This window comes from Pseudomonas sp. NFACC46-3 (assembly GCF_900114515.1).
Taxonomy (GTDB): Bacteria; Pseudomonadota; Gammaproteobacteria; order Pseudomonadales; family Pseudomonadaceae; genus Aquipseudomonas; species Aquipseudomonas fluorescens_Q.
Window position 1 is genome coordinate 56,017 of sequence record NZ_FOTH01000024.1, and the last position, 47,237, is coordinate 103,253.

The following is a 47,237-nucleotide window of genomic DNA, read 5'->3' on the forward strand; positions in this document are numbered from 1 at the left end:
TGCTGGCGCCGCAGCATTTCAGCCATCAACGCACTGCCGAGGCTGCTCATGGCACCATAGAGCACCACTTTGATGACCGGGGTTTCGGCGTTTTTCATGGCTGTTTTCCTCTTTAATCCCGCCTGTAAAGGCTCTGACCCGCGGTAAACGGCGAGGGTTCGGCCTCTTTTCAAGGAGTGACAGATGCAGCGGATCAAGGGCTACCACGCCCACGTGTATTTCGATGCCAACACCCTCGACCAGGCGCGGGCCCTGTGCGAGGAAGCGGCGCAACTGTTTGCGCTGAAAATGGGCCGCGTCCATCAACGCCCGGTCGGACCGCATCCGGACTGGAGCTGTCAGCTGGCGTTCGACCCGCAGTACATTGGCGTGGTCTTGCCGTGGCTGGCGCTCAATCGCAAAGGGCTGGTGATTTTCATGCACCCGGAGACCGGCGATGACCTGATCGACCACACCGAGCATGCAATCTGGATGGGGGCGGTGCGGCCGTTGGATCTTTCGGTGTTTAAGGCAAGCACCTGATTGCTTTGTTTAGACCAGAGACATGATTCTGTGGCGAGGGGATTTATCCCCGCTGGACTGCGCAGCAGGCCCAAAAGGACAGAATGCACTCTCCAGATATTGCAGAATGACGGGTTTCAGGGCCGCTTCGCGCCCCAGCGGGGATAAATCCCCTCGCCACAGGAATGCTGCTTAATAGGTCATCATCTGCGGCTCGTCACCCATTTACCCTGCGAAAGCTTGCTGAAAGCTAGCGCGATTAGGATCACCGCACTTCCGGCAAAAGACCGGTCGGCCAAAAGCGAGCTTTCAAGGCTCGTTTGGCCCTTTTAACAACAACAATGGTGATTCTGATGTCCGCTGCTACCCGTCCCGCTGCACCCACTCCATCCGCCCGTCCCGAGCTTCGCATCCTGCGCTGACCTGTCCAGTTCGCCTTTGCCCGCCGCGCCACGCCTGGAGTATTTCCCATGCTGACTTTCCTTGGCTTCGCCATGGTCATCACGTTCATGTTCCTGATCATGACCAAGCGCCTCTCCGCGCTGATCGCCTTGATCATCATCCCGATCCTGTTCGCCCTGTTCGGTGGTTTTGCACCGAAAATCGGTCCGATGATGCTCGAAGGCATCACCAAGCTCGCCCCGACCGGGGTGATGCTGATGTTCGCAATTCTGTATTTTGCCCTGATGATCGACTCCGGCCTGTTCGACCCGGCCGTGCGCAAGATCCTCAAGCTGGTCAAGGGCGACCCGTTGAAAGTTTCGGTCGGTACCGCCGTTCTGGCGCTCGTCGTTTCCCTTGATGGTGACGGCGCGACCACTTACATGATCTGCGTGGCGGCGATGCTGCCGCTCTACAGCCGTATCGGCATGAGCCCACGCATCATGGCTGGCCTGATCATCCTCGCCGGCGGCGTGATGAACATGACCCCGTGGGGCGGTCCTACTGCCCGGGCGGCCAGTGCGTTGCATGTCGATCCGTCCGACATCTTCGTGCCGATGATTCCGGCGATGCTGGCCGGTGTGGTGGCGATCCTGGCGATTGCCTACATGTACGGTAAACGCGAACGCGCTCGCCTGGGTGAATTGCATCTGGTGGGCGATGAAATCGACCACAGCGAAATCAGCGTTTCCCAGTTCCCGGACGCCCGTCGTCCGAAGCTGATCTGGTTCAACGGCGCGTTGACCCTGGGCCTGATGTGCACCCTGATCGCCGGCCTGTTGCCGCTGCCGGTGCTGTTCATGGTGGCCTTCAGTATCGCGATGATCGTCAATTACCCGTGCCTGCAACAGCAGAAGGATCGCGTTGCGGCCCACGCCGGCAGTGTACTGGCGGTGGTCGGGCTGATTTTCGCGGCCGGTATCTTCACCGGCATCCTGTCCGGCACCGGCATGGTCGACGCCATGTCCAAGAGCCTGCTGGCGGTCATCCCGGAATTCCTGGGTCCTTACCTTGCGGTCATCACTGCACTGGTAAGCATGCCGTTCACTTTCTTCATGTCTAACGATGCATTTTATTACGGGGTGTTACCGGTTCTCGCCGAAGCCGCCAGCCACTACGGCATCACCGCTGTCGAAATGGCCCGTGCCTCGATCGTCGGCCAGCCCGTCCACCTGTTAAGCCCGCTGGTTCCGTCAACTTACCTGCTGGTGGCGCTGGCCGGGATCGAGTTCGGCGATCACCAACGCTTCACCCTGAAGTGGGCAGTATTGGTTTGCCTGTGCATAATGTTCGCCGCGTTGCTGATGGGGATTTTTCCGCTGTTCAGCACTCTATAAAAGCAATGCCTGCTGCGTCGCTCGTCGGCGCGGCTTAACACTCGCTCAAAGGAACTCACATGGAATGGCTGACCAACCCGGAAATCTGGGTTGCCTTCTTCACCTTGACCGCCCTGGAAATCGTCCTGGGCATCGACAACATCATCATGATTTCGATCCTGGTCAGCCGCATGCCCAAGCACATGCAGGCGCGCACCCGGATTTTCGGCCTGGCCCTGGCCATGATCACGCGGATCCTGTTGCTGTTGTCCATCACCTGGGTCATGCGCCTGACCGCCGATCTGTTCGAAGTGTTCGGCCAGGGCATCTCCGGACGTGACCTGATCCTGTTCTTCGGCGGCCTGTTCCTGCTGTGGAAAAGCTCCCAGGAGATGTACCACGCGCTGGAAGGCGAAGATGAAACCAACGAGGCGCCTTCGGGCAAGGGCGGCAATTTCATCTACACCATCATCCAGATCGCGATCATCGACATCGTGTTCTCCCTGGACTCGGTCATCACCGCCGTCGGCATGGTTTCCCATGTGCCGGTGATGGTGGCGGCGATCATCGTCGCCGTGCTGGTGATGATGCTGGCCTCGGCGACCATCAGTGAGTTCATCGACAAGCACCCGTCGCTGAAGATGCTGGCGCTGTCGTTCCTGCTGGTGGTCGGTACCGTGCTGATCGCCGAGTCGTTCGACGTGCATGTGCCAAAAGGCTACGTCTACTTCGCCATGGCGTTCTCCCTGGCGGTGGAAGCCATCAACATCAAGATGCGCACTGCGATTGCACGCAAGCGCAAGCAGCAGGACCCGGTGAAACTGCGCAAGGATATGCCGGGTCAGTAATGGCGTGGGGCATTTGAATGAAGGGGCTCTTTGGAGCCCCTTTTTCATGCCGGTATGAAAGTGGCCCGCTCCCACAGGCCCGCGCTCGCCTGATCGATATAGGAGGCTTCAAGATCGTCGGCGTATTTCTATGACAGTTTTGTTTCAAACGATTCTTTAGCTGTGCAATGCTGGCGCCCGAACCGTTCGCCAACTACAGCTTAAGTACAAGAAAGAAGAATGTGGCATCGTCAATTTGTCCCTTTGGGACGCTAACAGGGGGCTCCTCATGCTGACCCTGCTGAATTTGCTCTCCGCCGTCGCCCTGCTGATCTGGGGCACGCATATCGTGCGTACCGGCATCTTGCGGGTCTATGGCTCGAACCTGCGCCATGTCATCGGCCAGAACATGTCCCGGCGCTGGCTGGCCTTTGTCGCGGGGATCATGGTCACGGCCATGGTCCAGAGCAGCAACGCCACGGCCATGCTCGTCACCTCGTTCGTCGGCCAGGGCCTGATGGCGCTGACCCCGGCCCTGGCGACCATGCTCGGCGCCGATGTCGGCACCGCGCTGATGGCACGGGTGCTGACCCTCGACCTGTCGTGGCTGTCGCCGCTGCTGATTTTCCTCGGGGTGATTTTTTTCCTGTCGCGCAAACAGACCCGCGTCGGGCAAATGGGTCGGGTCGGCATCGGCCTGGGCCTGATCATCCTGGCCCTGCAATTGATCGTCGAAGCCGCGACGCCCATCACCCATGCCCAGGGCGTGAAAGTGATCTTCGCCTCGCTGACGGGCGACATCCTGCTCGATGCGTTGGTCGGCGCGATGTTCGCGATGATCTCCTACTCCAGCCTGGCGGCCGTGCTGCTGACCGCCACACTGGCCGGCGCTGCGGTGATCAGCCTGCCGGTGGCCATCGGCCTGGTGATTGGCGCCAACATTGGTAGCGGCGTCCTGGCCTTTCTCAGCACCAGCATGCAGAACGCCGCCGGGCGCCAGGTGGCGTTGGGCAGCCTGTTGTACAAGCTGATCGGCCTGTTGCTGATCATTCCGGTACTCGATCCGCTGGTGGGCTGGCTGGACAGCCTGGATTTCAGCCCCCAGGAAACCGTCATTGGTTTCCATCTGCTCTATAACACCGTGCGTTGCCTGGTGCTGCTGCCCAGCGTCGGCCCCATGGCGCGGCTCTGTGCCTGGCTGCTGCCAGAACGTCCGGACACCAACGGCACGGCCAAGCCGCGACATCTGGACCCTACCGCCCTCGCCACTCCGAGCCTGGCGCTGGCGAACGCGGCCCGGGAAACCCTGCGTATCGGCGACCTGATCGAAAACATGCTCGAAGCCATGCTGGACGTGCTGCGCGGCCAGCAGACCGCGGTGACCCAGGACGTGCGGCGCATGAGCGATGACGTCGAGGCGCTGTGCAGTGCAATCAAGTTGTACATGGCGCAAATGCCCCGTGAAGACCTCAGCGAACAGGACAGCCGCCGCTGGGCGGAGATCATCGAACTGGCGATCAACCTCAAACTCGCCAGCGACCTGATCGAGCGCATGTTGCGCAAGGTCCAGCAACAGAAGACCTCGCAACGTCGCTCCTTTTCCGACGTGGGCCTGGAGGAGTTGGCGGGGCTGCACAGTCACTTGATCGCCAACTTGCGGCTGGGGCTGTCGGTATTCCTCAGTGCCGACCGGGAAAGCGCCCGCCAGTTGCTGCGTGAGAAACGTCGCTTTCGGGCGCAGGAACGGCGCATGGCCCATGCCCACGTCAGCCGCTTGCAGCGCAAGGTCGTGCAAAGCCTGGAGACCAGCTCCCTTCACTTGGAGCTGATTGCCGACATGAGGCGCCTCAATTCGCTGTTTTGCGGCAGTGCCTATGTGGTCCTGGAGACCGCCGAGATAGGCGCACTGGCGGCGGATGAAATTAGCGACATTACCCATTCGCCGTGAACGACTGGCGCATTGGTCAGTCAGTAACATTGGCTCGGGCCTGAAACCGTTCACCGGCCCGCCTGCTCCCGTTGTCATGAATACCGCATAGATTCGATAGGGGGAGCGAGCCGACTCCGGGCGACGATCCGCCGATGACGGCCTGCCCGACACCATGGACCTCCACTCAGCCGCCAGGAAGCCCTTATGCGTTGTCTGTTGTTCGCCTTTCTTTTACTCGGCTCACTGCCCGTGGTCGCCCTGGACCGGTTCCAGGTCGAAGGCTATACGTTGCCCAACGGCATGCAGCTGATGCTCAAGCCGGGCAGCGAGCGCGGGCATGTGGCGATCCGCTTGGTGGTCGGCGTGGGCCTGGACGACTTCAGTTGCGCCGACAAGGAACTGCCGCATCTGCTCGAACACCTGCTGTTCAGCGGCGTCGATGAGAGTGGTGAAGGCGGCCTGGAAGAGCGCATGCAGGCCTTGGGTGGCGAGTGGAATGCCTTCACGAGCAACGCCGACACCACGTTCGTGATCGAGGCGCCGGCACGCAATCAACGCAAGATCCTGGACCTGCTGCTGGCGCTGTTGACCCGCACCCGCATCGATGAAAAAGCCCTGGAGGCGGCCAAGCGGGTGGTTGAACGCGAGGACGGCGGCCACTACACCCACCTGCAACGCTGGCTCGATCACCAGGACCTGGGCCACAAGGCCAGCAACCAGTTGGCGGTTGAGCTGGGCCTGCGCTGCGCGGAACGGGCCGAGGTCGGGCGCCATACCCTTGCCCGACTCGAACAAGTGCGCAAGGCCTGGTATGCACCGAACAACATGACCCTGATCGTGGTCGGCGACCTCGACCGACTGTTGCCGGCCTACCTGGAGCGCGCCTTTGGCGAACTCGAGCCGGTGGAGCCCAGCCCACACGAGGCGCTGCCGCAGATCCGCTACAAGGCGGTCACCAAGCGCAACCTGATCCATGGCCTGGTCGGCAATAGCGCCAAGCTTCATTGGCTGTTCCCGGAGCCGGTGCTGGATGAGCAGCATGACGAAACCTTCGACCTGCTCAAGGATTACCTGGACTGGGCGCTCTATCGCCAATTGCGCCTGGCCCGTGGCTTGTCCTACGGGCCGTGGACCGAACGCGAGGTGTTCGGCGGCGTCGGCTTCTTCAGCCTGAACGCGGACCTGTCCCGCGAAGACTTGCCCGAAGCCGAACAGGCGCTGGAAGAACTGCGCAAGAGATTGCTCAAGGATGGCCTGGACCCCGCCGATTTCGTGCGCATCAAACGTGCGGCCATTGCCCATCAGTCCTGGGCGGTTCAAGGCAACAGCGCACTGGCCGATTACTACTGGGGCGCCCTGGGCGATTATGAAGACGGCCGTTTCGCCAACCCGGCCCTGCGCCTGCAGGAGGTGAGCCTGGAACAGGCCAACGTGGCCCTGCGCGAACTGCTCAAGGACCCGGGTTACCTGCGCATCGAAAAGCCGTTGCTCAGTGACGATGAGCTCGTCTGGGGGCTGGGCGGTCTGCTGGGGGTGCTGTTGCTTGGGTTGGTGGTGTGGCAAGTGCGTCGGCGGGCCCGACCAGAATCTGGTTGATCCGCCCTGGGGGAGCTTGCTCGCGATGACTCCAGCCCAGGGCAACTCAAATCCCGTGGCGAGGGAGCTTGCTCCCGCTCGGCTGCGCAGCAGGCGCAAACCGGGCGATGCGATTTACCTGGATAAATGCTGGGGCCTGCTTCGCAGGCCAGCGGGAGCAAGCTCCCTCGCCACAAAAGAGCATCACGGCACGCGTCGCGATCCTCGCCATGTCACCGCCCTGACGATACTCTGTCAGGGATATTTCCTACGACTTACTGCGAAACTACCGAATGCAAAACCTGACGGTCTATATCCAGCGCCTCCTTGAATTGATGAAGCGCTATCCAGGGGTCATTGCGCTCGGTGGCTTCATTTCCGGGGTCGGCAGCTTCATGCTGGTGGATCGCCAGCAGGGCCTGGCGACCTGGATCGCCATCATGATGCTGGTGAGCTGGCTCTGGCTGATGGTCGAGAACAGCATGACCCGGCTGTTCGCGCGGATTTTCAAACGGGAAATCCCCCAGCCGCTGTTGCGCTACGCCACGCAGATGATTCACCAGGAAAGCCTGTTTTTCGTCCTGCCGTTTTTCTTCATCACCACCACCTGGAACAGCAGCCAACTGCTTTTCACCGGCCTGCTGACGATCGCGGCGCTGATCTCGATCACCGACCCGCTGTACTACAAATGGCTGGCGCCTCGGCGCTGGGCGTTCCTGGCCTTGCACACGCTGACGCTATTCGCCGCCCTGCTCACCGCGCTGCCGGTGATCCTGCACCTGACCACCGACCAAAGCTTCAAGCTGGCGCTGGGCATTGCGATGCTGCTGTCGTTTCCCAGCCTGGCCTCGATCTTCCCGATCCGCACCGTGCGCAACGCCCTCGCCATTTTGTGTATCACCGTCGGGATTGGCGCCGCCGGCTGGGTGCTGCGCTCCTGGGTGCCACCGGCCACGCTGTGGATGACCGAAGTGGCGATCAGCACCCAACTGGAAGATCGCACGCCGGGCGCCAGCCTCAAGGAAGTCAGCGCGGCCCAGATTCGCGGCAACGGCCTGTACGCCTACACCGCGATCAACGCGCCACGTGGGCTCGACGAGCGGATCTATCACGTCTGGCAGTTCAACGGTAAAGAAGTCGACCGCATCGCCCTGGACATCCACGGCGGGCGCAAGGAAGGCTATCGCGCCTGGACCCACAAGCAGAACTTCCCGCAAGACCCGACGGGCAAATGGCAGGTGCGGGTGCTGACGGAAAATGGTCAGATGATCGGCGTGTTGCGTTTCAACGTGAGCGCTGACGCACCCGAGGCAAAATAACGGCGGTCGTGCTATTAGGTAGCGCTGTTCAAGTCGAACGAGCATGGAGCTTATGACCCTCGGATCCCACACTGGCACAGCCCGGCTGGACACGTCTCGCTCTCCGGCCCGACTCTGGGTCGGCGGCGACTGGACGCTGGCCCATTACGCGCAGCTCAAGCGCTTGAGCGAATCCTTGAGCGGCCACTACGACGAGCACACCCTGATCGATCTCAACGGCCTCGGCGCCCTCGACACTGCCGGGGCTTCGTTGCTGGTGGAACTGCTGGGCTCCGAACGGCTGGGCAAGACCACCGAGCACCCCGATTGCAGCTTGCCGGCCGCCGAGCGGGCGCTGTTGCAGACGGTCTATTGCTCGCTGACGGACTTCTGTGTGCCGGTGAAAGAGCCGCAGGTCAGCGTGCTGACACAACTGCTGACCCGTATCGGCCGCGCCGTGGAAAAAGTCTGGCAAGACACCCTGCAACTGCTGGGTTTTGTCGGCCTGATTCTGGAAACCCTGGCCCGCAACCTGTTTCACCCCAGGCGCTGGCGCATGACAGCGATGGTCGTTCACATCGAACAGACCGGCCTGGACGCAGCCCCCATCGTCGCCCTGCTGACGTTCCTGGTGGGCGCAGTGGTGGCCTTTCTCGGCGCAACGGTGCTGGCCGATTTCGGCGCCAGCATCTTTACCGTGGACCTGGTGGCGTTCTCGTTCCTGCGTGAATTCGGCGTGTTGCTGACGGCGATCCTCATGGCGGGCCGCACCGCCAGCGCGTTCACCGCGCAGATTGGCTCGATGAAGGCCAACGAAGAAATCGACGCGATCCGCACCCTGGGCCTCGATCCGGTCGAGTTGCTGGTGATTCCACGGGTACTGGCGCTGTTGGTGGCGCTGCCGATGCTGACCTTCCTGGCCATGCTCTCGGGCATTATCGGTGGCGGCGTGGTTTGCGCTTTGTCGCTGGGTATTTCACCGGCCATGTTCCTCACGCTGTTGCAGTCGGACATTGGCGTGCAGCATTTCCTGGTGGGGATGGTCAAGGCGCCGATCTTTGCCTTCCTGATCGCTGCCGTGGGTTGCCTGGAAGGTTTCAAGGTCAGTGGCAGTGCCGAATCGGTCGGGGCTCACACCACGTCCAGCGTGGTGCAGTCGATTTTCGTGGTGATTGTGCTCGATGCCGTGGCCGCGCTGTTTTTCATGGAGATGAATTGGTGAGCCAACCCTTGCGACCGCCCACCGAGACGGTGATTCAAGTGCGCGGCCTGTGCAATCGCTTTGGCCGCCAGAGCGTGCATGAAAACCTCGACCTGGACGTGTACAAGGGCGAGATCCTTGCCGTGGTCGGCGGCTCCGGCAGCGGCAAATCGGTGCTGCTGCGCAGCATCGTCGGCCTGAACCGGCCCAGCGAAGGTTCCGTGCGGGTGTTCGGCGAGGACTTGCCGAGCCTGCCCCCGGAACAACGTTCACGAGTGGAACGGCGCTTTGGCGTGTTGTTCCAGAAAGGCGCGCTGTTCTCATCATTGACCGTGACAGAAAACGTCGCCCTGCCGCTGATCGAACACGCCGGGCTCAGCCGGGCCGACGCCGAGCACCTGGCAGCGGTGAAGCTGGCCTTGGCCGGGCTGCCACTCTCGGCCGCAGACAAGTACCCCGCCTCGCTGTCCGGCGGCATGATCAAGCGCGCCGCCCTGGCCCGTGCGCTGGCCCTGGACCCGGACATTCTGTTTCTCGACGAACCCACCGCCGGCCTCGATCCCATCGGTGCGGCGGCGTTCGACCAATTGATCCTGACACTGCGCGATGCCCTGGGCCTGAGCGTGTTCCTGGTCACCCACGACCTGGACACCCTCTACACCATCACCGACCGGGTGGCGGTACTGGCGCAGAAAAAAGTCCTGGTGGCCGATGTCATCGACAAGGTGTCGGAAACCGACGACGCCTGGATTCACGAATACTTCCATGGCCCTCGCGGCCGCGCGGCGTTATCGGCCGCTACACAATCGAACGAGGTTTGACATGGAAACCCGAGCCCATCATGTGCTGATCGGCCTGTTCACCGTCATTGTGGTGGCTGGCGCCCTGTTGTTTGGCCTGTGGCTGGCCAAGTCCAACGTGGACAGCGAATTCAAGTACTACGAAGTGGTGTTCAACGAGGCGGTCAGCGGGTTGTCCCGGGGCAGCTCGGTGGAATACAGCGGGATCAAGGTCGGCGACGTCGTCAACCTGCGCCTGGACCCGAACGACCCGCGCCGGGTTCTGGCGCAGGTGCGCTTGAGTGGGGAAACGCCAATCAAGCAAGACACCCAGGCCAAGCTGGCACTGACCGGCATTACCGGCACCTCGATTATCCAGCTCAGTGGCGGTACGCCCCAGAGCCCGGCACTGACCGGGCACGACGGGGAACCGCCAGTGATCATCGCCGCGCCCTCGCCTATTGCCCGCCTGCTCAACAACAGCGATGACTTGATGACCAGCATCAACCTGCTGCTGCACAACGCCAATGAGGTGTTTTCCTCGGACAACGTCCAAAGCCTGGGCAAGACGCTTGAGCATCTGGAGCAAACCACCGGGGTCATTGCCGAGCAGCGCGGCGATATTCGCCAAGCCATGCAGCAACTGGCGTCCATCGGCAAACAGGCCAGCGCCACGCTGGAACAGACCACGGCGTTGATGCGCAACGCCAATGGTTTGCTCAACGACCAGGGCAAACAGGCGTTCGGTAGTGCCGGCCAGGCCATGCAATCCCTGGCCCGCAGCACGGCAACCCTCGACAAACTGCTGAACGACAATCGCGATTCGTTGAATAACGGCATGCAGGGCCTCAATGCCCTGGCGCCAGCCGTGCGTGAACTGCGCGAAACCCTGAGCGCCCTGCGGGGAATCTCCCGGCGCCTGGATGCCAACCCCAGCGGCTATTTGCTGGGCAACGACAAGGACAAGGAGTTCACGCCATGAAGCCGTGCAACCGGTTTATCCGCCCTATTCTCTTACTGGCAGGATTGCTCCTGGTGGGCGGTTGCTCGATTTTGCCCAAGGCCGAACCCTCGGATGTGTATCGCTTGCCCGTCACCCAGGCCTCGGCGTCTGCGGGCCCGGCGGTGAGCTGGTCGCTGCGCCTGGCCAGCCCCCAGGCCAGCGAAGTGCTCAACAGCCCGAAAATCGCGGTCATTCCCCAAGGCAACCTGTTCAGCAGCTACGCCGCCTCGCGCTGGAGCGACCCAGCCCCCGTGCTGCTGCGCAACCGCTTGCTCGATGGCTTCGCCCAGGATGGACGCGTCAGGTTGTTGAGCGTCGCCGACAGCAACCTGCAAGCGGATCTGGAGCTGGGCGGGCAATTGCAGGCGTTCCAGACCGAATACCAGGGCACTGCGGCCAGCGTGGTGATTCGCCTGGACGCGCTGCTGGTGCGCGGCTTCGACCAGCGCATCCTGGCCAGTCGCCGTTTTGAAGTGCGCCAGCCGTTGAGCGATGTGAAAGTACCGGCGGTGGTGGACGGCTTTGGCCGGGCCGGCGACCGGCTGACGGCCGAAGTGGTGGCCTGGACATTGGAGCAAGGCCAGCGTTTCGCAACGCCGACTCAACCCTAGAGGCGGCGGGAAGACTCAGGTCAACCGAAGAACCAGTAGCAAACGCCAATCGCCGCCACGACCCCGGCCAACTCCGCCAGCAGCGCGCACCCCACGGCATGGCGTGCCCGCTGGATGCCCACGGCGCCGAAATAGACCGCCAGCACGTAGAACGTAGTCTCGGTGCTGCCCTGGATGGTCGCCGCCACCAGGGCCGGGAAGCTGTCGACGCCGGAGGTCTTCATGGTCTCGATCAACATCGCCCGGGCGGCGCTGCCGGAAAACGGCTTGACCATGGCGGTCGGCAAGGCATCGACGAAACGCGTATCCCAGCCGGCCCACTCCACCAGGTGCCGAATGCCGTCGAGGCCGAAATCCAGCGCCCCCGAGGCGCGCAGTACACCCACGGCACAAAGCATTGCCACCAGGTACGGCAGCAAGGTCTTGGCGACGTCGAAGCCCTCTTTGGCGCCCTCGATGAAGGTTTCGTACACCTTGACCTTGCGCAGCGCGCCCACCACCAGGAACAGGATGATCAGGCCAAACAGAGTCAGGTTGCCCAGGATCGATGACAACCCCGCCAGCGCCGTGGCCGAAAGCGTTGCCAGCAGCGCCATGAAACCACCCAGCACCAGCGCACCCGGGATCAGATAAGCCAGCACCACCGGGTCCCACAACCGCAGGCGCTGCATGAACGCCACCGACAGCAGCCCCATCAGGGTCGAGGCGCTGGTGGCGAGCAGGATCGGCAGGAACACCAGGGTCGGGTCCGGCGCGCCTTGCTGTGCGCGGTACATGAAGATCGTCACCGGCAGCAGCGTCAGCGACGAGGCGTTGAGCACCAGGAACAGGATCTGCGCATTGCTGGCGATAGTCGGGCTGGGGTTGAGATCTTGCAGGGCGCGCATGGCCTTGAGGCCGATGGGGGTGGCTGCGTTGTCCAGTCCCAGGCCGTTGGCGGCGAAGTTGAGGGTGATCAGGCCGATCGCCGGGTGGCCGGCAGGCACTTGCGGCATCAAGCGCAAGAACAGCGGCCCGAGGGCCTTGGCCAGCCAGTCGACGATGCCGGCCTTTTCGGCGATGCGCAGGAAGCCCAGCCACAGGGTCAAGGTGCCGAACAGCAGGACCATGACCTCCACCGACAACTTGGCCATGGCGAAAATGCTTTCCACCATGGCCGCGAAGATCCCGGCGTTGCCGCCGATCAACCACTGCGCCAGCGCCGACACGGCAGCCACGATAAAGAAGCCAAGCCAAAGGCCATTGAGCATCAGTTAAATCCCCCGAAGATGCCGCGAATGATAGCGGGGCTGGCAGAAACGACAAACCCCGGATTGCTCCGGGGTTTAATAGTCACTGCAGCCCCCTGTGTGCGAGCTTGCTCGCGATGGCGTCGGCTCAGTCAGTATTGATGTTTGCTGACACACCGCAATCGCGAGCAAGCTCGCTCCCACAGGGGGATAGGCGCATCAATGGCTGGAGGGTTCCCCCGCCGGCAGCGGCTCCTTGCTGCGCCAGTGCGGCAGGGAGTTCCAGTAGCGCTGGCCCTTGGCATCGTCGTACATGCCTTCCCAGCGAGCGATGACCAGCACGGCCAGGGCGTTGCCGATGACGTTCAGCGCAGTACGGGCCATGTCCATGATGCGGTCCACACCGGCAATGAAGGCCAGGCCTTCCAGCGGAATGCCCACGCTGCCCAAGGTCGCCAGCAGCACCACGAACGACACGCCCGGCACACCGGCGATGCCTTTGGAGGTGACCATCAAGGTCAGCACCAGCAGCAATTGCTGGCTGATGGACAGGTCGATGCCGTACAACTGGGCGATGAAAATCGCCGCGATGCTCTGGTACAGAGTCGAACCGTCGAGGTTGAACGAATAACCGGTGGGCACCACAAAGCTGCAGATGGCTTTCGGCGCGCCGTAGGCTTCCATCTTCTCGATCACGCGTGGCAGCACGGTTTCGGAACTGGCGGTGGAATAGGCCAGCACCAGCTCATCCTTGAAGATGCGCATCAACTTGAGCACCGAGAAGCCGAACAGGCGGGCGATCACGCCCAGCACCACGAAGGCAAAGAAGGCGATGGCGACGTAAACCAGGATCACCAGCTTCGCCAGCGGCAGCAGCGACGCGAAACCGAAGTTGGCAACGGTCACCGCGATCAGGGCGAACACGCCGATGGGGGCGTATTGCATGATCATGTGGGTGACCTTGAACATGCTTTCCGACACGCCCTGGAACATTTTCACCAGCGGATCGCGCAGGTCCGATTGCAGGCTGGACAGGCCCAGGCCAAACAATACGGAGAAGAAAATGATCGGCAGCATCTCGCCACGCGCAACGGCGGCGAAGATGTTCGACGGGATCAGGTTGAGGATGGTCTGGATGAACGCATGTTCATGCTGGACTTCCGCGGCCGTGGCCTGGTACTTGGAGATATCCACTGTACCCAGGGTGCTCATGTCGATGCCACTGCCCGGCTGGAAGAAGTTGGCCAGCAGCAGGCCGACGACGATGGCGATGGTGGTGACGACTTCGAAGTAAAGGATGGTCTTGAGACCGATGCGCCCGAGCTTCTTGGCATCACCGACCCCGGCGATGCCGACGATCAGCGAGGAAATCACGATCGGGATCACGATCATCTTGATCAGACGGATAAAGATATCGCCCGCCGGTTGCAGCACATTGCTGATCCACCAGGCCTTCTCGGCACTGAAATGGTTGAGCAGAGCGCCCAATGCAATCCCGAGCACCAGACCGATGAGGATCTGCCAGGCGAGGCTTAGTCGTGCCTTCTTCATATTGTTACCCTTACTTCAGTTGGACTCGGACAGTGGCGCGAATGGATCGTCGATGACGAAAAACACTCATGCCCCTGCCCCCGTATAAGGTCACCCCGAGCGCGTTAGCGGCTTACTGGCAGGCGAAAAAAGGCGCAACTATTGCGATGCAAGGGGGGCTCGTCTAATGCCATAAACGCCTACCCCATGCCGAATCGGCATGAGATTTTTCAAACGAAACCCGCCTTCCAAGCGGTTCGAATGCGACATTTATGCAGGCATAAGTGCCGTGAACCGGCCGTTTCAGCGTAGCTGGGCTTTCTCTCGCAAGTGTGGGGAACCGATGAAACGGCAGCGACTCAAAACGCGGCCCATGGGAGAAATTACCTCGGCATTCTCCGATATACGGTTGGGCAAAGGGGGATAAATCGGCGGAAGGAGACAAAATGCCGCATCGCCGAGGGACTTGCCGCGGCCAATCCACCCACCGCTCTGGCGCACGCATTTTGCGAACAAGAAGCTCTACGCAAGCTCGCCAAGCCGCGATGGCTTTGCGAACTTGCGTCGCAGCTTTTACCTGACCCGGCCCTTTCGCAGGCACCCCTTGTGCCCGTAGGTCACTCCGACTCTCATCAGTCAGAACGTCCCAGCCCCTTGGTCATGCACCGGCCCTCCTCGGGCTGTGCAGCAGAGAAAAGCAGGGCTGCTTTTCCCATTTTCAGAATCAGTACCAGTTCGGATCTTTCTTGAGTTGTTCCATTAACAGTTTCTGCATACCTTCATCGGGCTTGCCGAGGAATCGGTAGTCGGCATGCCGCGTCGGGGACTTGTCGGCTGGCAGCCCCGCAGGGACTTCCACCAACATGGCATAGGCTTCGTCCTTGTCGAAACTGAAGGCGACGATCAGACGCTTGCTGCGACACGTTGCCTGGGTTTCACATAGCGGCCCCACCAAATACTTGTCGCCATCTTCTTCGACAGCATTCATCTGGTCCGAATCGCCCGCCAGGTTCATCACCCATTCGGGTAGACGTTCTTCTTTTTTCACGACGTGCTGCCAGGTCTCGCGATATTGCGCGTCGGCCTGCAGCAACTGGTTGACGCGCATCTGCCCGTCATTGGCAGCCATTGCCATGGCACTGCCGCCCAGCAACAGGGCGGCAGCCAGTCCTTTGAATGAAACGTTCATGGTCAGCCTCGGCCACGACGGCCAAAGAAGAAGGAAGCGATGAACATCACCAGGAACACAACAAAGAGAATCTTGGCGATGCCCGTGGCGGTGCCTGCGATACCACCGAAGCCCAGTACGGCGGCGATGATGGCAATGATCAGGAAGGTAATTGCCCAGCTCAACATGGTGATTCTCCTTACGCTTTTCTATTTAGTGAAGGTCTTGCGGTGATGGTTCCGGCGCAATGGACGACCGGTTCATCGGGTTAAAACACCCAGCGCTCTTCACGCGGCATGGCGCTCAATGGCTGGGCCTGGTCGACATCCATCATGCGCATTGAAGCGGACGCTTCTTCAAGGCTGCTGACGGCACTGAAATGGGTCTGTGGGGCACGATGAATCGAAACCTGCGGCGCTTGGGGCTGTTGGCTCTGATACCAGAGCAACCATTGCTGGCCCGTTACGAGGGTGACCAGCAGCGCCAAGGCAGCCCATGCGCCCTGCTGGACGTGCAGGGAAGAGAGGCGCAATGGGGCGGCACTTTTGAAGTGGGCGAAGCCAAATTGAGTGACACTTTGACGATTCATCCTGGAATTCCTCCCCACCCGAGTGCGGTGATCTGGTTGAGGCGCGCTACGCCACGTTGATCAGAGCATTGCAGTCGCCGTGCCAGGATTTTTTGTCAGATAAAAACCTTTAAAATCAATAAGTTAATAAATAAGTGCAACATGCCGGGAGCGCATCCTGCACGATGGCGCAGGCGTCGGTCGTGCGTATTGCACGAATCAGCAGGAAAAGTCGTTAGATTGTTTTTGAATTGGCTGTCAGACACAGCTGTCGGAATGAGCGATGCGAACCGTCCGAACCGGACGATTCGTAAAAAAAGGAACTCAAATCAGGCTTTTAGGAGTCAGACATCCACAGGGCCATTCTTGATGAGTAATATCCCCTCAGAATCGACCATGCAACTTGCCCGATTTTTCTGACACTAACCAACATCATTCATTAAAGGAGCGTAGGAAAAATGGAATCCGCCACTGAGCACCAAGGCCGCATTCTGCTGGTAGACGACGAGTCCGCCATCCTGCGTACATTCCGATACTGCCTGGAAGACGAAGGCTACAGCGTCGCCACCGCCAACAGCGCCGCCCAGGCCGACGCACTGCTGCAACGCCAGGTGTTCGACCTGTGTTTCCTCGACCTGCGCCTGGGGGAGGACAACGGCCTGGATGTCCTGGCACAAATGCGTATCCAGGCGCCCTGGATGCGCGTGGTCATCGTCACCGCTCACTCGGCAGTCGATACCGCGGTCGATGCGATCCAGGCCGGGGCGGCCGATTATCTGGTCAAGCCGTGCAGCCCCGATCAATTGCGCCTGGCGACCGCCAAGCAACTGGAAGTACGCCAGCTGTCGGCAAGGCTCGAAGCCCTTGAAGGGGAAGTGCGCAAACCCAAGGATGGCCTGGACTCCCACAGCCCAGCGATGAAAGTCGTCCTGGAAACCGCGCGCCAGGTCGCCAGCACCGACGCCAACATCCTGATCCTCGGCGAGTCCGGCACCGGCAAGGGCGAGCTGGCCCAGGCGATCCATGGCTGGAGCAAGCGGGCGAAGAAGTCCTGCGTCACCATCAATTGCCCGTCGCTGACCGCTGAACTGATGGAAAGCGAATTGTTCGGCCATAGCCGTGGGGCTTTCACCGGGGCCAGCGAGAGTACGTTGGGTCGGGTCAACCAGGCCGACGGCGGCACGCTGTTTCTCGACGAGATCGGCGATTTTCCTCTGACATTGCAACCCAAGTTATTGCGTTTCATCCAGGACAAGGAATATGAGCGGGTAGGGGATCCAGTCACCCGTCGCGCCGACGTACGGATTCTCGCAGCGACCAACCTCAACCTCGAAGACATGGTGCGCGACGGACGTTTTCGCGAAGACCTGCTGTATCGCCTGAACGTCATCACCCTGCACCTGCCGCCATTGCGAGAGCGCGCCGAAGACATCCTGACCCTGGCCGACCGCTTCCTGGCCCGCTTCGTCAAGGAATACGCGCGCCCGGCCCGGGGTTTCAGCGACGAAGCGCGCGAAGCGCTGCTAGGCTATCGCTGGCCGGGCAACATCCGGGAACTGCGCAATGTGGTCGAGCGCGCCAGCATCATCTGCCCTCAGGAAAAAGTCGAAATCAGTCACTTGGGCATGGCCGAGCAACCGGTCAACAATGCGCCGCGCATCGGCGCCGCGCTGAGCCTCGACGAATTGGAAAAAGCCCACATCGGCGCGGTGCTGGCCACGGCCGACACCCTCGACCAGGCGGCCAAGACCTTGGGTATCGATGCCTCCACGCTGTACCGCAAACGCAAGCAGTACAACCTGTGAGCGACACCTTATGAAACTGGCGATGAAGCTGCGCACACGACTGTTTCTCAGTATCTCGGCCCTGATCACCGTGGCCCTGCTGGGATTGGTGCTTGGCCTGGTCAGTGTGATGCAGATGGCCAATACCCAGGAACAATCGGTACGCGACAACTTCATCCTGCTGGACCTGGGCCTCAAGCTGCGCCAGACGCTCGGCGATCAGTTGATGATCATGCTCGACGACAAGCCCGACCTGGCTGTGCTGGAGGCCTCCAAGCAGCAATACCTGGCGCTGATCGACGAAGGCATCGCCCACGAACAGGGGCTGGATGAAGCGGCAGTCAGCTTCAGCAGGGCCAAGGCCGACTACATTGAGTTTTTTGAAGCCTTCACCGCGTCTCGCCAGCAGCCGAGCCAGCTCGCGAACATCAAGGACCTCACCGAAAAATTCAATGTGCTGCGCAATGGACTGATCGAGGGCTATCGCCGGGCCCTGACCAACATCAGTGAAACCCAGGATCGCGCCCGTGAGCGCGCAATGTGGATTTCCGGACTGCTGGGGTTGGTGGGGTTTGCGGTGCTGATCATCGGGTTTATCACGGCCCATGGCATTGCCCGGCGTTTCGGCGCGCCGATCGAGGTACTGGCCGCGGCGGCGGACGACATCGGCCAAGGCAATTTCGAGGTCACGCTACCCGTGTCCTCGGCCGCTGAGTTGAATCTCCTGACCCGTCGCTTCGGGGTCATGGCCGAGGCCTTGCGTGAGCATCAGGCCACCAACGTCGATGAGCTGCTCGCCGGTCAGCAACGTTTGCAAGCCGTGCTCGACAGCATCGACGACGGCTTGCTGATGATCGACCGCAAAGGTCAGCTGGAGCACCTCAACCCGGTGGCCCAGCGTCAATTGGGCTGGGATGAGGAACGCCTCGGCCAAGGGCTGGGCGAGGCGCTGGGACGCCTTGAACTGGATGAAGAATTGCACCTGGTGCTGCGCGGTGGAAGCCTGGAGCGCGCGCCGGAAGACCTGAGCGTCGAAGTGGATGGCGAGTCGCGGGTGCTCACCTACAGCCTCACCCCGGTCAGTCATACCCAGGGCCACATTCTCGGCGCGGTCATGGTGCTGCATGACGTCACCGAGCAGCGCGCCTTCGAACGGGTGCGCAGCGAGTTCGTCTTGCGTGCCTCCCATGAGCTGCGCACGCCCGTGACGGGCATGCACATGGCCTTCGGCCTGTTACAGGAGCGCCTGCATTTTTCAGAAGAGTCGCGCGAGGCCGACCTGCTCAACACCGTCACAGAAGAAATGCAGCGACTGATGCAGCTCATCAATGACCTGCTGAACTTCTCTCGCTACCAGAACGGCCTGCAGAAGTTGACCCTGGCGCCTTGCTCCATCGACGATCTACTGGAAGCGGCCCGGTTGCGGTTTGCCGAGCAGGCCCAAACCAAGGGTATCGAGCTGCTGGTGGCGATCCAGGGCCCGCTCCCGCGCCTGCATGCCGACGCTGCGCAATTGGATCGCGTGCTCGATAACCTGATCGATAACGCCATGCGCCACACCGCCGAAAACGGCCAGATCCGCTTGCAGGCCCGACGGCATGGCGAGCGGGTGATCATCAGCGTCGAAGACAACGGTGAAGGCATTGCCTACGGCCAGCAGGGACGGATCTTCGAACCTTTCGTCCAGGTCGGACGCAAGAAGGGGGGTGCGGGCCTCGGCCTGGCGCTGTGCAAGGAGATCGTCCAGCTCCACGGCGGGCGCATGGGTGTTTATTCAAGGCCGGGGCAGGGCACACAGTTCTACATGGCGCTGGCAGTCTGAGACTCAGGCTTCGTCATCGAGGCGCCGACCACGCAGGCGCCGGCCACGGGTAATCAGTTCAATGAGCTGAACCGCGCTGAGGGCATGGGCAAACAGCCAACCCTGGCCGAACCTCACCCCTTCGCTGCTCAAATAGGAAGCCTGGGCTTCATGCTCGATGCCTTCGGCTATCACCTTGAGTTGCAGCGCATGGGCCATGCGAATGATATGCGGGGCCACGCCGCTGCTGGCGGCATCGTGGCCCAAGGCGTCGATGAAGGCCTTGTCGATTTTCAGGCAGTCCACCGGCAGGGTTTGCAAGTAAGCCAGGCTGCAATAACCGGTGCCGAAATCGTCGATCAACACCTGATGCCCGACGTCGCGCAGCGATTGCAGGTTATCCCGGGCGACCAACACATCGACCAGCCCACGCTCGGTCACTTCGAAGGCAATCTGGTGCGCCGACACGCGATGCAGCGCCAGCAGGCGGGCGATCACTTCGCCAATACGCGGCACCATCACATCGCAGGCCGCCAGATTCACCGAGATATACAGCTGCGGATTGGCCCGCAACAGCTGGCCCAATTGATCGAACAGCCGCTGCAGCACGAAATCGGTGATCTGGCGGATCTGCCCCGTGTTCTCGGCCATCGGGATAAACAGGTCCGGGCTGGTCAGGGTGCCGTCCGGTCGTCGCCAGCGCAGCAAGGCCTCCGCCCCGACACAGTTACGGCTGCTCAGGTCGAAAATAGGCTGGTAAAGCACCTGCAATTCACCACGCCGGATAGCCCCATGCAGTTCGGCGTCCATGGACTGGCGCTGACGCGCCAGCAGAAACACCTGGAAACCAATCCCCAGGCCCAGCATCAGGCTGATGGGCAGCATCCACCAGGCATTGGCCGGAACCTTAAAACCGTTGCGCTGGGCGATAAGCACCAGTTGATAGACCGGACTTTCGGTCGGCATCCGATAGATCAACCGGTTCTGCGTCACTTGCAAGGCATTGTGGCTTTTCGGTGGCCAAGGTTCGACCGGCGGCCAGTGTTGGTCCGTCCCGAGCACGGGAATGGCCCGTTTACCGTTATCCAGGACAACCAGCAGGCTGCTGCCCGGTGGTAAATCGACCACATCGGTCAAATGCCCGCGGGACGTGGCCACCCGAAAGTTGCCGCGGCCCAGCATCAATGCGGCGCGGTCTTCGTCAGGCTCGGTGGTGGTGTTGAGCCAGTAATTGTAGGTCGGCCCGCGGATGTCGGGCGGGCGGGTCACTGACAAGCCGCCCTGGCGTGGACGATTGGAGCAGACGCCGCTGCCATCGATATACGCCGCCTCGTAGACAAAACGGTAGTTGAAGCTGACCTGTCGCAATGTGGCGATCATGTCGTCGTTGCATCCGCGCAACGGCTGGTTTTGCAAGTCGTCGAGGCTTTCACGCAATTGCCCGAAAAGCTGTTCCAGGCGCTGCAGAAAGCGCTCGCCCTGGGCATTCATCTGGTCGCTTTCGCGCTGCTGGATCTGCTGCACGACCACGAACAGACTCCCCGCCAGCAGCAGGACGGTACTTAGGGCAGTTGCCACCATCGCCAGGAAAACGGGGCGATGGAGCCAGCTGTGTAGGGTTTCGCGGGTGGCCGTCATCATGGGTAATCCGAAAGTTACCAATGAGTTATAGCTTCTGATTTGGATTTGGCCCGATTCGTCAGACGGGCGTCATTATTTTGTCTGGTTGAGCACCTGCAGAATCGCCGCGCTTTGCGCATCCGGCGTGCCATCGAAGCGGGTCGGACGGTAGTGCATCTGGAAGGCGGCCAGCACATGGTGGGTGGCCACGTCCCACTCGCCGGTCTGCGGCGTCGGGTAGCCCAGGCGGGCCAGCTCGGCCTGGAACCAACCGGCAGGCGGCAGCTGCGGCGTGAAGACGGCCTGCTGGCGGGCGACGGCCTGTTCGTCTGGCCAGACTCCTAAACCAGCTTGCGCCAGGCGCTTCCAAGGGAACAGCGGGCCCGGATCGAGTTTGCGCAGGGGCGCGATGTCGCTGTGACCGATGATGCTGCGCGGGTTGATGCCGTTGCGCTGGATGATGTCCTTGAGCAATACGATCAAGGTCTGGACCTGGGCTTCGCTGTAGGGATACCAGAGGCGCCCGGTAGGCGTGTCGACAAAACCCGGATTGACGATTTCGATGCCGATGGAACTGGAATTGAGCCAGGTCCGGCCTTCCCATTCACTTTCCCCGGCATGCCAGGCGCGTTGGCTTTCATCCACCAGTTTGTAAATGGTCGCGCCTTTATCGTCGCCGATCAGGTAATGGGCACTGACTTCGCCATGAGTCAGCAGGGCCAGCGAGCGCTCCAGGGAAGCCGAGGTGTAATGCACCACCACGAATTGGATACGGTTGTCATGGTTGACGGAAGGATGACGGGTGTCGAGTCGCGGGCCACTGGCGCAGCCGGCCAGGATAAATAAAGAAACAATGAGCGAGAAAAATTTCATGGCGGAAGGCAATACGCACTGGGAGTAATGCAACAGTGTAACGTATCGCCTCGCGATGATCCGGTGCGCGCGGCGATATTAAACAAATTGGAACAATTAGCCCCCTAGCCCAATTCCACATGGTTGCGCCCGGAACTTTTCGCCCGATAAAGCGCCTGATCGGCTCTTTTAAGCACCAAGTCGCTGTGTTCGCCGGGTTTGAAGGCGGTCAGGCCGATGGATACCGTCACCGTCACCGGCTCGCCCTTGAAATGAAACGGACAGCCTTCGATGGCCAGGCGCAGCGCCTCGGCCAGCTTGGCGCCAGCAGCCAGGGAGGTATTGGGCACCAGCAGCACAAACTCCTCGCCCCCAAAACGCGCAATGAAATCGCCGCTACGCAGGCGTTTACGCAGGACCGAGGCGATGAGTTTCAACACCCGGTCACCGGCCAGATGGCCATAGTTGTCATTGATGCGCTTGAAATGATCGAGATCGAGCATGGCCAGCAGCAAGCTGTTGCCGTGTTGTTGCCACTGGGCGACTTCATGTTCCAGACGCTCGGACCAGGCGGCGCGGTTGGGCAGCCCGGTGAGCGGATCAATCAGGGCTTTTTGCCGCTGTTCCTCGAGATTCTCCCGCACGACCTGGGCATCCTGCTCCATCAGCGCAACGCGATCGGCCAGGCTTTTCAGGCGAGCCGAGACCTCCTGCTCACGTTGATCACGTTGCTGGCGGTGGTGGTCCATCGTACCGAGCAAGCCTTCGAGGTGATTCTCGAGCACCTGCTTGAGGCCTTCCAGGTCATCGGCCTCCTTCACGCTGCTTTGCAGGCCGTCCACCTGCTCGCGAATCTGGGTATCCATTTCCCTGGAGGCCGACAGGTTTTCGGCGTGGTCTTCACTGGCGGCCTGCAGGCTGCTCTGGAATGACTCGAGCCGATCGTTGAGGCGCTGCAAGTACGCCTCGAATTCATGCTGGCCGGTGTCCGTGATGGCCAGCATCAGTACGGCCAGATCATCGAGGATCGGCAGCAACTCGTACCAGTTCAAGCCATTGCGCAGACGCTCACACATGGCTTCGGCTTGTGGTCGATGACGCTCGGGCAAGGTCAGGTCGCCCAAAAGGCCCAACAGCGTGTCTTCGATATGCTTGGCGACCGAACTGTAGGATGGCTCCGGCGAGTCGGGCAGGGCGTACTGGGCGTCAGCCACATCGGCGCCTTCCAGGGGCTCGTCGAGCTCCGCAGGCGGTAGCGAAGGGGCGGGCAGGGCCTGGGCAGGCTCCTCGGGCATCAGCTCGTCGGGATTCTCGAGTGCGGGCACCACAACCGGGGGTACTTCGGCGAGCGGCGTCAGCAGCGGCGCGGGCTCGGTTGCCTGGTCGTCCGACTCACTGGCGGGCTGAACCACTTCGGCTGCCGGTGCTGGAGCGGGCGCTGGAACGATCTCGATCTGCGGTGCAGTCGGGGCAACCGGTTCGGGCGTTGTCTCCAAGGCAGGCGCTTGCTCCGCCACCGAGGGCTGCGGTGCCGGTGCCGGTGCCGGTGCGACGGATTCTGCGGCCGTTGCCGGCGCCACGGCTACGGGCAGGGCCATTTCTGACGCAGGTGCCACGCGGGCCTGGGCAGGGTCGTGGGGCTGGGGCTGGGGCTGGGGCTGGGGTGTCGCGTCCTCATGGCCTTGGCCACCAAACAGCCGTTGCAGCAGGCCGGGGCGACTCGGTTCGACAGGGGCATCCAGGGCACTGAGTGCCTTGCCTTGCAAGCCGCTCAATTCGCTGAGCAGCAGCGGAATCTCCCGAGCCTGGCCGGCCCGATCCTCCAGTTGCTTGGCAAATTTCTTCAGCGGCCGCCTGACTTCCTTGGGCAGCGGCAGGCTCTGCAACTGGGCAACCAGGGCGGTCAACGCGGCGCTCGTCTGCTCGACCCGGGTCTCGCGGCGCTGCTCGGAATCGAGTACGGCTTTCTCCAGGCGCGGCAGCAGGGCAGCGAGGCCGGCATCCATGTCATTGGTGCGTACCACCTCGCGCATCTCTTTCATGCATTGATCGACAGCCCTGTCAGTGCCCTCGGCGGCCAGGGTGCTGCGCACCAGGCCACGACGCAGCAAGTCGAGCCGAGCCTCCCAACGGCGCTCAAGCTTTTCCTGCTGTTCGATACTCTTGAGGTACTTCTCTCTCCAGCGTTCGGCGTCGTCGCTCATTCATCGGATCCGCGAGGGGCAGGACTCAGCGCGGGAAACGCATCGGCCGTGAGCGAACCCGGCAAACGAATTTCGACCGCGACCGGCAGGTGATCGGAAATGGGTTGGGCCAGCACCTCGACACGTTCCAGGGTCAGGGTCGGGCTCAACAGGATATGGTCCAAGCAGCGCTGGGGGCGCCAGCTGGGGAATGTCGCTTCCAGTTGTGGAGCGAGCAGGCCGAGATCGCGCAGGGGCGAAGTCTGCAGCAAATCGGTGGCATGGGTGTTCATGTCGCCCATCAACACCTGGTGCTTGTAGCCGCCGATCAATTCGCGAATGTACGCCAGCTGCATCGTCCGGGTACGCGCCCCGAGCGCCAGGTGCATCATGACCACGACCAGCGCCTCGGGACCTTCGCCGAAACGCGCGAGGATCGCCCCGCGGCCCTTGGGTCCCGGCAACGGATGATCTTCGATCGCCCAGGGGCGCAAGCGACTCAACACGCCATTGCTGTGCTGGCCGAGACGCCCGAGGTTGCGATTGAGTTGCTGGTACCAGTAGGGAAAGGCGCCCAATTGGGCCAGGTGTTCCACCTGATTGACGTAGCCTGAGCGCAAGCTGCCGCCGTCGGCCTCTTGCAGGGCCACCAGGTCGAAGTCCTTGAGCAGGTCGCCGATTTTCTGCAGGTTACCGGCACGCCCGGTGTGCGGCAGCAAATGTTGCCAGCCGCGAGTCAGGTAATGCCGGTAGCGCTCGGTGCTGATGCCCACCTGGATATTGAAGCTGAGCAGCCGCAAGCGGCTGTCGCCAGGCAGGCCCGTGGACAAGACATGATGCTCGTTGACCCGCGGTTCATGCAGGCCAACGATGCGTTCGGTGCTCCAGCGGGCCATGGGCGTGGGCCGCGCTTAGTTGGCAGCAGCCTTGGTGGCCGCTCGCTCTTTGGCGATCAGCTGGTCGGCCAGTTGCAGGGCTTCATTTGCGCCACCGGCGGAGCCGATGTCAAAGCGGTATTTGCCGTTGACGACCATGGTCGGTACGCCAGTGATCTCGTATTTCTTCGCCAGCTCGCGGGCCTTCTTGATCTGGCCCTGGATGGCAAAGGAGTCGAACGTGGCGAGGAACTTGTCTTTGTCGACGCCCTGGGTGGCGAGGAAATCGGCCATCTCTTCTTTCTTGACCAGCTTCTTGCCTTCTTTCTGGATCGCGTTGAATACCGCGGCGTGGACCTTGTGCTCGACGCCCATGGCCTCGAGTGTCAGGAACATCTGGCCGTGGGCATCCCACGGGCCGCCGAACATGGCGGGGATACGCACGAAGTTAACGTCCGAAGGCAGTTTCTCGACCCATGGGTTGATAACCGGTTCAAAAGCGTAGCAATGCGGGCAGCCGTACCAGAACAGCTCCACGACTTCGATCTTGCCAGGCGCCGCCACCGGAACGGGGTTGGTCAATTCGACATAAGGTGCGGCAGGCTTTTCAGCCGCTTGGGCAGTTACGCCGAACAGGCTGGCGGCGACGAGCGCGGCGCTGATGATCAGATTACGCATGCTTTACTCCTGGACAATGAGGGGGCCTCGCGAGGCCTGTTTCTAAGACAGACCGTGGCGGGTTCAAGTTCTCTAGTGTAACGGCAGCGGCCACAAAAAAGGGCGGCCAAAGCCACCCTTTTGATGTTCGCATCGACAGATTAATCGAGCGTTAACGTTGCAAGGGATGTACGCCCCTTGCAACGCCAGCCAAAGGCCTCAGTGCAGGCCCTGGATGTAGCTGGATACCGCAGCGATATCTTCGTCGCTCAGCTTTTTCGCAATGCTCTGCATCGGCTTGGTATCGCCGTCGTTGGTCCGGCCACCCTCTTCTTTGCGGAAGTCGGTCAACTGCTTGCCTACGTACTGGGCATGCTGGCCGCCCAAGTGTGGGAAGCCGGCTGCCGCGTTGCCCTTGCCGTCAGGCGAGTGGCAGCCGGTGCAGGCTGGAAGCCCCTTGTTCAAGTCACCCCCACGAAACAGCGCTTCACCACGGGCCACGAGTTTCGGATCGGCAGCGCCGACGCTGCCCTTCTGGCTGGCGAAATACGCCGCGATGTCCGCCAGGTCCTGATCGCTCAGGTTGGTCAGCAGGCCGGTCATTTCCAGCACCGTGCGCTTGCCGGACTTGATGTCGTGCAGTTGCTTGTTCAGGTAACGTTCGCCCTGGCCCGCCAGTTTCGGAAAGTTGGGCGCCATGCTATTGCCATCCGGGCCGTGGCAGGCTCCGCATACGGCCGCCTTCGCCTGACCGGCAGCGGCATCGCCAGCGGCGTGGGCTACGCCGGATATCCCCAAGGTCAACAGCAGACTCACGATCAGTTTGTTCATCAGCTAATCCAACTACGGCTAAGGGTTAAAGAGTTATGGACCGGGTTCACTCGCTCATCCACTGGATGATGGCTCGGTAATCCTCGGCACTGCAGTCCATGCACAAACCACGCGGCGGCATCGCCTTGAAACCCTGGGTCACGTGTTGCACCAGCGTCTCCATACCTTTCGCCAACCTCGGCGTCCAAGCTTCCTGATCGCCCTTGCGGGGCGCCATGGGGAGTTGGCCGGAATGACAGGCACCACAAACACGGTTGTACACAGCTTCCGGATCCTGTGTAGCCTGAGCGCTGTAAAGCGGCATCAAGACACCGGCAGCTAGCAGCCATTTCGTCATAAAACGACCTTTTCAGGGTTGGGAACGAGCTGCGTTCTAACGCGCAATTTCGGTCGGTCGCTCCCGTGAGCTTCATCCTACGCTGGGACAAAGCGCACACAAAATCTGCGGCATTATATACTGGCGTCACTGAAACGGAAACGACACAGCTTGCCGCGTCCATTCCCGACGCCGCCCACATCGGAAATCCCATGCAACTGAAGAACCCCATCCTCGGCCTGTGCCAACAGTCCACCTTCATGCTCAGCGCCGCCAAAGTCGATCAATGCCCAGACGACGAAGGCTTCGAAGTGGCTTTTGCCGGACGTTCCAATGCCGGCAAATCCAGCGCGCTGAACACCTTGACCCATGCAAGCCTGGCACGCACCTCGAAAACCCCGGGTCGCACGCAACTCTTGAACTTCTTCAAGCTAGACGATGAACGGCGTTTGGTCGACCTGCCCGGCTACGGCTACGCCAAGGTACCGATCCCGCTCAAGCAACACTGGCAGCGCCACTTGGAAGCGTATTTGGGCAGCCGCGAGAGTTTGAAAGGCCTGATCCTGATGATGGACATTCGCCATCCGATGACCGACTTCGACCTGTTGATGCTCGATTGGGCGGTCGCCAGTGGCATGCCGATGCACATCCTGTTGACCAAGGCCGACAAGCTCACCTACGGCGCGGCCAAAAATACCCTGCTCAAAGTGCAGTCGGAAATTCGCAAAGGCTGGGGTGACGCGATCACCATCCAGCTGTTCTCGGCGCCCAAGCGCATGGGCCTGGAAGAAGCCTACACGGTGCTGGCCGACTGGATGGAATTGGCGGACAAGGGCAGCGAAGAGGCCGAATAAGCCGGATCGCAGGCAAAAAAAACCCCGGACTTCTTATGGGGAGGGGGAAGTTCGGGGTCCAAGTTCCGGACCGCTAGGGCGGGGTCCAGATATCTGCCAACACTTAACACAACATAGGAGCATTGAAGGGCTTCACCAGCCATTCAGAATCTCTGAGTGGCATTTGACGGGTTTAGTTCAGATTATTTTTGGAAATAGCCTTAGGAATTTTCCGAACTAAAGACATCGTCCCGGGGTTTCAGTGAGCCAATGTGGCGAGGGAGCTTGCTCCCGCTTGAGTGCGAAGCGCTCACAAAATGTTTGGGGCGGCTGCGCCACCCAGCGGGAGAAAGCTCCCTCGCCACGGGACCTGCGCCAGCTTCAGAGCCTACGACTCAATGCGCCTCATCCCAGTTATTACCCACGCCCACTTCCACCAGCAGCGGCACGTCCAGCGTGGCGGCGGCGCTCATGTGCTGGCGGATTTCCTCGCGCACCTGGTCGACCAGGTCTTCACGCACTTCCAGCACCAGTTCGTCGTGTACCTGCAGGATGACCTTCGCATCCAGCCCGGACGCCGTCAGCCAGCGATCCACGGCGACCATGGCTTTCTTGATGATGTCAGCCGCCGTGCCCTGCATCGGCGCGTTGATGGCCGTGCGCTCGGCGCCTTTGCGCAGGGCCGGGTTTTTCGCGTTGATGTCCGGCAGGTACAACCGGCGACCGAAAATGGTTTCGACAAAACCTTGCTCGGCCGCCTGGGCGCGGGTGCGTTCCATGTACGCCAGCACACCCGGGTAGCGGGCGAAGTAGCGGTCGATATAAGCCTGGGACTGCTTGCGATCGACGCCGATCTGCTTGGCCAGGCCGAACGCACTCATGCCGTAGATCAAGCCGAAGTTGATCGCCTTGGCGCTACGGCGCTGGTCATGGGTGACCGCGTCCAAGTCGACGCCGAACACCTCGGCGGCCGTGGCCCGGTGCACGTCCAGATCATTGCGAAACGCATGGAGCAGACCTTCATCCTTGGCCAGGTGCGCCATGATCCGCAGTTCGATCTGCGAGTAGTCCGCCGCCAGCAGCTTGTAACCTTTCGGCGCGATGAAGGCCTGGCGAATGCGTCGACCTTCGGCCGTGCGGATCGGAATGTTCTGCAGGTTCGGGTCGATGGACGACAGGCGCCCGGTCGCGGCGACGGCCTGTTGATAATTGGTATGGACACGGCCGGTGCGGCTATTGATCTGCTCCGGCAAACGATCGGTGTAGGTGCTCTTGAGCTTGCTCAGCGAGCGATATTGCATCAGCACCTTGGGCAGCGGGTAATCCTGCTCCGCCAGCTCGGCGAGCACCGCTTCGGCGGTGGACGCCTGGCCCTTGGCGGTTTTGCTGAGCACCGGCAAGCCAAGTTTTTCGTACAGGATCACGCCCAATTGCTTCGGTGAGCCCAGGTTGAACTCCTCGCCGGCGATGGCAAACGCCTCACGCTCCAGCGCCACCAGTTTTTCCCCCAGCTCGACACTTTGCACACCCAGCAGGTTGGCATCGACCAGCGCCCCCTGGCGCTCGATGCGCGCCAGGACCGGCATCAGCGGCATTTCGATGTCATTGAGCACGGTGCCCAGGCTTGGCGTGGCCGCCAGTTTTTCCTGCAGGGCCTGGTGCAGGCGGAAGGTCACGTCTGCGTCTTCGGCGGCGTAAGGGCCGGCCAGTTCCAGGGAGATCTGGTCGAAGGTCAGTTGCTTGACCCCTTTGCCCGCGATGTCCTGGAAATCGGTCTTGCTCTGGCCCAGGTACTTGAGCGCCAGGCTGTCCATGTCGTGGCGGGTCGCGGTGGAGTCCAGCACGTAGGATTCGAGCATGGTGTCGAAGGCGATGCCCTGGACCAGGATGCCGTTATTCTGATCGCCATCGATGGCGCAGTTGGCCAGGATGTTGGTTTCGAACTTGGCGTGCTGGCCGACCTTGAGCTTGTTCGGGTTTTCCAGCAGCGGCTTGAGGGCCTTGAGCACTGTGTCGCGGTCCAGTTGCTCCGGCACACCCATGTAGGAATGGGTCAGCGGGATGTAGGCTGCCTCGAAAGGGGCCACGGCGAACGACAAGCCGACGAGTTGCGAATGCTGGGCATCGCCGCCGTTGGTTTCGGTGACGAAGGCAAACAGCGGCGCTTTGTCCAGTTTGGCCAGCCACGCGTCGAAGCGCGCCTGATCGAGGATGACCTCGTACTTGGCCTCGGCCGCGCCGGGCTGTTCTTCGGCAACTTCAACGATCTCCTGGCCGGCACGCTTGGCGTCCCGCTGGTTTTCTTCGAACCAGCTCTTGAATTCCAACAACGTGTACAGCTCGGCGAGTTTCTCGTGATCCGGTTGGCCCATTTGCAGGTCGTCGAGGCCGACATCCAACGGTACGTCGGTCTTGATGGTTGCCAACTCGTAGGAAAGCAACGCCATTTCCTTGTGCTCTTCGAGCTTGGCAGCCAGGGTCTTGGCGCCACGGATCGGCAAGGTGGCGACGATGTCCAGTTGCGCGTACAGCTCGGTCAGGCCGCCATTGACGCCCACCAGCAGGCCGGAAGCGGTCTTCGGCCCGATACCCGGAACGCCCGGGATGTTGTCGGAAGAATCGCCCATCAACGCCAGGTAATCGATGATCTGCTCGGGAGCGACGCCAAACTTCTCCTTCACGCCAGCCACGTCCAGGGCGCTACCGGTCATGGTATTGACCAAGGTAATGTGCCCATCGACCAATTGCGCCATGTCTTTGTCGCCGGTGGAGATCACCACCGGACGGTCGGCCGCCGCGCTACTGCGGGCCAGGGTGCCGATCACGTCATCGGCCTCGACGTTGTCCACGCACAACAGCGGGAAGCCCAGGGCCTTGACGCTGGCATGCAGCGGCTCGATCTGCACACGCATGTCGTCGGGCATGCTCGGGCGGTTGGCCTTGTATTCGGCGTACAACGCATCGCGAAACGTCCCACCCTTGGCGTCGAATACGACGGCAAACGGACTGTCCGGATACTGCTTGCGCAGGCTCTTGAGCATGTTCAGCACGCCCTTGACCGCACCGGTCGGCAGGCCTTTGGACGTGGTCAGCGGTGGCAGCGCATGAAAGGCGCGGTACAGATAAGAAGAACCGTCCACCAGGACGAGGGGGGCTTGGCTCATGAGCAGGATCAACCTTTTCGGCGGGTCCGGGGCTAGAATAGCGGGACCGTTGACGACAAAGGGACAAGGTTATCATGCGTACACTAAATCGCCTGTTACTGGCTGGCTTGTTTGCAATCACCCCGTTGGCCGTCATGGCGGCGGACGACGCACCCTCGGCGGACCCGGATGTCACCATCCGTACCGAAGGCGATAAAACCATTCAGGAGTACCGGCAAAACGGCTTTTTGTACGCGATCAAGGTCACGCCCAAGAACGGCAAGCCTTATTTCCTGGTGCGGGCCGACGGCAGCGATGCAAACTTCATCCGTTCGGATCAGCCGGATATGCTGATTCCGTCGTGGAAAATCTTTGAGTGGTAATACCGCTCTGCACTTCAACCGGCGCCCGCTGAAGGGCGCCCGTACTGGCAGTTTTAACCATGTCTGTGTTCACGCCCCTGGCTCGGCCCGAGCTGGAAACCTTTCTCGCCCCTTATGGGCTTGGCCGCCTGCTTGATTTCCAGGGGATCGCCGCCGGCAGCGAAAACACCAATTTCTTTATCAGCCTGGAGCAGGGCGAATTCGTCCTGACCCTGGTCGAACGCGGTCCGGTGCAGGAAATGCCGTTCTTCATCGAACTGCTGGACGTGCTGCATGACGCCGACCTGCCGGTGCCTTACGCCTTGCGCACCACCGACGGCGTCGCGCTGCGGGAACTGGCGGGCAAGCCGGCGCTGCTGCAACCGCGCCTGGCCGGCAAGCACATCAAGCAAGCCAACACCCAGCACTGCGCCCAGGTCGGCGAGCTGCTCGCGCACCTGCACCTGGCAACCCGCGACAACATGATCAAGCGCAAGACCGATCGTGGCCTGGACTGGATGCAGGAGGAGGGCGCCAAGCTGCTCTCGCACCTCGACGCCGAGCCGCGTCGGCTGCTCGAAGCGGCGCTGGATGAAATCTCGTTGCAGAAAGTCGGCATCCTGGCGCTGCCGCGCGCCAACATCCACGCCGATCTGTTCCGCGACAACGCGATGTTCGAAGGCACGCACCTGACCGGGCTGATCGACTTCTACAACGCCTGCTCGGGGCCAATGCTGTATGACGTTGCCATTGCCTTGAACGACTGGTGCTCGGACGACAACGGCGCGCTCGACGGACCCAGGGCGCGAGCGCTGCTGGGCGCCTATGCGACGCTGCGACCGTTTACCGCCGCTGAGGCGCAACTGTGGCCGACCATGCTGCGCGTGGCGTGCGTGCGGTTCTGGCTGTCGCGGTTGATCGCTGCTGAATCCTTTGCCGGGCAGGATGTGTTGATCCACGACCCGATGGAATTCCAGCAGCGCTTGGCGCAGCGGCAGACGGTTCACGCGTTGCTGCCGTTCGCCCTGTAACAGCAGACAAGCGCGAAGCGGGCTGCTCCTGTGGCGAGGGGATTTATCCCCGCTGGGCTGCGAAGCAGCCCCATGCTTTGGATCTGACGGACCGCGGCGGAAGATATTTCTTGGGGCCGCTACGCGCCCCAGCGGGGATAAATCCCCTCGCCACAGGTTTGTGCATCGACGGGGTTATAGCGACTCCAGGCACCCCGCCAGATCATTGCCCAACGTCTCCAACAACTGCTCATATCCCTGCGCCGTCGCCGGAGTGTAGCCGCCCAGTGCATCGAGCTCCGCCAGCTTCACCGGCAACCCGGCCACCAGGGTTTCGGCCAGGCGCGGGCGCAGGGGCGGTTCGCTGAACACACAGGTCTTGCCCACGGCCTGCAAGCGCGTGCGCATTGCCGCCACATGCTGGGCACCAGGCTGGACTTCGGCGGCCACGGCGAACACCCCGGCGTGCTTGAGGCCGTAGTTGTCTTCGAAATAGTCGAACGCCTCGTGGAAGACGAAATACGGCTTGCCCGCGACCCCGGCCAGGCGCGCCTTGAGGCGTGTGTCCAAAGCATCGAGACGCTGGTTGAAGCCCTTGAGGTTGCTTTGATAACGGGCCGCGTTGGCCGGATCCGCCGCGCTCAGGTCGACCGTCATTTTGGCGGCGATCACCCGCGCATTGAGCGGCGAGAGCCACAAGTGGGCATCCACGGTGCCGGGGCGATGGTCGTGATCGTGTTCGTCGCCGTCATGGTCATCGTCCTCGTGGGACGCGCTGTCCTGGGCGAAGTGACGCAACTTGAGCCCCGGCAAATCCTGGATGGCGACGGAGGGCAGCGTGCGACCGTTGAGCACCCGCGGGAGAAAGCCTTCCATATCGGGGCCGATCCAATAAAGCAGGTCCACCGACTGCACCTTGCGAACATCCGATGGCCGCAACGCATAGTGATGCGGCGAAGCCCCTGGCGGCAGCAACACCTCTGGAACGGCTACGCCATCCTGCACAGCGGCGGCAATCAGTTGCAACGGCTTGATGCTGGTGAGCACCTTGACCTCGGCCTGGGCTGGGCCAATCAGTAGAAAATTTGCGACAAAAGCGACAAAGAACGAAAAAAATCGGGACACGATGACCACTCGTAGAGGCGAGAACGGGTAACATAATAACGTCTCTCACTAAACTCGTCGCTGCCCATGCCTATTACACCCCTTGCCAGTCGCCCCCACGATCACTCCCACTGCGTGCATAGCGCGCTGTCCGAGGCCGACGCCATCTGCGCGCGCCAAGGGTTGCGCCTGACCGCCCTGCGTCGGCGCGTGCTGGAATTGGTCTGGCAAAGCCACAAGCCACTGGGCGCCTACGACATCCTCGCCGTGCTCAGCGAGCAGGACGGCCGCCGCGCCGCACCGCCGACGGTCTACCGGGCGCTGGATTTCCTCTTGGAAAACGGCCTGGTGCATCGCATTTCGTCGCTGAACGCCTTCGTCGGCTGCAACCACCCGGAGCACGCCCACCAAGGCCAGTTCCTGATCTGCCGGCAATGCCACGCCGCCATCGAGCTGGAACAGAAGTCCATCAGCGATGCCATCATCGCCAGCGCCAAGGACGTCGGCTTCGTGGTCGACACCCAGACCGTCGAGGTGGTCGGTCTCTGCTCCGGCTGCCAGGGGGCCTGATGAGCAATGCGTTGATCCGCCTCGAACAGGTGGCCGTGACGTTCGCCGGGCAGAGCGTGCTGGACAACATCCACCTGAGCGTCGAGCCGGGGCAGATCGTGACCTTGATCGGCCCCAACGGCGCCGGCAAGACCACCCTGGTGCGCGCCGTGCTGGGCTTGCTCAAGCCCGACAGCGGCAGCGTCTGGCGCAAGCCCAGGTTGCGCGTCGGCTATATGCCGCAAAAACTTCACGTCGATCCGACGCTGCCGCTGTCCGTGCTGCGCTTCCTGCGCCTGGTGCCGGGCGTGGACCGCGCCCGCGCCTTGGCCGCGCTCAACGAAGTGGGCGCCGAACAGGTGATCGACAGCCCGGTGCAAAGCGTCTCCGGCGGCGAGATGCAGCGCGTATTGCTGGCTCGCGCCCTGCTGCGCGAGCCTGAGCTGCTGGTGCTCGACGAGCCGGTGCAAGGCGTCGATGTGGCGGGGCAGGCCGAGCTGTACAGCCTGATCACGCGCCTGCGCGACCGCCACGGCTGCGGCGTGCTGATGGTCTCCCACGACCTGCACCTGGTGATGAGCACCACCGACCAGGTGGTCTGCCTCAATCGTCACGTATGCTGTTCCGGGCATCCCGAGCAAGTCAGTGGCGATCCGGCTTTCGTCGAGTTATTCGGAAAAAACGCACAAAGCCTGGCGATTTATCACCATCACCATGACCACGCCCATGACCTGCATGGCTCGGTGGTCAGCGCCCCTTCCGCTTCCAATCATGTTCATGGAGATGGCTGCAAGCATGGCTGATTTTCTGTTGTACGCCCTGCTCGCAGGCTTGGCACTCGCCCTGGTAGCCGGCCCCTTGGGTTCGTTCGTGGTCTGGCGGCGCATGGCCTATTTCGGCGACACCTTGTCCCACGCGGCGTTGCTCGGCGTGGCCTTGGGGTTTCTGCTGGACGTCAGCCCGGCGGTGGCGGTGACCGTTGGCTGCCTGTTGCTGGCGGTGGTACTGGTGACCTTGCAACACCGCCAACCGCTGGCGTCCGACACGCTGCTGGGTATTTTGGCGCCGAGCACCCTGTCCCTCGGGCTGGTGGTACTAAGCTTCATGCATGACGTGCGGATTGACCTGATGGCCTATCTGTTCGGCGACCTGTTGGCGATCAGTCCGACGGACCTGTCGTGGATCCTCGGCGGCAGCGCCGCGGTGCTGCTGTTGCTGGTGGCGCTCTGGCGTCCCTTGCTGGCCGTCACCGTGCACGAGGAACTGGCCCGGGTAGAAGGCCTGCCTGTGCTGGGGTTGCGACTGGCACTGATGCTGCTGATTGCGGTGGTCATCGCGGTGGCGATGAAAATCGTCGGGGTGTTGCTGATTACGTCATTGCTGATCATCCCGGCGGCTGCGGCACAGCGTCACGCCCGCTCACCCGAGCAAATGGCCCTGGGCGCGAGCCTGCTGGGCATGCTCGCGGTGTGTGGCGGCCTGGCACTTTCCTGGTTCAAGGACACTCCGGCCGGCCCATCGATCGTGGTCAGCGCCGCCGCGCTGTTTCTGCTGAGTTTTGTCCTACCTCGTCGAGGGGTGTAGACTTGCTCGCTTTTTGCGCAAATAGAGAGTCGCAGGAATGAAGCCGTTCGCCTCCCGTTATCTGCTCCTTGTCGCGTTTTCCCTGCTGCTGGGCGCGTGCCAGAGTACGCCGCCGGTCACCGAGGCTCCCGATACCCGGGGCCCGGCCATCGCGCAGCTCGAGCAAAGCCTTGCCAGCAATGAGCTGGCCACCGCCGAAGACCAGTTGGCCGCCTTGCAAGCCCAGTCACCCGAAGACCGGTCGCTGGAACCCTATCAGCGGCAACTGGCCGAGGCGTATTTGCGCCGCAGCCAGATCGATCTGCAAAAAGGCGATGTCAACGCCGCCGCCACCGCCCTGAGCCGTGCCCGAGCCTTGATGCCCAAGGCCCCAGCGCTCACTGGCGAGGTCAACAGCGCCATTGCCGAAGCCCGCAAGGCCGACCTGGATAAAGCCGAGGCCGACCTCAAGGCCGCCGAAGCCAAACCGGTCGCCAAAGTGATCGACCCGAGCGCCCCCAGTACCACAGTTGCGCTCAACCTAGCCGATATACAGCAAATGCGTCGGCAACTGGATGCCATCGCCGCCGACGTGGTGAATTATCAGTGTGACGTCACCATCCAGGCGCCGCGCACCGATGATTATCCGTGGTTGGCGACGTTGCTGACCAAGCGGGTCAAGAAACTGGACCCGGGGTTTGATTTGAAGCTGCAAAAGCAGATTTTGCGCAGTGTGCCGGCACAGATGGTGCTGACACCGCATAAGCCCTAAAAAGCATCGTCGGAACGCCGCCCGGAGCAAGCTCGCTCCCACAGGGACCCCATGTGGAGCGAGCTTGCTCGCGATAGCGCCCTACCAGACAGCAAATCTCTTTAGGCTGGAACCGCCTTAGCCTTAGCCTCCCGCGCCCAGACCCGATGCTGAGCAATCGCCGCGAAAAACCGCGAAAAACCGCTCGTATCCGCATCTTCGATCAACCCCGCATCCACCTCCAGCTTCAACTCCACCAACAACTGCCGGGCCTCACCATGAAGCCCAATGGCTTTCAGATGCTTGTAGGCCTCCAGCACGTAATGCAACGCCACGCCGTCGCGACTCAAAGCCTTGATCGACTCCGCCCCACCCGGCACGAACACCGCGTCAAAGGCAATCGACGGCAACCCCTCCATGGACGCATCCACCGCCAGCGTTTTCCCATCGGCCGTGGTCACTGGTGCGGAAGTCGGCCCCAGCACTTTGGCGTGGGCGCCCTCGGCCTTCAGCGCCTTCTTGAGGGCATCGATGATCGCTGCATCGACACCGTTAGCCACCAGCACCGCCACTTTTCGCGTCTTGATGTCCCCAGACAGCAGGTTCGCCTGGCTCAAGGCCGGAGACTGCTCCAGCGACGGCGTTGGCACATCGACGGTGCCCGCGGTAGGCGCCGGCAACCCGAGGTTCTTCGCCACTCGCCCGGCCAGTTCCAGATCGATATTGGCGAGGATCTCATTGACCTGCCGCGCCCGGATGAACTCACGCTCCACCTTGCCCAGCTCGAAACTATAAGCCGCGATGATGTGCTCTTTTTCATGGGCGCTCATGCTTCTGTAGAACAGCCGCGCCTGGGAGAAATGGTCGGCGAACGAATCGCTGCGTTGGCGGATCTTGTAGGCATCGATGCGCTCCGGATAACTCTCGAAGCCACCGTCTTCCGGGCCAGGCGGGGTTTCCTTCGGCCAGCCACCGTCGATGGAGTTCGGCTCGTAGGATGCACGTCCCTTGTCGATGGTGGTGCGGTGCATAGCATCCCGTTGGCCGTTGTGTACCGGGGTGATCGCCCGGTTGATCGGCAGCTCATGAAAATTCGGCCCACCGAGTCGGCTGATCTGCGTATCGGTGTAGGAAAACAGCCGCCCTTGCAGCAACGGGTCGTTGGAAAAGTCGATACCCGGCACGATATGCCCGGGGCAGAAGGCGATTTGCTCGACCTCGGCAAAGAAGTTGTCCGGGTTACGGTTGAGCACCATCTTGCCCAGGGGCGTGATGGGCACCAGCTCTTCAGGGATGATTTTGGTCGGGTCGAGCAGGTCGAAGTCAAACTTATGCTCGTCCTCCTCGGCGACGATCTGCACGCCGAATTCCCATTCCGGGTAGTCGCCCATCTCGATCGACTCCCAGAGATCGCGACGGTGATAGTCCGTATCTTTGCCCGCCAGTTTCTGGGCTTCGTCCCATACCAACGAGCAGGTGCCAACCGTAGGGCGCCAGTGGAATTTGACGAAGCTGCTTTTGCCTTCGGCGTTGATCATGCGGAAGGTATGCACCCCAAAACCCTGCATGGTGCGTAGGCTTTTTGGAATGGCCCGGTCAGACATCGCCCAGATCACCATATGAGCCGATTCCGGCACCAGCGAGACAAAATCCCAGAACGTGTCGTGGGCCGAGCCGCCTGTAGGAATTTCGTTATGGGGCTCGGGTTTTACCGCGTGGACAAAATCCGGAAACTTCACCGCGTCCTGAATGAAAAACACCGGCATGTTGTTGCCCACCAGGTCGAAGTTGCCTTCGTCGGTGAAGAACTTCACCGCGAAGCCGCGCACGTCCCGCACGGTGTCGCCGGAGCCGCGTGGGCCTTGCACAGTGGAAAAACGCACGAACACAGGGGTTTTCTTGCTCGGGTCTTGTAGGAAACCGGCCTTGGTCAATGCCGAATGCGCATCGTAGCTCTGAAAATAACCATGGGCGCCGGTCCCGCGGGCGTGGACGATGCGTTCCGGAATGCGTTCATGGTCAAAGTGCGTGATTTTTTCACGCATGATGAAATCTTCCAGCAGCGAAGGTCCGCGGGGGCCGGCGCGCAGGGTGTTCTGGTTATCGGCGATCTTCACGCCCTGGTTGGTGCGCAACGCCTGTTCGGTAGCGTCGGAGCGAAACTGTTCCAGGCTCTCGAGCTTGGCGTTGGTGTTGCCGCGATCCAGCGTGTCGGTCCCGGCCAGTTGGCTCTTGTTGACCGTGGGCTTTTTGATACTCATCAGGCATGACTCCTCTTTGCGTTCCTCGCCGGGGCCAGGAATCTGAGTTCGATACCGCAGGTGCATGACCCCGGCATTTCGAGTGGCTTAATGAGTGACCGATGCCGTTTGGCCGTGTTCCTTTTTTTATGGCCTTTGATCGCGTTATTGCCAAATGACAGGTCTGATCGCAAATAAATGCTAAGAACCTCTATACGGACAGGCTAAAATGCGCGCCCGGCTAACCGCTGATCCTTTTCCAACGCGCCCCACAAGGTTCGCTACGTGATCGAGTTTCAAGACGTCCATAAAACCTACCGAGTCGCCGGTAGGGATATCCCCGCCCTGCATCCGACCAGTCTGACGATTGAGAACGGTCAGGTCTTCGGCCTGATTGGCCATTCCGGTGCGGGAAAAAGTACCTTGCTGCGCCTGATCAATCGCCTGGAAGACTCCACTGGCGGCAAGATCATCGTCGACGGCGAGGAAGTCACCGCCCTGGACGCCAGCGGCCTGCGCCGCTTCCGCCAGCAAGTCGGGATGATTTTCCAGCACTTCAACCTGCTGGCGTCCAAGACCGTGGCCGACAACGTGGCGCTGCCACTGACGCTGGCCGGCGAATTGTCCCGCAGCGAAATCGACCAGCGCGTCGCCGAGTTGCTGGCGCGGGTTGGCCTGTCCGACCACGCCAGGAAATACCCGGCGCAACTGTCCGGCGGCCAGAAGCAGCGCGTCGGCATCGCCCGCGCCCTGGCGACCAAACCCAAGATTTTGCTGTGCGACGAGGCCACCAGCGCCCTCGACCCGCAGACCACCGCCTCGGTGCTGCAACTGCTGGCGGAAATCAACCGCGAGCTGAAACTGACCATCGTGCTGATTACCCATGAAATGGACGTGATCCGCCGGGTTTGCGATCAAGTGGCGGTGATGGATGCCGGCGTGATCGTCGAGCAAGGCCCGGTGGCCGAGGTGTTCCTGCACCCCAAGCACCCGACCACCAAGCGTTTTGTCCAGGAAGACGAGCAGATCGACGAAAGCGAACAGCGTGACGACTTCGCCCACGTGCCCGGGCGCATCGTGCGTCTGACGTTCCAGGGCGACGCGACCTACGCGCCATTGCTCGGCACCGTCGCCCGGGAAACCGGCGTGGACTACAGCATCCTGGCCGGTCGTATCGACCGCATCAAAGACACCCCCTACGGGCAACTGACCCTCGCCATCACCGGCGGTGACATGGAGGCGGCGTTCGCCCGCTTCACCGCGGCCGATGTCCACATGGAGGTGCTGCGCTAATGGAACTGTTGAGTTCGTTCTTCTCCAACATCGACTGGCTGGAAATCTGGCTGGCCACCGGCGACACCTTCCTGATGCTGTTCGGTTCGCTGCTGTTCACCGTGCTGCTCGGCCTGCCCCTGGGTGTGTTGCTGTTCCTCTGCAGCCCACGTCAGTTGCTTGAGGCCCGCGGTGTGTACGCGCTGCTGTCGCTGATCGTGAACATCCTGCGTTCGCTGCCGTTCATCATCCTGTTGATCGTGATGATCCCGTTCACGGTATTGATCACCGGCACCTCCCTGGGCGTGGCCGGCGCGATCCCACCACTGGTGGTCGGCGCCACACCGTTCTTCGCCCGCCTGGTGGAAACCGCCCTGCGCGAAGTCGACCGCGGCATCATCGAAGCGACCCAGGCCATGGGCGCCACCACGCGGCAGATCATCGTCAATGCCTTGCTGCCGGAAGCCCGTCCAGGCATTTTTGCCGCGATTACGGTGACAGCGATTACGCTGGTGTCCTACACGGCCATGGCCGGTGTGGTCGGCGCCGGTGGTTTGGGCGACCTGGCGATCCGCTTCGGCTACCAGCGTTTCCAGACCGACGTCATGGTGGTCACGGTGGTGTTGCTGCTGGTGCTGGTCCAAGTCCTGCAAACCGTGGGCGACAAACTGGTTGTACATTTTTCTAGAAAATAAGGCCTCGCGGCCAATAAACCATGAGCCGGCCATTCGCTGGCAGGCGCCAAGAGCAGGCGCCTCAAAAGGAGTTAGCTGAATGAAAAAACTACTGGTTGCCTTCGCTGCCGCCGCAGCGTTTTCCGCCCACGCCGCCGACACCCTGACCGTCGCCGCAACGCCGGTCCCGCACGCGGAAATCCTCGAATTCGTCAAACCAGCCCTGGCCAAAGAAGGCGTCGATCTGAAGGTCAAAGTCTTCACCGACTACATCCAGCCGAACGTACAAGTTGCGGAAAAGCGCCTGGACGCCAACTTCTTCCAGCACCAGCCGTACCTGGATGAATTCAACAAGGCCAAGGGCACCCACCTGGTGAGCGTGGCCGGTGTGCACCTGGAACCCCTGGGCGCGTACTCCAGCAAGTACAAGGCACTGACAGAACTGCCGGGCGGCGCCAACGTGGTGATCCCGAACGACGCCACCAACGGCGGCCGTGCGCTGTTGCTGCTGGCGAAGGCTGGGGTGATCAAGTTGAAAGATTCGAACAACATCCTGTCGACGACCAAGGACATCACCGAGAACCCGAAGGATTTGAAGTTCCGTGAGCTGGAAGCGGCGACTATTCCGCGGGTGCTCACCCAGGTGGATCTGGCGTTGATCAATACCAACTATGCGTTGGAGGCGAAGCTTGACCCTTCCAAGGATGCACTGGTTATCGAAGGTAACGACTCGCCTTATGTGAACATCCTGGTGGCTCGTGAGGATGACAAGGACAGTGAGGCGATGAAGAAGCTGGTTGCGGCGCTGCACACGCCGGAAGTGAAGGCTTTTATTCTTGAGAAGTACAAAGGCGCGGTTTTGCCGGCGTTTTGAGCTGATTAGGTGGTGAAAAAACGGGGCTGCGTGGGAATGCAGGCCCGTTTTTTTTGCTTGGAAATATGCGGCGTTACGGAAAGGCCCTCAAGATCATGGGCATCCATCACCGTGATTGACATAGCGATTGTTCCGCAATAATGATTGTCCCAACGCATGAGGGTGTGACTCTCGTGCCTACCTTCCGAGGCCCGCTTGAGAGAAATCTCTGCGGGCTTTCGTGTTCCTATGACAAGGAATCCGGTCGCTATGGCGCATTACGTCGCGTACCTGGACAAATTCGGGCACCTCGGCCAGTACGTCTCACGCCTCCATCCAAGGTACAAAACCCATCCCGCTTTCGGGTTTGCTGGCCCGATCCTGCCGGCTACCGAAGTCCGCAAGTTCGCAATCTACTAATGCCCCTCATGATTTTTGTTCCCTTAAAACGAGCAAAAATAAAGCACACCCAACATAGGATGCCGGGTGTGCTTTTTGAGAGGACGTTTACCTGCTAACGCGGATCAACGTTATCCAACACCCGATTCGCCAGCAATGAACTCAATTCGATCAATTGCTGTATACCGAGAGCAATATGACGGCGAGGGCCTTCCAGGTCGAAAGCCAGGTTGCTGACCATCGCGTCGGCTGCCGCCAAGGTTTCGCTGAGGTTCGCGAGGAGGGATTCGTTGTCGGCGTTTTTTGCGACGGTGAAGAGCTGGCCCGGTTGGGACGCATCTTCGGATTTTTCCGGTTTTGGTAGCAGGTAGTGATCCAAGACGCGTTTGGTGGCTTCGTCGTGCTTTTTGGCTTTGGATTTGATGTGCGGTGGGGCTTGGTCCGTTTCCGGAGGGTTTGGAGTTATTTTGAACATAAGCTGGAATCCTCGAGTTAGGCCGCGACCTCTTCCCTACTAAAAGAAGGGTGGCGGCTGTACGCAGGTTAGTAGACCGGGGATTCCAGCATTGCCGGCGCGCCGAAGCGCCCTGCGCACAGCCACCATCAAGGACAGGAATTGGAACACCTGCCTGAGTGGAGAGCTCATGCATCTTGCGGAAAACCTCGGGCTACTAAACCCGACCACTGATGGGCAGTGGCAGGGAAACGATAGAACCCGGGGGCAAGGCGCACAAGCGGGCGGATTCTGGCGTAGTTGTAGGCAAAGGCGCAAGGTTGGGTGGCCTGGTGGAATGGTTGGGGTTGGAGGATAAACGGGCGGCGTTTATTACCTGTAGTTCGGGGATAGAGGGGTGCTTGCGAATGGGCGGAGTGGCTGGCGGGGTTGGTCTGTAGGAATGTGTTTGGCTGGTTTGGGGCTGCTACGCAGCCCAGCGGGAGCAAGCTCCCTCGCCACGGGGATTGGGGCGTAGAGGAAGTGGGGGCAGTCGCATCGGCGGGAGCGATGCAGCCTTTTTCAGCAATCACTTGCTCCCACATCCCTATCAGCATTTGCCCCTTGTTCGGGCCGAATGAACCATAGGATCTGCTTCATTGTTCTACAACCCCCATGATAAATTCCCCGCCGCGACCTCTAATCAATAGAGGGCATTCAGGGAGAGAAGTAAGTGATCAAGTCTTTGTTGGTTGGGGCATTGTTGGCAATGGCATCAGCATCGGCATCTGCGATGAGTTGCGATAATCCTAGAAACGCCTATGACAGGACCTATTGCGCGTCGCTGAAAATGGTTCAGTCGGATCAGGAAATCAACGAGCAGTACAAGAAGACCATGAGTGCCCTGAACCCGGATCAAAAGAAAAAAGTGAAAGCTGCTCAGATCCAGTGGATCAAAAATCGTGACAGCGCCTGTTCCAACGATGGCCTGCTCTACCTGGACTGTGCCAATGAGAAGACCGAGGCGCGTATCGTCATACTCAAGGCTGTCGAGCGCGAGTGCCGTGCTGCCGGTTGCGACGACGCCAAGCTGTCGCAAGTCGAGTAACCCGTAGACAACGTCGGGCTTGCAGTCGTATCCCACGAAAAACCCGACGTAAAGCGTCGGGTTTTTCTTTGGTGGGTTCACCTGCTATCGCGGCTCAACTCGCCCTTGCTCCTTCTTTCATGCCTGACGCAGGCTGGTCATGATCAGTGCTACGCAGCACCGCGCTCGACCATGGCACGCCATGCCTGGACGCTGGAGCGTTCCTCCATCCTGGCATGCCATGCTCGAAGCGCCACGCACTCTTCAGGCACGGCGAGTTGCACCAACGAGGCGAAGATCATGCCGCCCAGTACCGCAATGTCGGCCATCGAAAACTTGTCGCCCGCCACAAAGGGCCGGTCTTTGAGAAGGTTGTCGAAATAGTGCATGCCCCTGATCGCCTTATCGCGCATCCGGGCGCCCCACTCGGCATTCTGGTACAGCTCGACATCGGGGCCGAGGCCCGGCGTGGCATGGTGAAAGTACGCGCTGACGGCATCGAGAAACTCGATCTCGGCACGTTTGGTCATCATATGGATGATGCCTTTCTCAACAGCCGTTTGGCCCGTCAACGTCGGATGACCGTCCAGGCTATCCAGGTACTGGGTGATCGCCGTGCACTCGGCGATCCGCGTCCCATCGTTCAGCTCCAGCACGGGCAGTGTCCCGGAGTAATTGATGGCCAGGAACTCGGGTTGCTTGTGCTCGCCGTTCCAGAGATTCACCGGTACGAATTCGATGTTGGGCAGCAATCCTTTTTCCGCCAGCGCAATGCGGACGCGGGCGGGGTAGGGGCCGTTGAACCAATCGTAGATTTTCATCGTAGGAACAGTGGAAACGTCAACGCGCTGCTGTGAAGAAGTCATGATTCAATCACCTGCCTGTCAATTGGTAGGCAAAGATTGAGCCGACACTCAGGTGCTGTCAATCCCCTACCTGTCAATTGGCAGGTAAACGGCTCCGGGCGTAGAATCGCGGTTACCTAAGTGAATAGAAATCTCGAAATGAGGCTGCAACGTGAACGAAAATGCTCGAGAAGCCATCTTGGCGGCAGCGAAATCCGCTGCCCAACTGCACGGTTACAGCGGTATCAATTTCCGTAGCATTGCCGACCAGGTGGGTATCAAGAACGCCAGCATTTACTACCACTTTCCGAGCAAGGCAGGCCTGGCTGCGGCGGTCGCTGAGCGCTACTGGCAGGACGCGTTGCGAGTGCTTGAAGGGATACGCGCTGCCAATGTCGATCCAAAGAAGTGCCTGCAGCTGTACGCATCCATTTTTCGAAAGTCGCTTGAGGACGGCAACAGGCTTTGTCTGTCCAGCTTCATGGCAGCCGAATACGAAGACCTTCCCGATGAAGTATCGCGAGAGATCAGGGCTTTTGCGGACGTTAACGTGGCGTGGCTCGCCCAGGTACTGGCAGATGCTGGAACAGGTAGCGCAGAAGAATGTGAACGCCGAGCGCGGGCCATTTATACCGCTGTTGCGGGTGCTCAGTTAATTGCGCGGACTCGAGCGGATGTCGGTCTGTTCGATGATTTGATACTGAGCTACCGGGAAGCGGGGTTGATTCCGGCCTGATTGCTCGTTTCTTAGGCTGATGACACGGTTGGTCTGTTGGAATGCTTGGGGCTGCTTTGCAGCCCAGCGGGAGCAAGCTCCCTCGCCACGGGGGGTGTTCCTGCATAGCGTTTGGGGATAAATCCCCTAGTCACAGTAATTCAGTTGTTTACGGTAATAGCAGGGTGCCACAATCGTTTTTTTGTTGCGTCATAACCAGGTGGTCCAAATGTATGGCCCAAGATTGCGCAATGGCCAGGATTTTGTAATAGCCGAGCAGGTGCGCACCGACCGATTGCAGCAGCTGTTTCGCCAATCCGTTTCTGCGGTTTTTGGTAGTTACCTCGCGGCCATCATGCTGAGTTGGCTGTGTTGGGATCGTTTTGAGCACGGCGCTATTTTTTGGTGGATGGCCATTCTGACCGCATCGACGCTGTTGCGTATCGCGATGTTCGTTGCCTATTTCCGCAGCGACGAAAGTCAGCGCACGCCTCGACATTGGGAGCGCAAATACTGGGTCACACTGGTGCTATCCGCCAGTATCTGGGGCGGCGGGGCGTTCGTTCTCATGCCGGCGGACGATCTGTTGTCACAGGCGTTGGTCATGCTCTTTACAGTCGGCATGTCCGTCAGTGCGGTGTCCTGCTACTCGGCCTATCGCGATATGACACTGGTCTCCATTGGCGTGGTGCTGTTGCCGTGCACGATCTGGCTGCTGTTTCAACCGTCCCCGATTCAACTCGGCATGGCCCTTTCGATTCTGGTGTTCGCGGCATTTGCGGCCCGCGCCACGCACAAAATGTCCCAGGCACTGGAGATCGCCTTTCGACTCACCCGTGAAATGGAACAGGCGAACAGCATTTCAACCCGCGCCGCTCAAACCGATGAACTGACCGGCCTGAAGAGTCGAAGGGCGTTTTTCGAGCATGCCCAGCAGCTTTACGACGAATGTAAGGCCAAGCGGCAAGGATTGTGCGCGGTCATGTTGGACATGGATCACTTCAAGCACATCAACGACACCTACGGCCACCAGGTCGGCGATCAGGTTTTGCGCCAGATGGGGGCGGTCATCAGTTCGTCATTTCGGGCAACGGATATCCACGGTAGGCTCGGGGGCGAAGAGTTCGCCATTCTGCTCCCGAACACTTCCATTGAGGTTGCCACCCAGATTGCAGAACGGCTCATCGATACGATTGCGGGCTTGATGGTCGAGCCTGTCCTCTGCATATCAGCCAGCCTCGGCGTCGCGTCGACGGAGGCCTGTAATAAGGATCTTCACAGCTTGATGAACGATGCGGATAAAGCCCTGTATCGGGCGAAGGCGTTGGGGCGTAATCGGGTGGCTGTTGCTTAGTCGGGTTGGATTTGCCCAGCGCGAAACCAAAAAACCGCCAATTCGGCGGTTTTTTTACTTTTCCCTGATCCCGCGTTTGATCGTGCCGGCGCTGCGTGGGTATGCATCCCGTGACGCTCTGCGTCACTTTCCAAAAGCGGAACGCGGAGCGTCCCTGGCGGCGTTCCCACGCAGAGCGTGGGAGCGATCGAAACCCATCATTCTGCTTATGAATTTCCCTCTCTTTGAAGGCCTGCAATTGCGCTGGCCCTGCTGATCCCCTAGCAACCTCCTTCCCGTGGCTCACCTCCCAGCTCACCCGGGCTGGCGACATTGCAAAACCAAAAAATAAATTCCCTTTTAGATCAATTTGTTAACTCAAAATCGATAAATTTATCAAAATTTATCTTGCGCACTAACTATTAACCCGTTAAGTTTATCTCAACTGGTTAGCGCACAAACATTTAGCGCAAACAATTTCGATCCACCCATCAGCAATAGAGGAAACACCATGAACGTTCTCTACACCGCAGTCGCAACCTCCACCGGTGGCCGTGATGGCCGTGCTGTTTCCAGCGACAAGATTCTCGACGTGAAACTGGCCACTCCAAAAGCCTTGGGCGGCGCTGGTGGTGAAGCCACCAACCCTGAGCAGTTGTTCGCTGCCGGCTACTCCGCCTGCTTCATTGGCGCATTGAAGTTTGTCGCCAGCCAAAGCAAACGCAGCATTCCTGCTGATGCATCGATCACGGCACATGTCGGCATCGGCCAGATCCCTGGCGGTTTCGGCCTGGACATCGACCTGCACATCAACCTGCCAGGTCTGGATCAAGCCGATGCTCAAGCGCTGGTCGACGCGGCTCACCAGGTTTGCCCGTACTCCAACGCGACACGCGGCAACGTCGATGTCCGTTTGCACGTCACCGTCTAACTCACTAACTCACTTTATCTACGAATAAAAAGGATCAGGACATGAACACTCTCGGCAAAACTCTCGTTGGCTCGCTTCTGGCACTGTCGCTCGGCAATGCGTTCGCGACTTCTTCTGTTCAACCTATGTTCGCTGAGGGTGGTTCGGATCGCCTGATCGAAAAACGCGTAGCCGAAGGCGGCTCGGATCGACTGATCGAAAACCGTGTAGCCGAAGGTGGCTCGGATCGACTGATCGAAAACCG

The 47,237-nt window shown here is 60.7% G+C and carries 45 protein-coding genes (1 of these 45 running past the window's edge); 27 read left to right on the plus strand and 18 right to left on the minus strand.

Features of this window, described 5'->3' with window-relative positions:
- A protein-coding gene (locus BM300_RS21590; protein ID WP_063323598.1) for an NAD(P)-dependent oxidoreductase crosses the window boundary here: on the minus strand, positions 1-98 show its 5' end (the start). The gene continues 562 nt to the left of window position 1, outside the view; only the first 98 of its 660 coding nucleotides appear in the window; the start codon lies at positions 96-98; the stop codon falls past the left edge of the window.
- 85 nt (positions 99-183) lie between these two features.
- On the opposite strand from BM300_RS21590, the gene BM300_RS21595 reads away from it, so the two are divergent.
- The 10 genes from BM300_RS21595 (at position 184) to BM300_RS21640 (ending at position 11,482) form a co-directional block, all read left to right on the plus strand.
- A complete protein-coding gene (locus BM300_RS21595) occupies positions 184-522 on the plus strand; it encodes a DOPA 4,5-dioxygenase family protein (protein ID WP_092463958.1) in 339 nt (112 codons plus the stop codon).
- 449 nt (positions 523-971) lie between these two features.
- Entirely contained in the window at positions 972-2,279 is a 1,308-nt protein-coding gene (locus BM300_RS21600; protein WP_092148871.1) for a CitMHS family transporter, read from the plus strand.
- A 59-nt stretch (positions 2,280-2,338) separates the two neighbouring features.
- Positions 2,339-3,106 carry a TerC family protein gene (locus BM300_RS21605; RefSeq protein ID WP_092221031.1) on the plus strand — a complete coding sequence of 256 codons (768 nt, stop codon included), beginning with the start codon at positions 2,339-2,341 and terminating at the stop codon, positions 3,104-3,106.
- A 268-nt stretch (positions 3,107-3,374) separates the two neighbouring features.
- The gene (locus BM300_RS21610; RefSeq protein WP_092148877.1) at positions 3,375-5,033 is read left to right on the plus strand and encodes a Na/Pi cotransporter family protein; all 1,659 of its coding nucleotides are present in this window, start codon (positions 3,375-3,377) and stop codon (positions 5,031-5,033) included.
- 186 nt (positions 5,034-5,219) lie between these two features.
- Positions 5,220-6,611: a M16 family metallopeptidase gene (locus BM300_RS21615; RefSeq protein WP_092148880.1), complete on the plus strand. Its 1,392-nt coding sequence runs from the start codon at positions 5,220-5,222 to the stop codon at positions 6,609-6,611.
- 272 nt (positions 6,612-6,883) lie between these two features.
- On the plus strand, positions 6,884-7,909 hold the full coding sequence (locus tag BM300_RS21620; RefSeq protein WP_092148883.1) for a DUF5924 family protein: 1,026 nt from the start codon (positions 6,884-6,886) through the stop codon (positions 7,907-7,909).
- Positions 7,910-7,961: 52 nt separating this feature from the next.
- Positions 7,962-9,110: an ABC transporter permease gene (locus BM300_RS21625; protein WP_092347764.1), complete on the plus strand. Its 1,149-nt coding sequence runs from the start codon at positions 7,962-7,964 to the stop codon at positions 9,108-9,110.
- Positions 9,107-9,910, plus strand: coding sequence for an ABC transporter ATP-binding protein (locus BM300_RS21630; RefSeq protein ID WP_092148889.1), 804 nt, complete (start codon positions 9,107-9,109; stop codon positions 9,908-9,910). Before BM300_RS21625 ends, BM300_RS21630 begins: the two co-directional genes overlap by 4 nt.
- A 1-nt stretch (position 9,911) precedes the next feature.
- The gene (locus BM300_RS21635) at positions 9,912-10,850 is read left to right on the plus strand and encodes an MlaD family protein (RefSeq protein WP_092347767.1); all 939 of its coding nucleotides are present in this window, start codon (positions 9,912-9,914) and stop codon (positions 10,848-10,850) included.
- On the plus strand, positions 10,847-11,482 hold the full coding sequence (locus BM300_RS21640) for an ABC-type transport auxiliary lipoprotein family protein (protein ID WP_092463961.1): 636 nt from the start codon (positions 10,847-10,849) through the stop codon (positions 11,480-11,482). Before BM300_RS21635 ends, BM300_RS21640 begins: the two co-directional genes overlap by 4 nt.
- 20 nt (positions 11,483-11,502) lie before the next feature.
- Here BM300_RS21640 and BM300_RS21645 read toward each other — a convergent pair whose 3' ends face one another.
- From BM300_RS21645 to BM300_RS21665, 5 genes are all read right to left on the minus strand, one after another.
- Positions 11,503-12,732, minus strand: coding sequence for a nucleoside recognition domain-containing protein (locus tag BM300_RS21645; protein ID WP_092148898.1), 1,230 nt, complete (start codon positions 12,730-12,732; stop codon positions 11,503-11,505).
- 198 nt (positions 12,733-12,930) lie between these two features.
- Positions 12,931-14,262: a glutamate/aspartate:proton symporter GltP gene (gene gltP, locus BM300_RS21650; protein WP_063323609.1), complete on the minus strand. Its 1,332-nt coding sequence runs from the start codon at positions 14,260-14,262 to the stop codon at positions 12,931-12,933.
- A gap of 703 nt (positions 14,263-14,965) precedes the next feature.
- A complete protein-coding gene (locus tag BM300_RS21655; protein WP_092347774.1) occupies positions 14,966-15,430 on the minus strand; it encodes an inhibitor of vertebrate lysozyme family protein in 465 nt (154 codons plus the stop codon).
- Positions 15,431-15,432: 2 nt separating this feature from the next.
- Entirely contained in the window at positions 15,433-15,597 is a 165-nt protein-coding gene (locus BM300_RS21660; protein WP_003177151.1) for a DUF1328 domain-containing protein, read from the minus strand.
- A gap of 80 nt (positions 15,598-15,677) precedes the next feature.
- Positions 15,678-15,998 (minus strand): hypothetical protein, encoded by a 321-nt coding sequence (locus tag BM300_RS21665; RefSeq protein WP_092148907.1) that lies wholly within the window; start codon positions 15,996-15,998, stop codon positions 15,678-15,680.
- Positions 15,999-16,435: 437 nt separating this feature from the next.
- On the opposite strand from BM300_RS21665, the gene algB reads away from it, so the two are divergent.
- Entirely contained in the window at positions 16,436-17,782 is a 1,347-nt protein-coding gene (gene algB, locus BM300_RS21670; RefSeq protein WP_063323612.1) for a sigma-54-dependent response regulator transcription factor AlgB, read from the plus strand.
- 10 nt (positions 17,783-17,792) lie between these two features.
- Entirely contained in the window at positions 17,793-19,583 is a 1,791-nt protein-coding gene (locus BM300_RS21675; protein ID WP_092148910.1) for an ATP-binding protein, read from the plus strand.
- A gap of 3 nt (positions 19,584-19,586) precedes the next feature.
- Here the strand turns inward: BM300_RS21675 and BM300_RS21680 are convergent, their stop codons facing one another.
- The 7 genes from BM300_RS21680 to BM300_RS21710 form a co-directional block, all read right to left on the minus strand.
- Positions 19,587-21,200 carry an EAL domain-containing protein gene (locus BM300_RS21680; RefSeq protein WP_170862087.1) on the minus strand — a complete coding sequence of 538 codons (1,614 nt, stop codon included), beginning with the start codon at positions 21,198-21,200 and terminating at the stop codon, positions 19,587-19,589.
- Between the two features lie 75 nt (positions 21,201-21,275).
- A complete protein-coding gene (locus tag BM300_RS21685) occupies positions 21,276-22,055 on the minus strand; it encodes an N-acetylmuramoyl-L-alanine amidase (RefSeq protein ID WP_092148916.1) in 780 nt (259 codons plus the stop codon).
- A gap of 104 nt (positions 22,056-22,159) precedes the next feature.
- Positions 22,160-24,238 carry a GGDEF domain-containing protein gene (locus tag BM300_RS21690; protein WP_092463964.1) on the minus strand — a complete coding sequence of 693 codons (2,079 nt, stop codon included), beginning with the start codon at positions 24,236-24,238 and terminating at the stop codon, positions 22,160-22,162.
- Positions 24,235-25,113 carry an endonuclease/exonuclease/phosphatase family protein gene (locus tag BM300_RS21695; RefSeq protein ID WP_092347783.1) on the minus strand — a complete coding sequence of 293 codons (879 nt, stop codon included), beginning with the start codon at positions 25,111-25,113 and terminating at the stop codon, positions 24,235-24,237. The genes BM300_RS21690 and BM300_RS21695 overlap by 4 nt, the downstream gene beginning before the upstream one ends.
- 15 nt (positions 25,114-25,128) lie before the next feature.
- Positions 25,129-25,770: a thiol:disulfide interchange protein DsbA/DsbL gene (locus BM300_RS21700; protein WP_092148922.1), complete on the minus strand. Its 642-nt coding sequence runs from the start codon at positions 25,768-25,770 to the stop codon at positions 25,129-25,131.
- Positions 25,771-25,968: 198 nt separating this feature from the next.
- Positions 25,969-26,580 (minus strand): c-type cytochrome, encoded by a 612-nt coding sequence (locus BM300_RS21705; RefSeq protein WP_092221049.1) that lies wholly within the window; start codon positions 26,578-26,580, stop codon positions 25,969-25,971.
- Between the two features lie 46 nt (positions 26,581-26,626).
- A complete protein-coding gene (locus BM300_RS21710) occupies positions 26,627-26,917 on the minus strand; it encodes a c-type cytochrome (protein ID WP_003196231.1) in 291 nt (96 codons plus the stop codon).
- 191 nt (positions 26,918-27,108) lie between these two features.
- Between BM300_RS21710 and yihA the strand changes: the two genes are divergently transcribed.
- Positions 27,109-27,750 carry a ribosome biogenesis GTP-binding protein YihA/YsxC gene (gene yihA, locus BM300_RS21715; RefSeq protein WP_003196227.1) on the plus strand — a complete coding sequence of 214 codons (642 nt, stop codon included), beginning with the start codon at positions 27,109-27,111 and terminating at the stop codon, positions 27,748-27,750.
- A gap of 374 nt (positions 27,751-28,124) precedes the next feature.
- On the opposite strand, the gene polA is transcribed toward yihA, so the two are convergent.
- Positions 28,125-30,893, minus strand: coding sequence for a DNA polymerase I (gene polA / locus BM300_RS21720; RefSeq protein WP_092347786.1), 2,769 nt, complete (start codon positions 30,891-30,893; stop codon positions 28,125-28,127).
- Positions 30,894-30,967: 74 nt separating this feature from the next.
- Between polA and BM300_RS21725 the strand changes: the two genes are divergently transcribed.
- Both BM300_RS21725 and BM300_RS21730 read left to right on the plus strand, forming a co-directional pair.
- Positions 30,968-31,255: a DUF2782 domain-containing protein gene (locus BM300_RS21725; RefSeq protein ID WP_025211087.1), complete on the plus strand. Its 288-nt coding sequence runs from the start codon at positions 30,968-30,970 to the stop codon at positions 31,253-31,255.
- 59 nt (positions 31,256-31,314) lie between these two features.
- A complete protein-coding gene (locus BM300_RS21730; RefSeq protein ID WP_092148926.1) occupies positions 31,315-32,265 on the plus strand; it encodes a homoserine kinase in 951 nt (316 codons plus the stop codon).
- A gap of 174 nt (positions 32,266-32,439) precedes the next feature.
- Here the strand turns inward: BM300_RS21730 and BM300_RS21735 are convergent, their stop codons facing one another.
- Positions 32,440-33,369: a zinc ABC transporter substrate-binding protein ZnuA gene (locus BM300_RS21735; RefSeq protein WP_092463967.1), complete on the minus strand. Its 930-nt coding sequence runs from the start codon at positions 33,367-33,369 to the stop codon at positions 32,440-32,442.
- A 66-nt stretch (positions 33,370-33,435) separates the two neighbouring features.
- Between BM300_RS21735 and zur the strand changes: the two genes are divergently transcribed.
- The 4 genes from zur to BM300_RS21755 are packed head-to-tail and all read left to right on the plus strand — an operon-like array spanning position 33,436 to position 36,232.
- Positions 33,436-33,918 carry a zinc uptake transcriptional repressor Zur gene (gene zur, locus BM300_RS21740; RefSeq protein WP_063323623.1) on the plus strand — a complete coding sequence of 161 codons (483 nt, stop codon included), beginning with the start codon at positions 33,436-33,438 and terminating at the stop codon, positions 33,916-33,918.
- Positions 33,918-34,700: a zinc ABC transporter ATP-binding protein ZnuC gene (gene znuC, locus BM300_RS21745; protein ID WP_063323624.1), complete on the plus strand. Its 783-nt coding sequence runs from the start codon at positions 33,918-33,920 to the stop codon at positions 34,698-34,700. The genes zur and znuC overlap by 1 nt, the downstream gene beginning before the upstream one ends.
- A complete protein-coding gene (gene znuB, locus BM300_RS21750) occupies positions 34,693-35,481 on the plus strand; it encodes a zinc ABC transporter permease subunit ZnuB (protein WP_003196213.1) in 789 nt (262 codons plus the stop codon). The genes znuC and znuB overlap by 8 nt, the downstream gene beginning before the upstream one ends.
- Before the next feature lie 37 nt (positions 35,482-35,518).
- Entirely contained in the window at positions 35,519-36,232 is a 714-nt protein-coding gene (locus BM300_RS21755) for a PA5502 family lipoprotein (RefSeq protein WP_092221057.1), read from the plus strand.
- Positions 36,233-36,333: 101 nt separating this feature from the next.
- Here BM300_RS21755 and katE read toward each other — a convergent pair whose 3' ends face one another.
- Positions 36,334-38,472 (minus strand): catalase HPII, encoded by a 2,139-nt coding sequence (gene katE / locus BM300_RS21760; RefSeq protein ID WP_092148936.1) that lies wholly within the window; start codon positions 38,470-38,472, stop codon positions 36,334-36,336.
- Positions 38,473-38,736: 264 nt separating this feature from the next.
- On the opposite strand from katE, the gene BM300_RS21765 reads away from it, so the two are divergent.
- From BM300_RS21765 to BM300_RS21775, 3 genes are all read left to right on the plus strand, one after another.
- The gene (locus BM300_RS21765; protein ID WP_063323627.1) at positions 38,737-39,744 is read left to right on the plus strand and encodes a methionine ABC transporter ATP-binding protein; all 1,008 of its coding nucleotides are present in this window, start codon (positions 38,737-38,739) and stop codon (positions 39,742-39,744) included.
- Complete coding sequence (locus tag BM300_RS21770) at positions 39,744-40,418, plus strand: methionine ABC transporter permease (protein WP_003196204.1); 675 nt, start codon at positions 39,744-39,746, stop codon at positions 40,416-40,418. Before BM300_RS21765 ends, BM300_RS21770 begins: the two co-directional genes overlap by 1 nt.
- 79 nt (positions 40,419-40,497) lie before the next feature.
- Entirely contained in the window at positions 40,498-41,271 is a 774-nt protein-coding gene (locus BM300_RS21775) for a MetQ/NlpA family ABC transporter substrate-binding protein (protein WP_072407698.1), read from the plus strand.
- A gap of 493 nt (positions 41,272-41,764) precedes the next feature.
- Here the strand turns inward: BM300_RS21775 and BM300_RS21780 are convergent, their stop codons facing one another.
- On the minus strand, positions 41,765-42,124 hold the full coding sequence (locus BM300_RS21780; RefSeq protein WP_072343771.1) for a DUF6124 family protein: 360 nt from the start codon (positions 42,122-42,124) through the stop codon (positions 41,765-41,767).
- A 691-nt stretch (positions 42,125-42,815) separates the two neighbouring features.
- Between BM300_RS21780 and BM300_RS21785 the strand changes: the two genes are divergently transcribed.
- Positions 42,816-43,190, plus strand: coding sequence for a lysozyme inhibitor LprI family protein (locus BM300_RS21785; RefSeq protein WP_092148941.1), 375 nt, complete (start codon positions 42,816-42,818; stop codon positions 43,188-43,190).
- 149 nt (positions 43,191-43,339) lie between these two features.
- On the opposite strand, the gene BM300_RS21790 is transcribed toward BM300_RS21785, so the two are convergent.
- The gene (locus BM300_RS21790; protein WP_092148944.1) at positions 43,340-44,035 is read right to left on the minus strand and encodes a glutathione S-transferase; all 696 of its coding nucleotides are present in this window, start codon (positions 44,033-44,035) and stop codon (positions 43,340-43,342) included.
- 151 nt (positions 44,036-44,186) lie between these two features.
- Here BM300_RS21790 and BM300_RS21795 point away from each other — a divergent pair, with 151 nt between their 5' ends.
- From BM300_RS21795 to BM300_RS21810, 4 genes are all read left to right on the plus strand, one after another.
- Positions 44,187-44,750, plus strand: a complete 564-nt coding sequence (locus BM300_RS21795; RefSeq protein WP_092148947.1) for a TetR/AcrR family transcriptional regulator — start codon at positions 44,187-44,189, stop codon at positions 44,748-44,750.
- A gap of 208 nt (positions 44,751-44,958) precedes the next feature.
- Positions 44,959-46,083, plus strand: a complete 1,125-nt coding sequence (locus tag BM300_RS21800; protein ID WP_092463970.1) for a GGDEF domain-containing protein — start codon at positions 44,959-44,961, stop codon at positions 46,081-46,083.
- Between the two features lie 490 nt (positions 46,084-46,573).
- A complete protein-coding gene (locus BM300_RS21805; RefSeq protein ID WP_003196182.1) occupies positions 46,574-46,993 on the plus strand; it encodes an organic hydroperoxide resistance protein in 420 nt (139 codons plus the stop codon).
- A 41-nt stretch (positions 46,994-47,034) separates the two neighbouring features.
- On the plus strand, positions 47,035-47,237 hold a 203-nt coding region (locus BM300_RS21810; RefSeq protein ID WP_092148953.1), incomplete at its 3' end, for a hypothetical protein.

Coding starts and splice junctions, on each gene's coding strand:
- BM300_RS21595 (WP_092463958.1), top strand. CDS start 184: ATGCAGCGGATCAAGGGCTACCACGCCCACGTGTATTTCGATGCCAAC.
- BM300_RS21600 (WP_092148871.1), top strand. CDS start 972: ATGCTGACTTTCCTTGGCTTCGCCATGGTCATCACGTTCATGTTCCTG.
- BM300_RS21605 (WP_092221031.1), top strand. CDS start 2,339: ATGGAATGGCTGACCAACCCGGAAATCTGGGTTGCCTTCTTCACCTTG.
- BM300_RS21610 (WP_092148877.1), top strand. CDS start 3,375: ATGCTGACCCTGCTGAATTTGCTCTCCGCCGTCGCCCTGCTGATCTGG.
- BM300_RS21615 (WP_092148880.1), top strand. CDS start 5,220: ATGCGTTGTCTGTTGTTCGCCTTTCTTTTACTCGGCTCACTGCCCGTG.
- BM300_RS21620 (WP_092148883.1), top strand. CDS start 6,884: ATGCAAAACCTGACGGTCTATATCCAGCGCCTCCTTGAATTGATGAAG.
- BM300_RS21625 (WP_092347764.1), top strand. CDS start 7,962: ATGACCCTCGGATCCCACACTGGCACAGCCCGGCTGGACACGTCTCGC.
- BM300_RS21635 (WP_092347767.1), top strand. CDS start 9,912: ATGGAAACCCGAGCCCATCATGTGCTGATCGGCCTGTTCACCGTCATT.
- BM300_RS21640 (WP_092463961.1), top strand. CDS start 10,847: ATGAAGCCGTGCAACCGGTTTATCCGCCCTATTCTCTTACTGGCAGGA.
- BM300_RS21645 (WP_092148898.1), bottom strand. CDS start 12,732: ATGCTCAATGGCCTTTGGCTTGGCTTCTTTATCGTGGCTGCCGTGTCG.
- gltP (WP_063323609.1), bottom strand. CDS start 14,262: ATGAAGAAGGCACGACTAAGCCTCGCCTGGCAGATCCTCATCGGTCTG.
- BM300_RS21655 (WP_092347774.1), bottom strand. CDS start 15,430: ATGAACGTTTCATTCAAAGGACTGGCTGCCGCCCTGTTGCTGGGCGGC.
- BM300_RS21660 (WP_003177151.1), bottom strand. CDS start 15,597: ATGTTGAGCTGGGCAATTACCTTCCTGATCATTGCCATCATCGCCGCC.
- BM300_RS21665 (WP_092148907.1), bottom strand. CDS start 15,998: ATGAATCGTCAAAGTGTCACTCAATTTGGCTTCGCCCACTTCAAAAGT.
- algB (WP_063323612.1), top strand. CDS start 16,436: ATGGAATCCGCCACTGAGCACCAAGGCCGCATTCTGCTGGTAGACGAC.
- BM300_RS21675 (WP_092148910.1), top strand. CDS start 17,793: ATGAAACTGGCGATGAAGCTGCGCACACGACTGTTTCTCAGTATCTCG.
- BM300_RS21680 (WP_170862087.1), bottom strand. CDS start 21,200: ATGACGGCCACCCGCGAAACCCTACACAGCTGGCTCCATCGCCCCGTT.
- BM300_RS21685 (WP_092148916.1), bottom strand. CDS start 22,055: ATGAAATTTTTCTCGCTCATTGTTTCTTTATTTATCCTGGCCGGCTGC.
- BM300_RS21690 (WP_092463964.1), bottom strand. CDS start 24,238: ATGAGCGACGACGCCGAACGCTGGAGAGAGAAGTACCTCAAGAGTATC.
- BM300_RS21695 (WP_092347783.1), bottom strand. CDS start 25,113: ATGGCCCGCTGGAGCACCGAACGCATCGTTGGCCTGCATGAACCGCGG.
- BM300_RS21700 (WP_092148922.1), bottom strand. CDS start 25,770: ATGCGTAATCTGATCATCAGCGCCGCGCTCGTCGCCGCCAGCCTGTTC.
- BM300_RS21705 (WP_092221049.1), bottom strand. CDS start 26,580: ATGAACAAACTGATCGTGAGTCTGCTGTTGACCTTGGGGATATCCGGC.
- BM300_RS21710 (WP_003196231.1), bottom strand. CDS start 26,917: ATGACGAAATGGCTGCTAGCTGCCGGTGTCTTGATGCCGCTTTACAGC.
- yihA (WP_003196227.1), top strand. CDS start 27,109: ATGCAACTGAAGAACCCCATCCTCGGCCTGTGCCAACAGTCCACCTTC.
- polA (WP_092347786.1), bottom strand. CDS start 30,893: ATGAGCCAAGCCCCCCTCGTCCTGGTGGACGGTTCTTCTTATCTGTAC.
- BM300_RS21725 (WP_025211087.1), top strand. CDS start 30,968: ATGCGTACACTAAATCGCCTGTTACTGGCTGGCTTGTTTGCAATCACC.
- BM300_RS21730 (WP_092148926.1), top strand. CDS start 31,315: ATGTCTGTGTTCACGCCCCTGGCTCGGCCCGAGCTGGAAACCTTTCTC.
- zur (WP_063323623.1), top strand. CDS start 33,436: ATGCCTATTACACCCCTTGCCAGTCGCCCCCACGATCACTCCCACTGC.
- znuC (WP_063323624.1), top strand. CDS start 33,918: ATGAGCAATGCGTTGATCCGCCTCGAACAGGTGGCCGTGACGTTCGCC.
- znuB (WP_003196213.1), top strand. CDS start 34,693: ATGGCTGATTTTCTGTTGTACGCCCTGCTCGCAGGCTTGGCACTCGCC.
- BM300_RS21755 (WP_092221057.1), top strand. CDS start 35,519: ATGAAGCCGTTCGCCTCCCGTTATCTGCTCCTTGTCGCGTTTTCCCTG.
- katE (WP_092148936.1), bottom strand. CDS start 38,472: ATGAGTATCAAAAAGCCCACGGTCAACAAGAGCCAACTGGCCGGGACC.
- BM300_RS21770 (WP_003196204.1), top strand. CDS start 39,744: ATGGAACTGTTGAGTTCGTTCTTCTCCAACATCGACTGGCTGGAAATC.
- BM300_RS21775 (WP_072407698.1), top strand. CDS start 40,498: ATGAAAAAACTACTGGTTGCCTTCGCTGCCGCCGCAGCGTTTTCCGCC.
- BM300_RS21780 (WP_072343771.1), bottom strand. CDS start 42,124: ATGTTCAAAATAACTCCAAACCCTCCGGAAACGGACCAAGCCCCACCG.
- BM300_RS21790 (WP_092148944.1), bottom strand. CDS start 44,035: ATGACTTCTTCACAGCAGCGCGTTGACGTTTCCACTGTTCCTACGATG.
- BM300_RS21800 (WP_092463970.1), top strand. CDS start 44,959: ATGTATGGCCCAAGATTGCGCAATGGCCAGGATTTTGTAATAGCCGAG.
- BM300_RS21805 (WP_003196182.1), top strand. CDS start 46,574: ATGAACGTTCTCTACACCGCAGTCGCAACCTCCACCGGTGGCCGTGAT.